At 37.6% G+C, this 57,671-nt stretch carries 51 protein-coding genes and 15 tRNA genes (2 of these 66 cut by a window edge); 50 read left to right on the top strand and 16 right to left on the bottom strand.

Translation table 11 applies throughout. The annotated features are described in order from the left end of the window. Window positions 1-1,507, bottom strand: the 5' portion of a protein-coding gene (locus ACTJIV_RS19425; protein WP_440629184.1) for a Na+/H+ antiporter. Its footprint begins 71 nt before the window's first position; the window shows 1,507 of its 1,578 coding nt (coding positions 1-1,507); the start codon lies at window positions 1,505-1,507; its stop codon lies beyond the left edge, outside the window. Between the two features lie 245 nt (window positions 1,508-1,752). Here ACTJIV_RS19425 and ACTJIV_RS19420 point away from each other — a divergent pair, with 245 nt between their 5' ends. Beyond that, window positions 1,753-3,147 (top strand): MAC/perforin domain-containing protein, encoded by a 1,395-nt coding sequence (locus ACTJIV_RS19420; RefSeq protein WP_223558362.1) that lies wholly within the window; start codon window positions 1,753-1,755, stop codon window positions 3,145-3,147. A 233-nt stretch (window positions 3,148-3,380) separates the two neighbouring features. After that, window positions 3,381-4,145, top strand: a complete 765-nt coding sequence (gene map / locus ACTJIV_RS19415; protein WP_440629183.1) for a type I methionyl aminopeptidase — start codon at window positions 3,381-3,383, stop codon at window positions 4,143-4,145. A gap of 121 nt (window positions 4,146-4,266) precedes the next feature. On the opposite strand, the gene ACTJIV_RS19410 is transcribed toward map, so the two are convergent. Further along, window positions 4,267-6,408, bottom strand: coding sequence for an outer membrane beta-barrel protein (locus ACTJIV_RS19410; RefSeq protein ID WP_440629182.1), 2,142 nt, complete (start codon window positions 6,406-6,408; stop codon window positions 4,267-4,269). A gap of 305 nt (window positions 6,409-6,713) precedes the next feature. Between ACTJIV_RS19410 and ACTJIV_RS19405 the strand changes: the two genes are divergently transcribed. From ACTJIV_RS19405 to ACTJIV_RS19395, 3 genes are all read left to right on the top strand, one after another. Next, entirely contained in the window at window positions 6,714-7,760 is a 1,047-nt protein-coding gene (locus tag ACTJIV_RS19405; protein WP_440629181.1) for an MBL fold metallo-hydrolase, read from the top strand. 56 nt (window positions 7,761-7,816) lie between these two features. After that, window positions 7,817-8,467, top strand: coding sequence for a hypothetical protein (locus tag ACTJIV_RS19400; protein ID WP_440629180.1), 651 nt, complete (start codon window positions 7,817-7,819; stop codon window positions 8,465-8,467). A 127-nt stretch (window positions 8,468-8,594) separates the two neighbouring features. Continuing rightward, a complete protein-coding gene (locus ACTJIV_RS19395) occupies window positions 8,595-9,380 on the top strand; it encodes a TatD family hydrolase (protein ID WP_440629179.1) in 786 nt (261 codons plus the stop codon). Window positions 9,381-9,455: 75 nt separating this feature from the next. Here the strand turns inward: ACTJIV_RS19395 and deoD are convergent, their stop codons facing one another. Further along, window positions 9,456-10,166, bottom strand: coding sequence for a purine-nucleoside phosphorylase (gene deoD / locus ACTJIV_RS19390; RefSeq protein WP_111959085.1), 711 nt, complete (start codon window positions 10,164-10,166; stop codon window positions 9,456-9,458). A 306-nt stretch (window positions 10,167-10,472) separates the two neighbouring features. Between deoD and ACTJIV_RS19385 the strand changes: the two genes are divergently transcribed. The 26 genes from ACTJIV_RS19385 (at window position 10,473) to ACTJIV_RS19260 (ending at window position 27,506) form a co-directional block, all read left to right on the top strand. Next, window positions 10,473-10,862: a VOC family protein gene (locus ACTJIV_RS19385; RefSeq protein ID WP_111959086.1), complete on the top strand. Its 390-nt coding sequence runs from the start codon at window positions 10,473-10,475 to the stop codon at window positions 10,860-10,862. Between the two features lie 199 nt (window positions 10,863-11,061). Continuing rightward, complete coding sequence (locus ACTJIV_RS19380; protein WP_440629178.1) at window positions 11,062-11,709, top strand: hypothetical protein; 648 nt, start codon at window positions 11,062-11,064, stop codon at window positions 11,707-11,709. Beyond that, window positions 11,709-12,842, top strand: a complete 1,134-nt coding sequence (locus ACTJIV_RS19375) for an AAA family ATPase (protein ID WP_440629177.1) — start codon at window positions 11,709-11,711, stop codon at window positions 12,840-12,842. Before ACTJIV_RS19380 ends, ACTJIV_RS19375 begins: the two co-directional genes overlap by 1 nt. Then, window positions 12,815-13,558: a hypothetical protein gene (locus tag ACTJIV_RS19370; protein ID WP_440629176.1), complete on the top strand. Its 744-nt coding sequence runs from the start codon at window positions 12,815-12,817 to the stop codon at window positions 13,556-13,558. Before ACTJIV_RS19375 ends, ACTJIV_RS19370 begins: the two co-directional genes overlap by 28 nt. Further along, a complete protein-coding gene (locus ACTJIV_RS19365; protein WP_440629175.1) occupies window positions 13,549-15,930 on the top strand; it encodes a hypothetical protein in 2,382 nt (793 codons plus the stop codon). The genes ACTJIV_RS19370 and ACTJIV_RS19365 overlap by 10 nt, the downstream gene beginning before the upstream one ends. Then, a complete protein-coding gene (locus ACTJIV_RS19360) occupies window positions 15,920-17,626 on the top strand; it encodes an APC family permease (RefSeq protein WP_440629174.1) in 1,707 nt (568 codons plus the stop codon). The genes ACTJIV_RS19365 and ACTJIV_RS19360 overlap by 11 nt, the downstream gene beginning before the upstream one ends. After that, window positions 17,616-18,638 carry a hypothetical protein gene (locus ACTJIV_RS19355; RefSeq protein WP_440629173.1) on the top strand — a complete coding sequence of 341 codons (1,023 nt, stop codon included), beginning with the start codon at window positions 17,616-17,618 and terminating at the stop codon, window positions 18,636-18,638. The genes ACTJIV_RS19360 and ACTJIV_RS19355 overlap by 11 nt, the downstream gene beginning before the upstream one ends. An 877-nt stretch (window positions 18,639-19,515) precedes the next feature. After that, window positions 19,516-19,588: transfer RNA gene (locus ACTJIV_RS19350), tRNA-His, on the top strand. A gap of 116 nt (window positions 19,589-19,704) precedes the next feature. After that, a tRNA-Lys gene (locus ACTJIV_RS19345) sits at window positions 19,705-19,778 on the top strand. 4 nt (window positions 19,779-19,782) lie between these two features. After that, window positions 19,783-19,856 (top strand) — tRNA-Arg (locus ACTJIV_RS19340). 5 nt (window positions 19,857-19,861) lie between these two features. Further along, window positions 19,862-19,933, top strand: a tRNA-Asp gene (locus ACTJIV_RS19335). 63 nt (window positions 19,934-19,996) lie between these two features. Next, window positions 19,997-20,068 (top strand) — tRNA-Pro (locus ACTJIV_RS19330). Between the two features lie 94 nt (window positions 20,069-20,162). Further along, window positions 20,163-20,236, top strand: a tRNA-Ile gene (locus tag ACTJIV_RS19325). Between the two features lie 92 nt (window positions 20,237-20,328). Next, window positions 20,329-20,400, top strand: a tRNA-Asn gene (locus tag ACTJIV_RS19320). Window positions 20,401-20,673: 273 nt separating this feature from the next. Beyond that, window positions 20,674-20,755: transfer RNA gene (locus ACTJIV_RS19315), tRNA-Cys, on the top strand. A gap of 160 nt (window positions 20,756-20,915) precedes the next feature. Continuing rightward, window positions 20,916-20,999, top strand: a tRNA-Tyr gene (locus ACTJIV_RS19310). A gap of 84 nt (window positions 21,000-21,083) precedes the next feature. Then, window positions 21,084-21,155: transfer RNA gene (locus ACTJIV_RS19305), tRNA-Glu, on the top strand. A gap of 330 nt (window positions 21,156-21,485) precedes the next feature. Continuing rightward, a tRNA-Leu gene (locus ACTJIV_RS19300) sits at window positions 21,486-21,559 on the top strand. Window positions 21,560-21,565: 6 nt separating this feature from the next. Next, window positions 21,566-21,639 (top strand) — tRNA-Leu (locus ACTJIV_RS19295). A gap of 7 nt (window positions 21,640-21,646) precedes the next feature. Then, window positions 21,647-21,719 (top strand) — tRNA-Phe (locus ACTJIV_RS19290). 7 nt (window positions 21,720-21,726) lie between these two features. Next, a tRNA-Gln gene (locus ACTJIV_RS19285) sits at window positions 21,727-21,799 on the top strand. 8 nt (window positions 21,800-21,807) lie between these two features. Beyond that, window positions 21,808-21,878 (top strand) — tRNA-Trp (locus ACTJIV_RS19280). Window positions 21,879-22,004: 126 nt separating this feature from the next. Continuing rightward, window positions 22,005-22,490 carry a ribonuclease H-like YkuK family protein gene (locus tag ACTJIV_RS19275; protein WP_223558376.1) on the top strand — a complete coding sequence of 162 codons (486 nt, stop codon included), beginning with the start codon at window positions 22,005-22,007 and terminating at the stop codon, window positions 22,488-22,490. Window positions 22,491-22,509: 19 nt separating this feature from the next. Then, a complete protein-coding gene (locus tag ACTJIV_RS19270) occupies window positions 22,510-22,881 on the top strand; it encodes a cyclic-phosphate processing receiver domain-containing protein (protein WP_440629172.1) in 372 nt (123 codons plus the stop codon). Window positions 22,882-23,461: 580 nt separating this feature from the next. After that, the gene (locus ACTJIV_RS19265) at window positions 23,462-26,158 is read left to right on the top strand and encodes a DUF6493 family protein (protein WP_440629171.1); all 2,697 of its coding nucleotides are present in this window, start codon (window positions 23,462-23,464) and stop codon (window positions 26,156-26,158) included. A 4-nt stretch (window positions 26,159-26,162) separates the two neighbouring features. After that, window positions 26,163-27,506, top strand: a complete 1,344-nt coding sequence (locus ACTJIV_RS19260) for an SWIM zinc finger family protein (RefSeq protein WP_440629170.1) — start codon at window positions 26,163-26,165, stop codon at window positions 27,504-27,506. Window positions 27,507-27,542: 36 nt separating this feature from the next. Here the strand turns inward: ACTJIV_RS19260 and ACTJIV_RS19255 are convergent, their stop codons facing one another. From ACTJIV_RS19255 to ACTJIV_RS19220, 8 genes are all read right to left on the bottom strand, one after another. Further along, a complete protein-coding gene (locus ACTJIV_RS19255; RefSeq protein WP_440629169.1) occupies window positions 27,543-27,992 on the bottom strand; it encodes a VOC family protein in 450 nt (149 codons plus the stop codon). 455 nt (window positions 27,993-28,447) lie between these two features. After that, window positions 28,448-28,849: a helix-turn-helix domain-containing protein gene (locus ACTJIV_RS19250; protein ID WP_307724890.1), complete on the bottom strand. Its 402-nt coding sequence runs from the start codon at window positions 28,847-28,849 to the stop codon at window positions 28,448-28,450. Further along, window positions 28,737-29,054, bottom strand: coding sequence for a hypothetical protein (locus ACTJIV_RS19245; protein WP_307724891.1), 318 nt, complete (start codon window positions 29,052-29,054; stop codon window positions 28,737-28,739). The genes ACTJIV_RS19250 and ACTJIV_RS19245 overlap by 113 nt, the downstream gene beginning before the upstream one ends. A 175-nt stretch (window positions 29,055-29,229) precedes the next feature. Then, a complete protein-coding gene (locus ACTJIV_RS19240; protein ID WP_440629168.1) occupies window positions 29,230-30,018 on the bottom strand; it encodes a hypothetical protein in 789 nt (262 codons plus the stop codon). A 14-nt stretch (window positions 30,019-30,032) separates the two neighbouring features. Beyond that, window positions 30,033-30,812: a hypothetical protein gene (locus ACTJIV_RS19235; RefSeq protein WP_440629167.1), complete on the bottom strand. Its 780-nt coding sequence runs from the start codon at window positions 30,810-30,812 to the stop codon at window positions 30,033-30,035. Window positions 30,813-30,873: 61 nt separating this feature from the next. Next, entirely contained in the window at window positions 30,874-31,452 is a 579-nt protein-coding gene (locus ACTJIV_RS19230; RefSeq protein ID WP_440629166.1) for a Crp/Fnr family transcriptional regulator, read from the bottom strand. A gap of 200 nt (window positions 31,453-31,652) precedes the next feature. Next, the gene (locus ACTJIV_RS19225; RefSeq protein ID WP_223558383.1) at window positions 31,653-32,033 is read right to left on the bottom strand and encodes a helix-turn-helix domain-containing protein; all 381 of its coding nucleotides are present in this window, start codon (window positions 32,031-32,033) and stop codon (window positions 31,653-31,655) included. After that, window positions 32,014-32,445, bottom strand: coding sequence for a transposase (locus ACTJIV_RS19220; protein WP_111959102.1), 432 nt, complete (start codon window positions 32,443-32,445; stop codon window positions 32,014-32,016). The genes ACTJIV_RS19225 and ACTJIV_RS19220 overlap by 20 nt, the downstream gene beginning before the upstream one ends. 585 nt (window positions 32,446-33,030) lie before the next feature. Here ACTJIV_RS19220 and ACTJIV_RS19215 point away from each other — a divergent pair. Then, complete coding sequence (locus ACTJIV_RS19215; protein WP_440629165.1) at window positions 33,031-34,566, top strand: SulP family inorganic anion transporter; 1,536 nt, start codon at window positions 33,031-33,033, stop codon at window positions 34,564-34,566. A gap of 377 nt (window positions 34,567-34,943) precedes the next feature. Here the strand turns inward: ACTJIV_RS19215 and fusA are convergent, their stop codons facing one another. After that, window positions 34,944-37,010 (bottom strand): elongation factor G, encoded by a 2,067-nt coding sequence (gene fusA, locus ACTJIV_RS19210; RefSeq protein ID WP_440629164.1) that lies wholly within the window; start codon window positions 37,008-37,010, stop codon window positions 34,944-34,946. Between the two features lie 511 nt (window positions 37,011-37,521). On the opposite strand from fusA, the gene ACTJIV_RS19205 reads away from it, so the two are divergent. The 9 genes from ACTJIV_RS19205 to ACTJIV_RS19165 all read left to right on the top strand — a co-directional run bounded on the left by ACTJIV_RS19205 (window position 37,522) and on the right by ACTJIV_RS19165 (window position 44,692). Beyond that, window positions 37,522-38,190 (top strand): HAD family hydrolase, encoded by a 669-nt coding sequence (locus tag ACTJIV_RS19205; protein WP_111959105.1) that lies wholly within the window; start codon window positions 37,522-37,524, stop codon window positions 38,188-38,190. A 6-nt stretch (window positions 38,191-38,196) separates the two neighbouring features. Then, a complete protein-coding gene (locus tag ACTJIV_RS19200) occupies window positions 38,197-39,021 on the top strand; it encodes a phosphoribosyltransferase family protein (RefSeq protein ID WP_440629163.1) in 825 nt (274 codons plus the stop codon). Next, a complete protein-coding gene (locus ACTJIV_RS19195; RefSeq protein ID WP_111959107.1) occupies window positions 39,011-39,568 on the top strand; it encodes a TerD family protein in 558 nt (185 codons plus the stop codon). The genes ACTJIV_RS19200 and ACTJIV_RS19195 overlap by 11 nt, the downstream gene beginning before the upstream one ends. 2 nt (window positions 39,569-39,570) lie before the next feature. After that, the gene (locus ACTJIV_RS19190) at window positions 39,571-40,740 is read left to right on the top strand and encodes a toxic anion resistance protein (protein ID WP_440629162.1); all 1,170 of its coding nucleotides are present in this window, start codon (window positions 39,571-39,573) and stop codon (window positions 40,738-40,740) included. A 39-nt stretch (window positions 40,741-40,779) separates the two neighbouring features. Next, on the top strand, window positions 40,780-41,703 hold the full coding sequence (locus tag ACTJIV_RS19185; protein ID WP_440629161.1) for a hypothetical protein: 924 nt from the start codon (window positions 40,780-40,782) through the stop codon (window positions 41,701-41,703). A gap of 59 nt (window positions 41,704-41,762) precedes the next feature. Beyond that, on the top strand, window positions 41,763-42,371 hold the full coding sequence (locus ACTJIV_RS19180) for a TerD family protein (RefSeq protein ID WP_111959109.1): 609 nt from the start codon (window positions 41,763-41,765) through the stop codon (window positions 42,369-42,371). A gap of 163 nt (window positions 42,372-42,534) precedes the next feature. Next, window positions 42,535-43,578 carry a TerC/Alx family metal homeostasis membrane protein gene (locus tag ACTJIV_RS19175; RefSeq protein WP_440629160.1) on the top strand — a complete coding sequence of 348 codons (1,044 nt, stop codon included), beginning with the start codon at window positions 42,535-42,537 and terminating at the stop codon, window positions 43,576-43,578. A gap of 168 nt (window positions 43,579-43,746) precedes the next feature. Further along, window positions 43,747-44,274 carry a TetR/AcrR family transcriptional regulator gene (locus ACTJIV_RS19170; protein ID WP_440629159.1) on the top strand — a complete coding sequence of 176 codons (528 nt, stop codon included), beginning with the start codon at window positions 43,747-43,749 and terminating at the stop codon, window positions 44,272-44,274. A 4-nt stretch (window positions 44,275-44,278) separates the two neighbouring features. Next, the gene (locus ACTJIV_RS19165; protein ID WP_440629158.1) at window positions 44,279-44,692 is read left to right on the top strand and encodes a nuclear transport factor 2 family protein; all 414 of its coding nucleotides are present in this window, start codon (window positions 44,279-44,281) and stop codon (window positions 44,690-44,692) included. A gap of 71 nt (window positions 44,693-44,763) precedes the next feature. On the opposite strand, the gene ACTJIV_RS19160 is transcribed toward ACTJIV_RS19165, so the two are convergent. Next, the gene (locus ACTJIV_RS19160) at window positions 44,764-45,768 is read right to left on the bottom strand and encodes a catalase (protein ID WP_440629157.1); all 1,005 of its coding nucleotides are present in this window, start codon (window positions 45,766-45,768) and stop codon (window positions 44,764-44,766) included. Between the two features lie 358 nt (window positions 45,769-46,126). Here ACTJIV_RS19160 and ACTJIV_RS19155 point away from each other — a divergent pair, with 358 nt between their 5' ends. From ACTJIV_RS19155 to ACTJIV_RS19135, 5 genes are all read left to right on the top strand, one after another. Beyond that, a complete protein-coding gene (locus tag ACTJIV_RS19155; protein ID WP_111959114.1) occupies window positions 46,127-46,561 on the top strand; it encodes an FKBP-type peptidyl-prolyl cis-trans isomerase in 435 nt (144 codons plus the stop codon). Between the two features lie 265 nt (window positions 46,562-46,826). After that, window positions 46,827-47,777, top strand: coding sequence for a hypothetical protein (locus ACTJIV_RS19150; RefSeq protein ID WP_223558392.1), 951 nt, complete (start codon window positions 46,827-46,829; stop codon window positions 47,775-47,777). 66 nt (window positions 47,778-47,843) lie between these two features. Next, window positions 47,844-48,254, top strand: a complete 411-nt coding sequence (locus ACTJIV_RS19145) for an Rrf2 family transcriptional regulator (RefSeq protein WP_111959116.1) — start codon at window positions 47,844-47,846, stop codon at window positions 48,252-48,254. 61 nt (window positions 48,255-48,315) lie between these two features. Then, window positions 48,316-48,969, top strand: a complete 654-nt coding sequence (locus tag ACTJIV_RS19140; protein WP_223558393.1) for an NAD(P)-dependent oxidoreductase — start codon at window positions 48,316-48,318, stop codon at window positions 48,967-48,969. Window positions 48,970-48,987: 18 nt separating this feature from the next. Next, the gene (locus ACTJIV_RS19135; protein WP_440629156.1) at window positions 48,988-50,163 is read left to right on the top strand and encodes a MoaF-related domain-containing protein; all 1,176 of its coding nucleotides are present in this window, start codon (window positions 48,988-48,990) and stop codon (window positions 50,161-50,163) included. A 113-nt stretch (window positions 50,164-50,276) separates the two neighbouring features. Here ACTJIV_RS19135 and ACTJIV_RS19130 read toward each other — a convergent pair whose 3' ends face one another. Next, complete coding sequence (locus tag ACTJIV_RS19130; protein ID WP_111959120.1) at window positions 50,277-51,305, bottom strand: M23 family metallopeptidase; 1,029 nt, start codon at window positions 51,303-51,305, stop codon at window positions 50,277-50,279. Between the two features lie 226 nt (window positions 51,306-51,531). Here ACTJIV_RS19130 and ACTJIV_RS19125 point away from each other — a divergent pair, with 226 nt between their 5' ends. Further along, complete coding sequence (locus ACTJIV_RS19125; RefSeq protein WP_111959122.1) at window positions 51,532-52,572, top strand: NAD(P)H-dependent glycerol-3-phosphate dehydrogenase; 1,041 nt, start codon at window positions 51,532-51,534, stop codon at window positions 52,570-52,572. Window positions 52,573-52,855: 283 nt separating this feature from the next. Here ACTJIV_RS19125 and ACTJIV_RS19120 read toward each other — a convergent pair whose 3' ends face one another. Then, window positions 52,856-54,253 (bottom strand): aminopeptidase P family protein, encoded by a 1,398-nt coding sequence (locus ACTJIV_RS19120; RefSeq protein ID WP_440629155.1) that lies wholly within the window; start codon window positions 54,251-54,253, stop codon window positions 52,856-52,858. 259 nt (window positions 54,254-54,512) lie between these two features. Here ACTJIV_RS19120 and mqo point away from each other — a divergent pair, with 259 nt between their 5' ends. From mqo to ACTJIV_RS19105, 3 genes are read left to right on the top strand one after another with little or no spacing between them, the layout of a single operon-like run. Then, window positions 54,513-56,018, top strand: a complete 1,506-nt coding sequence (gene mqo / locus ACTJIV_RS19115; protein ID WP_111959126.1) for a malate dehydrogenase (quinone) — start codon at window positions 54,513-54,515, stop codon at window positions 56,016-56,018. A gap of 53 nt (window positions 56,019-56,071) precedes the next feature. Continuing rightward, a complete protein-coding gene (locus tag ACTJIV_RS19110; RefSeq protein ID WP_223558398.1) occupies window positions 56,072-56,497 on the top strand; it encodes a hypothetical protein in 426 nt (141 codons plus the stop codon). An 8-nt stretch (window positions 56,498-56,505) separates the two neighbouring features. Next, window positions 56,506-57,372, top strand: coding sequence for an AadS family aminoglycoside 6-adenylyltransferase (locus tag ACTJIV_RS19105; RefSeq protein ID WP_440629154.1), 867 nt, complete (start codon window positions 56,506-56,508; stop codon window positions 57,370-57,372). A 2-nt stretch (window positions 57,373-57,374) separates the two neighbouring features. Here ACTJIV_RS19105 and ACTJIV_RS19100 read toward each other — a convergent pair whose 3' ends face one another. Beyond that, on the bottom strand, window positions 57,375-57,671 hold the end of the coding sequence (locus ACTJIV_RS19100) for a GMC oxidoreductase (RefSeq protein WP_440629153.1). The gene runs 1,287 nt beyond the window's last position; only the last 297 of its 1,584 coding nucleotides appear in the window; the start codon falls outside the window, past its right edge — the gene reads right to left on this strand; its stop codon occupies window positions 57,375-57,377.

Raw genomic sequence — 57,671 nt, 5'->3', positions numbered from 1 at the left:
CTAGTAAAAGTTCTTCGCGGTTTTTATTAATAAGCCAGATTCTTTGAGTTTCGAGAATATCAATATAAATATTCCGGTATTCATTGTAATTAATGATGATTTCAGAACTGCTCAGTTGTTTTTCGTATTGCTGTAATTGATCTTTTAATGCCGGGAAGCTTTCTATTTTATGGGCATAATCTTTACGGATTTTATCAACTGCCACTTGAGCAAGACTGTTCTGAATTTCGTAATCGATTTCCTTTTCGCTTCTTACAAAATCACGGTCTATAGGTGGGAATTTTTTTAATAAAAAAGGAAGTGTAAGTCCCTGAACAAGCAATGTTAAAAGAATCACGACAAATGTGATGAAAAGAATCAGATTTCTTTGTGGGAAAGGCGTCCCGTCATCTAAAGTCAGGGGAATTGAAAGTGCTGCTGCTAAAGAAACTACACCTCTCATTCCCGTCCAGCCAATGATCATGGGCGTTTTCCAGCCGGGAGATTGTGCATCTGCAACGGTGATGAAATTTCTCATAATTAAGGTCGTAACCACTGCTGCATAGCCGGCAAAAATTCTTACAATAACCAGAACTGCAGTAACAGCAACTCCATAACCGATTGCCGTATAAATATCGGTGTCACCTAAACCGGAAACAATCTCAGGCAGATCTAAGCCGATGAGCATGAAAACAATTCCATTCAGCAAAAAACAAAAACTTTCCCAAACTGTTACGGTGCGTATTCTGGAGGCACTGCTCAAAAAATCGTGACTGCGGTAAGAGAGGAATAAGCCGCCACTTACCACCGCCAGAACTCCGGAGGCGTGAAGCTGCTCTGCCGCCAGATACATCGAAAAGGGCGCAATAAAAGTCAGTAAAATATCAGTGTTTGAATCAGTGGGTAAAATCTTGTGCATTTTCAGAAAAATATATGCGATGATAAGTCCTATTCCTACACCGCCAATGCACATCCATACAAAACTTCCTGCTGCCTCATGCCATACAAATTGTCCGGTTGCTGCTGCAATCATGGCAAACCGGAAAATGATTAAAGAAGAAGCATCATTCAGCAAACTTTCGCCCTCTAGAATGGAAGCCAGTCTTTTGGGTACTTTTACAAACTTTAAAATCGCACCGGCACTTACTGCATCGGGTGGAGAAACAATTCCGCCCAATAAAAAGCCTAGAGCTAAAGAAAATCCCGGAATAAAATAATTAGCGAAGACGGCAACCGATAACGCGGTGAAAAATACAACGACAAAAGCAAAACTGAAAATAATTCTCCGCCACCGCCAAAGTTCTTTCCATGAAGTTGACCAGGCTGCTTCATACAATAAGGGCGGTAAAAAAATGATAAATATTAATTCCGGTTCTATTTTTATGGGTGGTACGCCTGGAATAAAACTTATTAAAAGCCCCGCCAACACAAGCAAGACAGGATAGGCGACCTTAATTTTTTTCGCCAGCATAATAAGCATGGTGATGAGCAGAACCAAAAAAAGATAGAATTCGAAATTTTCTAACATGTATAAATTTTAGATAAATATATATCAAATTTTTAAAAACATTTAGAACCTGCTTAAAATTTAAACACACTCTAAATGTTGGAGATATAGAAATGGACACCGATTAAATTTAGACTGTTTCTATCTATCATTTACATGGACTCTTCTCATGAGTCATTAAAATCCCTAATTAGTGATATATATCATACTGTTTTACTTTTTTCACCATGTGTTGAATATTACTTTTGTTGAAAATTTTAATAACTATGAAAAAACAAATTTTACTTTGCTTCAGCACATTGCTGTTGCTTTTCATGGCTTCATGTTCTTCGGAGGAGTTGAACACTGAAGTAACATCTGAGAACCTTGGAAAAGAGAGTCGTATAGCCGCCGGAAAATTTGCAGGTGACGGGCAGTATGATGTTCTGGGACATGGCTATAATGCCGCGGGTGAATATGCAAATGCGAGTGCAGCAGGTTTTAAAGTAATTGATATTGACAGATTCAAGGCTGAGCAAGGTCCCAGATTGGTTGCTGAAAATACACTTTCACAAGATTATGTTGAAGAGTATGGTGAAAATGCTGAAACCTATTCTAAAATGGTGTCGACCAAAGTGGATGTAACGGCTGGTATTCCATTATTTAAGAAAACACTTTCAGTGGGCTTTAATTCTGCAGTGACTAACACCAATAAGTTTGATGCAAAATATATTTATGGAAGTTACAATCTTTTAATCAAACAAAGAAGATTGAGATTCAATGCAACAACAGATATGTTGGGAGACTACCTGACTCCTGAATTTACGCAGGATTTACAGACAAAAACACCTCAGCAAATTGTCCAGGATTATGGTACACACGTAACGGTAGACATTTATACGGGTGCTAAAATGGATGTTATATTCCAATCTGAAACAACTAATGAATCCCGTGAACGTGCAGCCAGAATCGGTGTGAAAGTCGGAATGAAAGGTATTTTTGATGTTAATGTAGAGAACGATGTAAATACAGCGGAATCACACAAAAACTTCTCCAGAAAATTATCATATAGAACAAGAGGGGGAGACCCTTCAAAAGGCCTGATCGGTGAATTGAACCTGGACCAATCCAATCCTAAAATCAATATCGCCAACTGGCAAAACAGTTCTACTGTAAATAATGCTGTTTTGGTAGATTTTGGAAATAATGGACTGGTATTTATTTATGATTTAGTAAAAGATCCGGTTAAAAAAGCTCAGCTTCAGGCATATGTCAATCAATATTTGATTGATAATAAAGTTTTCTTAGATTATATTCCTGTTCCGGTCTACGGTTTTTATAGTCCTGGCGACAGAGATCATTACCTAGCAACTTCTCCTGGGACACCTTATAATTATCAGGCTGAAGGCGAGCAGTTTAAAGCATATACTTATAAAGCTCCGAATACCGTTCCGGTTTATCAGTTCTACAGTGGAAGCGAAAGAGACCACTATTATTCTACTCATTCTGGAACGCCTAACCAATATGCCTATGAAGGAATTGCATTTTATGCAACAATGGACAGTTCAAAAAAACCTATTTATCAGTTCTATAGCGGAAGTGAAAGAGATCACTATTATTCTACTTATCCCGGAACTCCAATTAATTATGTAGCAGAGGGCATTCCTTTTTATGCCTATTAATTAAATATATTTGTTGATACCTTTACAGGAAGCCGTCTCACATGAAAGTTGAGACGGTTTTTTATTGGGTTTCAATTTCAATAAGTTTTTATTATGAATTTTTGTTTTGATTCTGTGGTGAAAAAAATGATACACTTATATGATGAGGTAAATAATTTCAAATCCTTAACTTTGTCGTTTTCAAAGGGTATTAAACTCGTGAAAAAAAATCCATATAACCAAAAGAAACAACAATGTCAATAACGAATGAACATGAATTGGCAGGAATGCAGAAAGTGAGTGAAGCTGTAGCCTATACCTTAAAAGAAATGACTAATTATGCCCAACCCGGCATGACAACAAAAGAAATTGATGAATACGGGGCGAAGATCCTTTCAGATTTTGGTGCAAAATCAGCTCCTTATTTAACGTATGGTTTTCCGGGCTGGACCTGTATCAGTGTGGATAATGAATTTTGTCATGGTATTCCGACCGATGAGCGGATTTTAAAAGAAGGAGATCTGATTAATATTGATGTTTCAGCAGAACTTAACGGATATTGGGCAGATAACGGAGGTTCTTTTGTTATTGGAAAAGATATTAATTCCCACCAAAAACTGGTAGATGCTTCCAAAGATATTTTACAAAAAGCCATCAATTCTATAAAAGGAGGTGTGAAAATAGCTGATATTGGATTTCTCATGGAAACTGAAGCTAAGAAAAGAGGTTTTAAAGTGATTAAGAATCTTGCCGGGCATGGTGTTGGGAAAAGCTTACACGAGCAGCCTGATGAGCTGTTTAATTATAAAAACCGTTTCGATTCCAGACGGTTCAAAAAGAACTCTGTGGTGGCCATAGAGACATTTATTTCAACATCTTCAAACCTTGCTGTAGAGCTCAATGACGGTTGGACTATGGTAGGAAACAAAGGTGGTTATATGGCACAGCACGAACATACCATTGTGGTGACGGATGGAAAACCCATTATTTTAACACAAATGAATGAAATCCTGAACTAAGAATTTACTCTTCATATAGAATAAAAAGACACTTGCATTGATGTAAGTGTCTTTTTTAGCTATTATTTTTGCTTGTTTATTTCGTTTGCAAACAGTCTCTGCCGGCACTGATTTTTTATTTTTATTTTCCGCCGCCGCTGTTTTTCTCTACATCCGTCTTCGTATTTCCTTTTACTTTCTGATTTCCGAAACGTTTCACGAAAGTAAGTGAAAATCCATACCAGTCGGATCTGGTAGAACTTCTGGTGGTTCCGACCTGGCTGAAGGTGGTGGAATCAAAATTCGGTCTGCTGAAAATATTCATCAGCTGAAGGCTTACTTCCATCTGCGTTTTAGGGAATATTTTGGTGGCAGAGATATTGTGGAAAATATTCGTTTTATTCGCATAAGAATTTCCGTTGTTCTGGTTGGAAAGCTCTACCCATGCACTCAGGTTAATGTTTTTATCAAACAGGTTGGTGTACGACAGATTAGCTGAAGCACCCAGATAGCTTATATAATTTTTACCCTTCAGATCATTGACTTCGTTGAAATCATGATTGTCGATATAATACCATCCAACTCCTACATTCACGTTCATTTTATTTTTCAGGAAAGTCTGGTTGGTATTCGCAAACAGATAATACTTCTGCACCTTTCCGTTGAAATTGGCAGGTAGGCTAACCGTTCTTCCATTTTCCTCTGCAATAGATGTCCAGTAATCCCTGTCAGTGTACATATATCTGGCCGAAAGAAAATATTTTTTCAGGATCCCGAATTTCATATAAAGCCTGTGGCTCGGGTTGGGTTCCAGGTCCATATTTCCGCGTGAGTACGTTCCGTCATTGGTAGGGACAAGAAAAGGATTAAATTCCGAATACCACGGACGCCAGAGATTACGGTTATAAGTAAGACTCAGATCATATTTATCCGAAAAAGAATATTTCACCAATAGATTGGGAAGAAGAGTACTGTAAGAATCTTTTCTTTCCGTACCGGCTACATCCTGTCTCATTTTATAATCGATATGTTCATAACGGACTCCCACTCTTGTTTCCAGCTTCTCGAAAAAAGTTTTGCTGTAGTTCACATACAGGGAATTGATATTATCCTCATAGTGGAAAACATCGTTCGAAGGGAGATTATCTGCATTGTTTCCGGATACATTATTGGGGATCACATTGTTATTGAAATCCATTTTTCCACCCACTTCAAAGCTTCCGCCCTTTCCAAGCGGTTGCGTATAATCTACTTTTAGATAATAGTTTCGGGTCTGTTCATGAGAATCCAGGCCTAACAAGTTCACAGCCGGTGTTATATTGGATGTTTTTAAAAACCAATTTGTATTTTCCTGAGAATTGTAATTGGACCCTAAATTGACATCCAATATCCTGTTTTTCTCTTTATCATAATACTTATAAAAAAGATTTGTTCCCAGCGTTCGGTAGCGCCCTGTTGCATCCTGCTCCTGATGATAAGAATCAAACAGCACATCATTTTTCGACCTGATGAAGTCAGAATCCGAGGTTGTGGAACTTTTGCTTTGATAATATTCAAGGATAAGTCCTATATTATTTTTATCATTCAGTTCATATTCAGAGGTTGAGGAAAGAGAAGGACTTTTATTTCTGCTTATGTTTTCATTGTTGGTTTGGGTAACATCATTATCCTTGTATAAAGAGTTGATGTATAGGCTCTTTTGTGCCCAGGTATTGTCGCTGTAGCTTCCGACAAGAGTCTGGGTGAAATTTTTCTTGTGGTAATTAAGATTAAGATTCGTATACTGAGAATTTTTAGTATTCTGCCTGTTATTGAAGGTTACGCTGCCCTTCATTCCTTCATCATCTCTCTTTTTCAGTACAATATTGATGACCGATCCGGCTGTTTCATAACGGGATGACGGGCTTGTGATCACCTCAATTTTCATCAGATTATCTGCAGGAATGGTTTTCAGATATTCCTTTAATTCCTTCCCAGTAAAAACAGATTTTCTGTCGTTGATGTAAACCGTCACCGATTCACCTTCCGCTTTTATAGCATCATTATTATCAATACTCACCAAAGGGGTCATTCTAAGAACATCCCATGTTGTATTTCCTGCAAGGATAGAGCTGTTGGACACATTAAACACCGTTCTGTCCACCTTAGATTCTACAGTAGGTTTTCTGGCCGTTAATGTAACCCCTTCAATCTGGTTTTCCTTCTCCTTGATGGTGTCATTTTTTACTTGTGCAAATGTTAAAGAACCGATTAATAATGCAGCTGAAGATATAATTATTTTCATTCAAAGTGATATTTCACCAATAAGACAGTTATTGCAGGACATTTGTTACATCACATTGGGAAAATAAATAAAAAATTCACCGATACTGTTATTTTTATTGAAAATTATACTCCATAAGAAGTATTGGGGCTGATCCATTTACTGTTTCATATCAAAAGTTACAGAACTATGTGCAGAAGATATTAGATCATATAAAGTAAAACGCTCCCTTTATTCGTTGATTCATATAAATAAGAAATCTATTCTTATATTTATTCATCTGATACATCTTAATGATCAGGATTCAGAGCATAAAAACAGTGATAATGAATTTAAAGAAACAAATGGGGCAGTTTCCCAACGAAAAAAGAAAAACCTATTTCAGTACGCTGACCAACTATACCAACGGAAAATTTCAGAATATACTTCCCACACCTGCATTACTGGAAGGAGAAAGTATGACCAAATTACTCCTGCAGGCCCTATGCAAAGTTGAGAATACAAGCCCGAAATCATCTCTTCCCTTTGTGATCACAGATCTGAAAAACCTTAAACCGGAAGAAAATGTTCTCGTATGGTTCGGGCACAGCTCTTACTTTATCCAGATCGATGGCAAAAAATTCCTTGTAGATCCTGTCTTCAGTGGCAACGCTTCACCAATGCCGGGATCCATAAAGGCCTTCCCCGGATCAGATCATTACAAACCGGAAGATATGCCGGATATAGACTTTCTCCTGATTTCCCATGATCATTGGGATCACCTGGATTATTCCACTGTTCAGACGCTTAAAGACAAAGTAGGTCAGGTGATATGCGGACTGGGGACAGGGCAGCATTTCGAGTACTGGGGCTGGGATTCAGAAAAAATTATTGAGAAAAACTGGTGGGACAGCATTTATCTGGAAGGTGGCTTCACCATTACACTGACTCCTGCAAGACATTTCTCGGGAAGACTCCTGAACCGGAATATCTCACTGTGGACTTCCTTTGTTTTACAGACTCCATCTAAAAAATTGTTCTTAGGCGGTGACAGCGGTTACGGAGATCACTTTAAAGAGATCGGGGAGAAGTACGGACCGTTTGATCTTGCGGTTATGGAATGCGGCCAATACAATGAAAAATGGCCTTACATTCACAGCCTTCCGGAGCAGATCATCAAAGAAGTACAGGAGTTGAAAGCTAAAAACTTTATTCCTGTCCATAATTCTAAATTTAAATTAGCTCAGCATCCCTGGTTTGAGCCATTGGAACTTGTTTCAAAATATGCAGAAGAAAACAGTATCCCTGTGACACTTCCTATGATTGGAGAAAAAGCAGATCTCGATCAGCTGGGAGAAATAACCTGGAAAAAATGGTGGAAGGAATTGATGTAATTCAGAGCTTTGTAGAAAATCTTTATTCTGTTATCAATCTTATAAAATATCTGTAAATGGATATGTTTAAATCCTGTATTTCATTAATTTCAGATCCCTGGAAAGAAAAATATCGGGCTGTTCTTGCCAGAGAGCATCTACAAACTATGGAAAATAATATCGTGAAATTTCAGAACAAGAGCCTGGAATGGGAGCAGCCATATTTTAATGAAGAAATTAAAACAGACAGAAAAGAAAGTTTTGAGCTTTTTATCAATATATTTCAAAACAAGGATACAGATGAGGTAAAAGCAGCTCATCTTGAAAAAATACCTTTTGAACACTGGCTGAATATTTTGGGACAGCGCCTGACTTCTGCCAGCGTTCGTGATGAAAATGCTGTTCCACCTTTGAAAGATACTTTGCTTGAAGCCTGCCGGAAACCTTTTAACAGCGAAATTACCATTGCGCAGAGAGCCTGGGAAAAACATATCGGAAGAATGGATGATGAGTTTTGGGGCGAGATCAAAGGGAATAATCTGCAGAAACAGGAAAAAGTCATGGAAAAGATCACTTATATTCTGGACAACAGAACCTGGTGGAATGTTTTCTATCATTACAAACATGAACTTGTTTTTGAAGCCAGGGAAAAAGAAGGTCACGGGATCCGATGGAGCCACGGAGGAAAACAGTTAATCGGTTTCCTGGAAAAATTTATCAATGAATAGCGTATAAAACTTTACTTGCGTAAAAAGATTGCGTACTGTGCAGATAATTTTGTATTGATAAAGTTTCAGATCAAAAATTTAGCAATACAAATCAATCTTATCTGTCCTTTATACAAAACAAAAACAAATGAATACATACATTGATATTGGCATTAACCTGACCAATAAACAGTTCTATAATGAACACGAAGAAATTGTTAACCGCGCCCTGGATAATGGAGTGGAACAAATGATCCTCACCGGGACTAGCGCACGCGGAAGCAAAGAATCTGCTGAAATCGCAGAAGAATATCCCGGGATTTTATTTTCTACAGCAGGAATTCATCCCCACGATGCCAAATCCTTTAACCAGGAGAGTATCCGGGAACTTCGGAACCTTTTGAAATTGAATCATGTGGTATCGGTAGGAGAGTGCGGACTGGATTTTGACCGGGATTTTTCTCCAAGACCTATTCAGGAAAAATGCTACAGAGCCCAGCTGGAATTGGCCGTTGAGGTTCGTAAGCCTCTTTTCCTTCATGAAAGATCAGCTTTTAAAAGATTTAATGAAATTACAGATGAATACCTTACCAACTTGCCGGAAGCTGTTGTCCATTGTTTCACAGGAACGCTGGAGGAAGCTAAAATCTATCTGGACAAAGGGTTTTATCTGGGATTTACCGGAGCTATAAGTGATGGCAAAAGATTTAAACAGCTGGAAGAAGTAATAAAATATACACCGATAGATCGCATGATGATAGAAACTGATGCCCCGTTCATGCTGCCGAAAAATATGCCGAGAATGCAGAACCGCCGGAATGAACCTTCCTTCCTGCCGTATGTAGCACAGACAATCGCACACCTAAAGAAGATAAGTATTTCAGAAGTCGCACATGAAACTACGGAAACCGCCAGAAATTTTTTCAAACTATAAAAAAGAGCTCTACTCATCAGGTAAAGCTCTTTTTTTATGGCGAAACTGCGAAACAGCAGCTTAACTTCTTTTCTATTAAAGACTTTTTATCGCTGATTCCAGAGCCAGTTCCATCATTGGTTTAAGGGCTTTTTCTCTCTCATCAGCAGAAATCTTTTCGTGGGTAGGAATAATATCGGTTACCGTAAGAATCGTAGCTGCATTTTTTCCTAAATGTTGTGCATTCGCGAATAATCCGAAAGCTTCCATTTCTACGGCCGGACAGTTGTACTTAGTAGCAATAGCAGGAACATTCGGGTCTTTTCTGTAGAAAATATCGCTGCTGTGTACATTGATCGCTTTAGTTGCTAAAGAAAGTTCCTGAGCGGTTTCATTGATCGTTCCGAAGATATTTCCCTGATGAGGAAGTATCTCATCTTCAATTTCCCAGGCATATTTTGCATACGTACTTTCACTCGCTGCATTTTCAATATTTAAAATATCAAAAAGCTTAAGGTCTGTTGTATAGGCTCCACATGTTCCGATCCTGATGATGGTATCTACTTCATATTCCGTAAATAATTCAAAAGAATAGATCCCGATGCTCGGAAAGCCCATTCCGCTGGCGCCTACAGTGATTTCCTTACCTTTATAAAGACCGGTATAATAAAAGATTCCTCTTGTTTTGCTGACCAGCTTAGCATTTTCCAAATAATTTTCAGCAATATATTGTGCACGAAGCGGATCCCCCGGCTGCAATACTACTTTGGCAATTTCTCCTTTTTTTGCACTGATGTGAATACTCATAATGTTATTTTGAAGCGACAAAGATAACAACTTTTAGATTGTAACATCTCAACGTTTGTATTTCAATACCCTAAGTTTTCTAAGTACAAATTCCCCTCCTCCGGAGGGGTGGCAGATCGAAGATCTGGCGGGGTGGTTAAAAAAGGAAAAAACTTCTCCGAACAAACCTCATAGGTTTCCAAAACCTATGAGGCTTAATCAGAAGCTTAATATTTAGTATTGCCAATACAGTTTCAAAAAAGAATAACACAGAAGAAGTATTTGAGGAATCTCCTCCTTACTTTAGCAAAGTAAAAGATAATCATAATGAAAATTGAGCATGTTGCTTTTTGGGTAAAAGATCTGGAAAAGATCAGAGAATTCTATCAGAAATATTTTGGAGCCGTTTCCAATGAAAAATATCACAATTCTCTAAAACAGTTTCAGTCTTATTTTTTAAGCTTTGACAATGGCTGCCGTCTCGAGATCATGACCAGACCGGATATTCAGGAAAGCAACAATTCTTATGATGTCCAGCAATATGGGATCATTCATTTGGCGTTCTCGACAGGCAGCAAAGAAAAAGTGGATGAACTGACAGAAATTTTAAGAAAAGACGGTTACACTATAGCCGGAGAGCCACGTACAACAGGCGACGGCTATTATGAAAGTGTTATTCTGGATCCTGAAAATAATATTATAGAAATAACAGATTGATTTGTAATCTGAAAATAGGTTTTCACAGGAGCAAAATATCAGAGCCACCTGCTAAATCTGCGAGAGTAAAAATACAACATCAAATATCTAAGTCATAATTAATAGGCATTTTGTGAATTATTTATCATAAAGATTATTTAGCTGCCAATCACTCACATAAAAAATTTTATTCTCTGCAAAATAGTTTTATTTTTGTTAGATGACGGAAACCAAATCACCATTTTTAGATACTATTTTTCTGCTTCGGAAAAGCGGCTGCATTACCGTTTTTTCAAATTTGCATGAAATTTCGAAAAAAGAAGAACAGGAAGCCGGTGATTATTTTGAAACAGAATTTGAAAAAGAAAGACTGGAATTTTTATCTACAGAAATCCATTGCCATAAAGAAGTTGCAGTTTGGGCCGCGAAAGTCCTGTATTACAGTGCACAGCTCTACCTCATCCGTGAAAACACGGCAAAAGATCTGGATAAGCTGATCCCAAAACTGAAAATAACACCCGATACTTCCTCTATTTTGTCTGCAGATCTGTCACTAAGATTTCTTCCCCAGATCATAACTTTAATGCAAACTGCTGATCCTCATGATCCTTTGGTTAAAATTCTGGAAGATATTCTTACACAGTTTCATTATTCCGGAATTGGATATCATCTTAATCTGGGAAAAGTCAATTGGGAAAAAGAGCTGAAAGACAAAATCTACAGGAAATTATATCTCGAAAGGATTGTTGAGAAGAAAGCCTATGCTCTTGCAGAAATCCCATATATTAATCAACTCCTGTTGGCTGATTTTGGACTGTATAAAGATACGTACTGGAGAGAATTAAAAATAATAACCGAAGAAAATTAATGATACAAAATATTACAAAACTTAATACCGTTCTCAACTACGTAAAAGATACTTTCGTAGGAAAAAATGATGTTGTAGACCTTTTGGGAATATGCCTTCTGGCCAAAGAAAATGCATTTCTGTACGGACCTCCGGGTACCGCAAAATCCGCTATCGTAAGAACACTGTCGAAAACAGTAAAAGATGGAAAAAACTTTGAATATTTATTAACCAGATTTACAGAACCGAACGAAATTTTCGGACCTTTTGATATCCGTAAATTAAAAGAAGGAGAACTTCTCACCAATACCGAAGGCATGATGCCCGAAGCTTCATTGGTTTTCCTCGATGAGATCTTCAATGCCAATTCTGCAATCCTGAATTCACTGCTGACCGCTTTGAATGAAAAAATATTTAAAAGAGGAAAAGAAACAAAGCATCTGCCGGCCCTGATGTTCGTTGGGGCCAGTAATGTTCTTCCGGAAGATGAATCTCTGAATGCATTATTTGACCGTTTTCTGGTGAGAATTAATGTTGATTACGTAAATCCTGAACTGCTTCAGCAGGTACTTCTGGCCGGAAGAAAGCTGGAAAACCAAACAGAGACCAATATTCCAGAAATTCAGGCAGATGAAATCAGAGAACTTCAGAATCTGTGCAAAACCATAGATCTGAGGCCCATCTACGAAGTTTATTTAAATACAATTATCAGCCTGAGAAATACAGGAATTACCATTTCCGACCGTAGAGCCGTAAAACTTCAGAACCTGATCGCGGCAAGCGCCCTGATCTGCGGAAGAAACGAAGCCGTGCTCTCCGATCTTTGGGTACTGAAGCATATCTGGGATACAGAAGAACAGATTGAGATTCTGGAAGGCATCATCAACAGAACCATTGAAAAAGACAATAACCCGAAATCCCATCCACAGGCGATGCAGAACAAAACTCCTAATCCGGAGGAAGTGATGAAGGACGTAAAAATCCTCGTGGAAAAATGGAACAGCGGAATGCTGAGTTTTGAAGAACAGAACGTGATCAAAGATAAATTGAGATACCTGCAGACCCGTTGCGACTGGATCAGAAATCCGGAGCAGAAGCAATATATCCAGCAAGAAATTGAAAGCTTATGGCAGAAGATCCTTCAAACGGTGTAAAAGAATTCTGGGCAGAAATTCCCCGGGCCGATGAAGATTTTCTGGGGGCTATCCGGGACTGGAAAAATGTACAGATTGCAACAGATGACGAGACGGTTTGGCTGAAAGGCTTCACTGAGGAACAGGCTATCTCCTCAGATATCCAGCAGCTGCCTAATTTCATACTGTACGAATTGCGCGATGGACTTTTGTTCAAAAAAGAGGTACTGGTACCAAGTAAAAAAATGAGAACGGCCTTACTTTGGTCACCGATAGATAAAGCTTTACGCCTTACTTTTCCGGCTTCGAACAATAATTATTTCGGAATCGGTGAAAAAGTTGAGGTGAGATTAAAACCGGGTAATGAAGAAGATGCTGTCATGGCTTTATTAAGTATAATTGAGGAAATAAAAGAAAGTATTCCGTTACTGCCGAAATTTAAGCTGGAAAAGCTTGAATGGACAGTTATTGATGATAAAGCATTGTTCCTGGGAACACCGTTGCTGAGTTTGCCCGGAAAAACATATTGGACCAGAGATAGCCACCTTCTGCCTGCAGGTTTTGACTTTGAATTTAAAAATTTGAGTTCTCTTTTACAGCAGCAATATAATAAAGAGTCAGACAAATGGTTACTATGGAATGAAGACGGTACTTATCTTTCCCTTAAAAAAGAAAACTTCCGCCCATTGTCCGTAAGTTCATTCCGTCTTACTGAAAAAACGAAAGAATGGATTTAACCGAATATTTCCAGTCATACGAAAACTACTTTTGGGAGTGGGTAACCGACGAGGATATCGCCGGAGATTCCGGATACCATGATTATAACCTCATCTCCATTCCCGGTGTTGGGGCTATAGCCTACAGGCCTTACGTTATGGAGATCCTGAAAGAACTTCAGCCACAGGGATGGCCTCCGTTTGGAGCCTTGCTGATGGTTTTGTATGCGATGCAGGACGGTTATACCGATTTTGCAGGCCCTTTGAATCATACAGCCAATTTTCACAGCATTGGAAATTTTGATTTTACTGCTGAAAAGAGTATTGAGTTCCTTGAAAAGCTGAAATCATTAAATAAAATCTATAAACAGGGACAAAACAGAATTGTACTACTCCAGACAATTTTCCAGGATTCCCACAACAGGACAGCTCCCGGAAAGGCAGAAATGATTCTGACCACCTACTACAAAAGACCCCATATGCTGGCAGCCAGTGCCGGGAAAAAGTATGCCGGACCGTCAGCCATTAACAGGGACTTGAGTACACTCAATCTCCTGAATGAAAAATTTCCGACAACCCAGTCTATTGTTGATGCCATGCGGGATCACATAGATGAACCTGAACTGGATGACGAAGTCGTAGAGGAAGAGACAACTGTAGAAACCGATAAAGATTTTATTCAGCAATTAATCGAGGAGCCCAAAACATTTCAGGTAGGAAGCCTGATCAAAAGGATTTGGAGCGGACTGAGAATTCCTATGCGTCACCTTTCTCCCGGGGAGCAGCCCATTGGAGGGATCTCAGATATGGCCAATAAAGGTGACCTCCACAGAATGCTTCTTTCTGAATTTGCCAATGATGATGAGGTTTTCATGAACCGCGTGGCCAATAACGAAGCTCTGTATATCCAGAGAGAAATTCCACCGGAAGAAAATATTTTTGAACGTATTATTTTAATTGATACTTCCCTGAAAAACTGGGGAACACCTAAAGTATTGGCTTTTGCATCGGCTATTGCGGTGATCAGGCATCCGAAAGCCCATTCGGAGTGTAAGGTTTTTGCCTTGGGACAGGCAGGTATACCGGTTTCTCTTGATAAACCGGAAGATGTTATCGAAGCCCTGAATCTGGTCAGCCCCATTCTGGATGTTTCAGAAGCACTTGGGAAATTTTTTAATGAAGAGCATACCGAAAAAGAGCTTGAAGTTTTCTTCATTACTCACCAGGAAAACCTTGCTGATGAAAAGACAAGGAAAGTGATCCACGAAAACAGGGACAGGCTGAAATTCCTGATCACAACATCTTCAGATGGCGAACTGAATTTTTATAAACATCATAAAGGAGCGCGCAAGCATATTCAGAAGATAAAGCTTCCGCTTCAGGAATTATGGGCCAATCCGCCACAGCGCAAGCAAAAGGTTCATAATGTTAACGGTAAAAAAACAGATCTGCCGCAGAACTATCCGATCCTGTTTCCGACTCCATCCAATAAAATTGCCCAGTTTCTTTATGAAGGCGAATTTTATATTTTAAGTTCAAAAAAACAGCTGTTGAAAACTTATCTTTCTGATAATTACTACGACCGGAATTCCTATGATTACTACAAAATCTATCATGGATGCGAAGTTTTAATAGAAGATATTTCTGTGAAACCAAGAGGCGAGTTTGCTCTCGCTAAAAACAAACAGCAGCATTTTATTTTATGTCAGTATCAGCCGGATAAAAAACTTATTTCAAAACTGAATCTCAACACAAAAGAATATTCCGAACAGAATGTTACCGGGCTCAATATCCCCAGTTCATACCATCTGATCTATTTCGGAAGAAACTTTTACCTTCATCAGCCTATGAATTCTTCCCGTTATAAGATCAGTTTAGAAGGAAATATCTCTGTGGAATCCATATTTAACGATGATAGTGAAATAGATAAAAATATAGCAAAAGCAGAAACAGAAGTTGCCAAACTGAATCGAAGCGGTATGAAAATAATCAGTAACTTCAATAAAATAGGAATCAATGAGAATAATAATCTCGTCATTTCCGGAAATGAACTGTGCAGGCTGTATGACAACTCATTAAACCTTTATAAAAACAGATTTACGGTTAAAATGCCTGCAGAGCAGAACAAAAATAAGTTTACATTTCAGGATGGCAGCGAGATCATTACGGATTCCCGCGGAATGCTTACTTTTAAAAGCAGCAATACCAGTATTCCTACATTTTATATTCCTTCCACGGAGTATGGATTTTTAGCCTTGGCAACCAATACAGAGTATGGAGGTTCGGAATATTACCTTCCGAAACAGACCCTGCTGAAAGTGAAGACTATGGAAGAAATGTATGCTCAATATTTAACAGCGTTTATTGATCAGATCCTGGATTATGGAGCTTAGAATAAAACCTTTTCCGAAAAACAACTATCCTAAAAAAGGGCTTTTGATCAAAGACCCGTCGCCTCGCGTATGGCTTTATGAAATGGAAGTATTGGGAATAGATCTCAATAAAGTAAAATCCTATGCTATTCCGGCAGACCAGCCTAATGTTTTATACGGATGCCTGCTTATATTTTATGATGAAGCTCCACAGGAAATCGAGAGAAATGCTTATTTCCAGTGTGTAGATGACAGACTTTTTATTCCTGAAAATACCATATTTTATCCAAAGATCAATCCGGAAGACTGGCAGTCTGTCGGTTCACGGTATGTCGTTATGCATCCCGACTTTGGTCTAGTGAAGCTCTCAGAAGAAATAGACTGGCTCTCTGTGCTGAAGGAACCTGAAATAACAGAAGGCAGGGTGAGAAAACCATCCAATGGGGTGAAAACCCCTCAATATATCGAAAGCTTTGCTGTTGAGATGGATGATGAAAAAGTTCTGGCAACCCTTCAGCAGCCAAGAAATGAAGAAGAGTGGATGAAAAACCTGCCTTTTGATCTCAAAAAAGTGATGGCAGGAAATAAAAAAGAAATTGAAAAATATTTAAAATATATAGAAAAGTATCCTGACCGAGCTGTAGAACTGGGCGTACCTTTAGATATTATGGGGACTTCCCGTGGTGACGGCTTTGGAAAATTCACTTTCGGAGACAGCTGGCTGAGTGCTCTGTTTGGAAGTTCTGGAGACAAAAAAGAAACAACAGGAAGCCGGAATTTCCGCTGGATATTCTGGGGCGTTGTCGTGATGGCTATAGTCTTCAGAATTTTTATGCCTTCAGATAAAGACAGAATCGTGAAAGAGGATTTTCTCGTTTCATCCGGTAAGATCATGAACGGAGCTGAAAAAACACAGGCAGATATGATCGCTTATCAGTCAGGTGTGACGGATATTGACATGAAAATTGACTCTATTTACGGAAAAACAAGAAAAAAACTTTCCAGTGAATATGTTGCGGCTGGTGCTGCCATGTCAAAAGACAAAAACGAAAGGGAGCAGTATAAAAAATCAGGTGGCAGAAACCTTGGAGAGGTTGGAAATGATATTGAAAAGCTCAATGCCAGAGAACAGAGCAGTAGGGACTCCCTGAAAATTATTTATTCGAAAAAAATAACGAAACATCTGGTTCAGCAGGAAGCCACTATGAAACGCAGTATTTCAGATTCCCTCAAACAATACAGTAAGGGAAAGCCGGTTAATGACGAAGTGGTAAAATTTGTTTTAAAGAAAAAACAGGCACTCGTAGCGGATTCTCTTGGAAAACTGTACGGAACACTTGATATAATGGATCTTCCACCTTCTCCTGTTAAAGATTCAAAAATAGGACAGCTTGAGTCCGGGGACAGCAGTTTACCTGAAAAAACAAAAGTTTCAGATATCCTGTATCTTGTGATTTTCATGTTTGGAGCTGTAGGAATCTATTCTTTCATCTTCAGAAGGAAGTCGCTGAACCTTGGCGGAGATAATGTGCCTTTATGGGTAAAGCTGATTCTGTCTGCTGTTCTTGTTTCCATGCTGGTTTATCTATTCTATCCCTTGATAAAGATGTTTGGGTACAACTGGTTTGTATGGATTCTGGTGATCTGTGTTATCCTTCTTCTTTACCGCCTGTTTAACGAAGATAAAACCATTTTAAACCCTGAAGATGATGAATAAGCAGAAATTTATAGACAAATTCCTGATTGCATTTATGATCCTGGCGGTGTTTAAGATCATTGGTATTGCAGCCCAGTTATTTCACGAAAGCTTTTGGAGTATGGTGGGAACGCTAGTGATTTTCCTGGTCATAGCTTTTATAATCATGATTGTGATCACTGCTTTAAAAGATAAAGAACAAAACCAACAAAACTCTGGACGAAGAGGTTCCGGAGGCGGGAATTTTTACCTGGAAACCTCCTTATTTGATAGGATCAGAAATAAATACGAAGAACTTGCCGAAAAATATATCGCTGAAAAGGACTATAAAAAGGCAGCAAAAGTATATATGAATCTTCTTCAGGATAATTTTAGGGGTGCAAAAACACTGGAAAATGGGGGCTTTTACAATGAGGCGGCCGCAGTCTATCTAAAAAAACTAAACAATAAGTCAGAAGCGGCATCCTGTTACGAAAAAGCAAAGCAGTACAAAAAAGCTATCGATCTGTATAAAGAAATGCAGCAGAAAGAGAAAGTAGGAGATCTTTACAAAGAACTGAATGATCTTAAAAATGCCCACAGCTACTATCAGATGGTGGCAGACGACTATACGGCCAACAGCCAGATGGTAAAAGCTTCTTTGATATACAGCAAGAAAATGGAGCTGCCTGAAGAAGCTCAAAAAGTGCTATTGAAGGGTTGGAATGAAGATAAAGATGCATTCAATTGCCTTAATAATTATTTTGCCAATGTTTATGACATCAAAAAACTCGAAACTGAAATTCAGAATCTTTATCAGAAAACACCTTCCTACAAAAAGATGATTTACCTTGAAGCCATGAAGCATGAATTTAAAAAAGATACCAAACTGCAGGATGTAACCCGAACTATCGCCTATGAAATTATTGCGGAAAAAGTAGGTACCCGTTCAGAGATCATTAACGAGCTCAAATATTTCAATCCTGATGACAGTGTGATATTAAAGGATATTTCGAGGTTTAAAACAGGAAGGAACAAAATGTTGAGGAATTAAATTGAAGCATTTAAAGATTTTAATAATTTAAAGATTAAAAATTTAAACAAAATTATGTTCTGCCGGCAAAATTGAGTTGGCTGAGGCCCTCGAAGCCAACTCGGTTTTATCCCTCCTTCCAGCGGACAGAAGGAGTAATTTCCTTGCTGAAAAACAATTTTTCATATCTTTGCGCCAGAAAAATTATGACAATACAAAGAGCACATATCAATGTAAATCTATGCGATAGCCCTTCAATAAAAGGATTATTCGGATACGAATGGATGATATGGAATGAGGCGAAATGTGCTTGCTTTGAAAATTATTTACAATAAACCCGTAAAAATTTAAACAAAATACCGCAGAAACGCCTCGAGTTATCGAGGCGTTTCTTGTGTTTTAGGCCATAAATTATTTAGAATGAAAAAAAATAACCATAAAAACAAAAAATTTTAATTAACAATGAACATTTAATACAATAAATAAGAGTGATAAGTAACCCGATGAGAGACAGTCATTTAGGTATTTAAGAGATCCGCAGGATATTGCGGACGGTTATTCTTTATGCTAAAAATAACACGCAACTAATTGATTGTCAAATATTTAATTGAAAAATAAATTTGTGAGTTAAAAAATTTCATACTTACTTTGCAACCGAAAATTGAAAGCAGCAGGTTTTCAGGATTCAAAACTTTTTAAATAACAGGAATATAATGAAACAATTACATAACATATCTAATCAATATTCGAGATTGCACGGACAGGAGCCGAAAGGATATGCATGTATCATTCTCGATAGTGAATTTATAGTTAAAAGGTGCTTATATACGTGGGTCAGCTAATGATCTCTTACGTTAGAATATATACAGCACCTCCCGAAAAGAGGTGCTTTTTTTATGGTTTCTTTAGCTTATTTGGTAAAGCGCCGGTCTGTGGAACCGGAGAACAGGGTTCGATCCCCGAAGATACCCAACACATGTGAATGGTTAATGATGAATCTTGTTAAATGTGAAATGGTCAATAGTTAATTGTGAATTTAAATTGACACGCAAAGCAAATTGACAATTCACCATTCACATTAAAAAACAATCTCATAGCTCAATGGGTTAGAGCACCGGTCTTTTAAACCGGGGGTTGAAAGTTCAAGTCTTTCTGGGATTACAATGGTCTCGTAACTCAATTGGATAGAGTATCGGTTTTCTAAACCGTAGGGTACAGGTTCAAATCCTGTCGAGGTCACAAAAGGTCTATTGAGGTAAAGGCTAACCTGCCCGACTGTCTCTTGGGCACTGCGGGTTCGATTCCCGCATAGACCGCAAGGTTCATGAAACGTTTTATTCCGGCTGTCTCCCGGAAAAAATGGAAACGGAACCTGAAAACTGGAAAGATAACGGTGGTTGTTTACCCGTCTTGGACGCGGGAGGTCGCAAGTTCGAATCTTGCTTTCCAGACTAAAAAAGTGAATGGTAAATTGTGAGTTTGCTTCGCAAGTGAATTTAAAAATTGACAGTAGCGGATTGACAATTCACCATTCATATCAAAAACGATTTCGTAGCTCAATTGGTTAGAGCGTCGGTCTGATACACCGGAGGCTGAAGGTTCGAGTCCTTCCGAAATTACAAAAGATGATAAGTGAATGGCGAATTTGCTTCGCAAGTGAATTTAAAAATTGACAGTAGCGGATTGACAATTCACCATTCACATCAAAAAAGATTTCGTAGCTCAATGGTAGAGCACCGGTCTGTTAAACCGGAAGTTGAAAGTTCGAATCTTTCCGGGATCGCAGATAACTCAATGTTAATTGTTTCAAAAGAAGAGAAAAAAGGTATGTCAAGAGCAGAAGATCTTTACGCCAAATATGGAAAATACCGACAGCCTTTTTCTTTTTTATTAGAAGTTAGATGAGAGAAATTAGAAATTAGAAGTTAGAAGTTAGAAAATAGAAGTTAGAAGTTAGAAGTTAGAAGGGTGTAAATTCACTATTCACTATTCACTATTAACTATTAACTATTCACTATTAACTATCAATCATCATTGATCATTTGTTGTCACATCTGATGGTTCGCCGAAGTGGAAGAGTCGGGAAGGTCTGCAAAACCGTTGCATAAGCTGAGTGGGTTTGAATCCCATAACCATCTCAAATAACTAAAATGAGATTAGTTCCGGAGAAAAGTAAAAGTTTGTCGAGCGAAGAAGTTCTTATATCAAACTAAAAATACAGACAGGCTTTTGTTTTCTTCACAAGAGGATTAGAAATTAGAAATTGCTCATTACTAATTGCCTATTACTCTTTATCATGAAAGTACGCCGGAGTTGGAGAGCCGGGGCAGACTGTAAATCTGTTGCTTCATTGCTGAGCAGGTTCAAATCCTGCTACTTCCACAAAAACCGCTGATAATGTAACGGCAGCATGCAGGAAAAGTACTCTTGTTGTTCAGGTTCGATTCCTGGTCGGTTGGTTAAAATGCTCCATTAGCATAGCGGTAAGTGCATCCGGCTTTCTACCGGACGACAAGGGTTCGATTCCCTTATGGAGTACAGACGTGAATGGTCAAAAGTCAGTTATGAATTATTAATACCATGAAAGTTCAGATCGAGAAAATAAATTGGCTGATCATTCACAGAAAAACAGGAAAGAGAAAAGTTTGTCCAGCGCAGAAGATCTTACAAACACTAACAGGCATAGTTTTAAAGACAGGCTTTCTCCGACCTTAATTATAAGTAATGAATAATAGCAATAAGTAATTTGACTGGTAATGAATAGTCAATTGTGAATACATCAAATGTGAATTAAAAACCATGAAAAAATTGACAGCTGACCATTGACAATTCACAAATATTACAGATTACTCATTATTCATAAAACCCGCGGGAATGGTGGAAATGGTAGACACACTTGATTTAGGCTCAAGGTTTTGGGGGTTCGAGTCCCTCTTCCCGTACAAAATGCCTCTCTATTCCAATAGGCAGAGAAAACGGCTTTAAACCCCGTAAAGTCCCAGTTCGAATCTGGGGAGAGGCACAAAAAAGGATCAGTGGTGTAGAAGGTCTGCACGTTTGTCTGAAAAGCAAAAGGGAACCGTTCAATTCGGTTTTGATCCACAAAAAATGATTCATAGTGTAATGGGTCAGCACACAAGACTTTGACTCTTGTTGTTCAGGTTCAAGTCCTGATGAATCAACAAAAACTACTCTGATGGTGTAATGGCAGCATCTCAGTCTCCAAAACTGATGGTATAGGTTCGAGTCCTGTTCAGAGTGCAAAAAGTGAAGGGACAATGTGAATTTGCTGCTCAAGTGAATATTAAAATTGACAGCAAAGCGAATTAACAATTCACAATTCACAAATTAATATATAAACAAAACAAATTTAAAACATGTAAAAAAATGGAAACGCAACAAGAAGTATGGCAGAATATGAAAGGAAATTTTTTCCAGAAACCTATCACCCAGCTGGTAGAAGAAGCCATTATCCGCGAACAGGCTAACGGTCACCGCCTGAAAGTATGTGTGGGCTCAGATTCCCATGTTTACGGCGAAGCGATCAGCTATGCTACGGCAGTAGTATTTGTACGTGAGGGAAAAGGAGCGTTTACTTTTATCAGAAAAGAAAGACAAATACAGAAGATCAGTATCAAAGAACGAATGCTGAACGAGGTCAACAGATCCGTAGAAATTGCTTACGCTATCTGTGCCGTTCTGGATGCTTATGGTGTGGAAATGGAGGTACACGCAGACATTAATACCGATCCGGATTTCAAGTCAAATACTGCATTAAAAGATGCTATGGGCTATATTCTGGGAATGGGATATGTGTTTAAAGCAAAACCCCACGCATTTGCAAGCTCCAATTGTGCTGATATGATGGTTTAAAAAAATAAAATACACAATCATGGAAATGACCAAAAGATTATTATTTCTGGATGATATCAGATATCCCATTGAGGCGTATCATTATACCAAACAGGATATTTTCCTTAGAAAAGACTGGCATATCGTTCGAAATTACGAGCAGTTTGTCAACAGAATTTTGAAAAAAGGACTTCCGGAAATGATTTCTTTTGACCATGACCTTGCAGATATACATTATCTGAAGCCTAATTCTGATGAATATGCTGAAAAAACAGGTTACGATTGTGCCAAATGGCTGATAGAATATTGTATGGATAACTATTTAGACTTATCAGAATTCTACTGCCACTCAATGAATCCGGTAGGAAAGAAGAATATATTAAGCCTTTTGGAAAACTTTAAAAACTATTAAAAAAGAAACCAAATATATTTTTTACAGCTGATCACCATTTCACAATATTAAAAATTGAAATCTGATGACTCCCTTTTTTAAGGGAGTTTTTTTTGTATAAAAAAAAATATTCGGAATATTATTTATTTTACATCATCAAATATAAAAAGCCTGGAAAATTAAAAAGAAATTTTTTAACTTTTATTCAGAAATGCCCCTTAAACTGTCATTGAAAACATAATTTTTTGTTAAAAAAAATCACTTTAAAAGGTTAATTTCATGTCTGTCAGACATTTTTTATTATTTTAGTCCCTAAGTTTGGAATTATACTTATTGAAGATGAACGAAAGGCGATTTATTTACACTATAAAATCAGGAAAATTATTCCTTTTCTTATAAAGTGAACCTCAAAAGAAAAAAAGAACTTCAGTAATTCTAAAGAAATTCTTAAATAAAAATTGGGGCATAACAACATTTCTATGCTTGCCACAGTACCAAAGATCTTATGATGAATTATATGACCAGGCTGTAGCCGGACGGCTAAACGAATGCAAAAAACAAAAAATAACCTGAAAAAAATTATTATCAAATTAAAAAACAAATGAAAGAAAGACTTTATGAGATCCTTAATGAGGAAAGAGTACATGAGATTATTCCACTTCTGAAACAGCTTACAGAAGAAGAAAAGAAAGCGCTGGTCCCGACCATAAAAAAACTGGACCGGGAGATCAGCAAGATTGTAATGACGAAAAACTCCTATCACACTGCTGGTTCTGCAGATCAGCATTCTATTATTGATATCGCATCTTTTGTCTGTATGGATCAGAAGCATTACGGGAAAAATTACTGGAGTCTTTTCAGAGATAAAGAGCAAACCGAAAAAATACTGGAGTGGGGATGTCCGCATTGGTTTTCGGATTTTATTAATGACTCCATAGATGCAGAGTTTACAGCATTTAATTACCATGATATTTTACGCTGGGCAGAAAAAGGCTATGTACAGCCCAGACCCGAACTTCTTGGGTACCATTTAAGCCTTCATCCATATGATCTGGAAAAATTTCCGGAAACACTGGGAATCCATTTCTGGTACCTGTGCGAATTTCCTTCAAAATCATTGCCTTTTAAAAGAGAATGGCTTCCATTGGTTCAAAAACTGATTGCTGAAAATAAAATTGAAAGAAAAAGATTCCTCAGAGAATGCCTTCTGGCCGCAAACAGAAATTTTAATAAAAATGTTACAGGATGGTTCATGGATGCATTCAATATTCTGAAACCTTCTGATGAGGAGCTGATCATTCTGCAGGACGAACTGATGGCAGGGCTGGCTTCCGTACAGTCCAAAGCGGTTAATACTATACTTGCTCAATTAAAAAAAATAGTTCAGTATCCGGCATTCAGAACCGGTGAATTTTCATATTTTCTTCCTAATCTGTTAAGTTCAGAAGTTAAAACAGTTGTGGCAGCCAGCCTGGCAGTCACTGAAAAAATCTTTCAGAAAAAGAAAACTGATACACAAAACCTGGCAACAGCCTTAAGTGCAGCATTTGTAAACAAAGACGAAAGTATACAGACCAAAGCAGCAAAAATTATTATTAAATATATCCCTGTATCAGAAGGAATAAAAGAAGCTCTGTCTCATTACGAAGATAATATTTTAGCTAATGTAAGGCCGGGGCTGGTTCAATACATAGAAAACAGGAAGCTGGAGCTGGATGCTGTTGAAGCAGAAACGCTGGAACTTATCAATAAAGAGTGCAAAGTTAAGGAACCCGAAAGCTTTGAAGACCTCATGTTTCTTCTTCCACAAGCCATAGAAAATCCCGGAACGCATTATTACGATATTTCCCTGGCAGGACTTGTACGTTTTGCTGATGAAGCTGATGCAAATTCTGTAAAACTGTTTGAACCCGTATTTCAAAAAGCATGTAAAACTATTGCCAGATGGGAAGTACACCATTTTAATGTATTACTGTGCAATCTGATTATTAATTACGGACTTTCATTATTAGAAAAATTTCCATTTCAGCTTAAAAGCCTGGAAAAAATATATAAAAAAACCCGTGAAGACGAAGCCACAAGAGAGGCTTATTCTTCCTATCATAAAAAGCTGAGACCCATCAAAGATATCTATGCCGGAGGATTGGCCATGGAGCCATTCAAACATATTGCAATACATATTTTTGATAAGATTACATCAGGAGATCAAACTCCTCTGCTATCTACAGTAACCCATGAACCATGTTGGATAAGCCCTGAAGCATTGGTAGAAAGATTTGAAATTTATCAGAATAAAAATATAAAGCCCCATGATTTGGATGTACAGCTTGCATTGCAGCGCTGTTCACTGGAAAAAACCTCAGACGCCTTACAGCAGGCTGAAGAGAAATTAAAAGGAGAATATAAAGAGCTTCTGCTTTTCTTCTTTAACAAAGACTCTGCTCCGAAAGGAAAAATTGAACATCCATCATGGTGGATGACTGCAGGAATTACACGCTCTCCGGAAAAAGTTTTTGAACAATTCAAAGGCTTCGGGTATGATGATATTCCTAAAGAATTCCTTACCGGTAATTATAAATGGAAAACCATAGACAGCAAAAAGAATTCCTATTATCCTGTCGAGCTTAATATCAACGTTCCTAAATATCACTTAAAAAAAAGAGAACATCAGCTTTTCTTAGAATACTTTATTTCAGAACAGAAAGATATTTCTGAGACCCCGTCCTTTATATGGAGCTTTCCCAATACGCCTGGAAATGTTTTTGCCAGAATCATTAAAAACTGTCTGTTTTATTCAGGGATCGCAGAAGTTTACGAAAGAGGGCTTGTTCTGAGTACGGCACAGGCACTGCATCAGATGAAAAAGCCTCTGGATTCAATGGGGTACCTGTTTCTGGGAACTGTTTTCCTGGACGGAGACAAAGTAATCCGCGGAACTGCTGCTGAAATCTGGCTGGAACATGTTTCCCATAAAGTAATGGATAATGCCCGTTTGGGACAGGTTGTCGGGCTTCATGAAAAACTGGAATGGGCTCCTGTAAAGAGATTTGCAGATCTTGTACAACACCAGATGCTTAACGTCAGTAAAGATCACAATCTCGCGCTGGAACAGCTTCTCACTCATATTTTGCTGCAGATGGAGACCCCGGTTACCAATCTTAAAAAAATATTGGATATTTACAACGAGGTTTTGGCTTTGAATCAATCAGAGCCTGATAAAAACTTAAAAGAAAAACTGAATAGCTGGAAAGATAATTCCAGTCTGAAAAAAACCTGCAATCTTCTTCTAAAAAAATAAATTAATGGAAGATATGCTCATTTACAACTATCATAGGCCCTCGTCTCTGATAAAAAAAGATGTATCCGAAGAATTATTCCTGTCCAAGTATAGCGAAATTCAGAAAAATACAGATGCTCCCTGCTTTTTTTGGGGAGATGTCAGCCAGCCGTTTATATTGGCAAGATGCCTTATCACACTTTCTAATATTGTGAAATCAAGCTTTAACCTGTCGCCGTCTCATATGGCTTTGCTTAAAGACCCTATCGTTACTGCCGGAAACAGCAGGCTGCGTTTTGAAGGATTTTCACACTGTGCCGGTGTTTACGCCAGAGTAGATGTACTGCCGGATGGTCTGCATGGTGAATTTCTGGAAAATGGAACTACCAATGTAGATTTTAACCAGTCGATGATTACTGCTTTAGGAAGTATACGTCCCAATGAAAAAATAATGCTTTCCGTGGGAGAAAAAGAAGTCGGACTTTACAAAGAAGAGGAAAAAGTGATCGAACGGAAGGTTCCGTTGCCTGTAAAATGGATCAAAGGATTGAGTACTGTTCAGATTTATCTGTCCGAATCGGAAAAGCTTCATTGCTTTAATAAAATCCAGACCCAGCAGCTCTTCAGAGGAATACCGAAAGGATCTGTAAAATCAGATTACTACCTAATCATCAGAGGAAATAAACCTATGTTTTCGCCGGTAAAATCAGCCGATTCAATTTGTATTGGCGGACTTCACAGGTTGCGCCTGCTGGAACCTCTTCTTCCTTATATTGACCAGATGCAGGTATTTCCACATGCTGACATGCAATCTACTACATGGCAGCTTTATATGGGAAATATAAAGTTCAGCTTTTCATTGTCAAGAGAAACCTGGCGGGGATTTTCCGGGGAAGGAGCAATACTGGACAGCCTGATCGATAATATTTCTGATGAGTGGATCAATGCACTGGATAAATACGCTTATGCCAATCAGTCTTTTAACCCTTCGACATTTGCCTTAGAAGAAAATATAAGTCTGAAAAAAACAGAAAACCTTACAGGAAGATTGGCTGCTATGGGACTTTTGGGTTATGATCTGGATGATAAGGAATTTTTCTATCGAAGGCTGCCATTTAAGCTCAATAGAATTGCAGGTTTAAATCCACGGATGAAAAATGCAGAAAAGCTTATTGCAGAAGGAAAGGTAGAGATTTTAAATAAAATTGCAGCCAGAACCGAAGCCAGAGTAGAAGGCACCGACGTACATCACACGGTGATCATAGATCATGATAAAGAACGGTGTACTTGCGAATGGTTCAGCAAATACCAAGGCGAAAGAGGACCATGTAAACACGTTCTTGCCGTAAAGAAATTAATATATGACTAACTAAAAGGACAGCTTCTGAAAATAAGTCTGTCCTTTTTATTCATGGATCTTCATCCATTCTTCATAGGAAAGTACGCCCAATTCCGGTCTCCCTTCGCCTTCAAGGACTGAAATAAATTCAAGCTGATTACCGTCCGGATCATTAAAATAGATGGCAAGTGCTGGCATCCATGCAAAGACCATAGGCTTATCTTTGCCGTCTTTTAGAAAATTATAAGGCTTCAGTTCTTTTTTCTTCAGAAAATTTGCAGAATGATTTAAGATGTCCTCCTTGCTGCTTGAAAAAGCAAAATGTCTTGGCTGAAGGTTTTCCTTCTGTTCCCACAATCCTAACATGAATTCTTTACCTTCACCGATCCACAAAAATGCAATGGGACGTGTTTCATCCCTATGTGCCAGTTTCAATCCCAATACCTCAGTATAAAATTTGATAGATTTCTCTAAATTGCTTACCTGAATGTGGGTTTCATATAATCCTTTGATCATGATTTTATTTTTATACCCACAAAGCTAGGCAATGCGTCTCCAACAATATAAGTTCTGTGATTCCTTTATTTGAATTGAGTAATAGAAAAATTTTATTTAAAGAAAAAAGAACTTATTATTAAAATTCAATAGGAGTGGGCTTTAACCCGCTTACAAAACGTAATCATAACTATTGGCTTCAGCCAAAACTTAAATTTTCAAGTATAAATTTCCATCCTCTGTACCAAGTGCACTGTAAAATTGTTTAAAAAAATTATCTGAACTAGAGGTCTTAAAAGCGAAGCACTAACAAAAGTTTCGAGAGATAAATCTGAACTCTTTAAAGCCAATTTTCTTGGAGCAAGTTATCCATTATCTATAGTAATACTTGCGTTGATATATTTATCAATGAAATACTATAAATCATCTAGATATTTTGACAATATAAATAAAAGAGGTGAAGTCACCTCTTTTCATCAAACTAAAAACATCTTTCTCCATTTCGCAACTGTATTTCTGCTAAGATTAAAATATTCTGCCAATTGACTATTATTATATTTGTGTTTTTTTTGATAAATTAATATTTCTAAAATTGCAGATTTGTCATACGATTTGTGTTTTTGGTGGCTCTGGCTTTTTACTCCAAAAATGATCTCATTAAGCGAAATGACATCCATGGAAGATAGTTCATCTTTTTGTAAAATATTTCTACAACGAGAAATCTTATCTGGATATTCTGCATTTAAAATATCCAAGTAGATTTTTTTATAATCCGGATGATGCATTAGTTTTGTATTTATTAATCCATTTATATAAAGTGGTCTTGGGAATTTTGTATTCTTCCATAACCTGATTTTTTGTTTTTTTTCCAGTATCAATTTGTTTTATAATAAAATCTATAATTTCTCTGGTATACATATTTTTTCGAAAATGAGGGAAATTCTTTTTTTCCACAGTTTCTACTATTTTGCTCGGTGGAGAATACAAGGTAAGATGATGAGAATATAATCGGAAAAAATCATACTTCAATAGCTTACACCATTTTAATAATAAATTTGACTCAAGGCTTTCTGAGGTATACATTTGATCAATATCCAATTCTGAACATTTGAAAAAATTACAAATTCGGGAATTTTCCACCTTGCATAATTCAACATACTGTTTCAACAAAGACCCAATATGAATATGTTTGAAATCCATTATCTATTTTATTTATGAATACTCCTATTCAACGTTAGTAAAGTAAAAGCCCAGATTATTAATTAGCTGGAAGAACAATAATTGAAGTTTCATTCCATAGCCCGGCCCCTATATTATACCATGATAAAGTTTGGTCAAATCCGCCCCAGAATGTTGGCACTAAAGTAGTAAGGTAATAAGTTTTTGATATGGCAGAAGAATTATTTATTATGGTTAAACCAGTTGCCACTCCATAGCGCAAAACAAATAATCCGCTTATTATATTTCCTGACAAGGCATCTGTAGATGACGAATAGCTTGTGCCATTATAATCCGCCCAGCAAAAACGGGCATAAAATCCTTTGTTAACACTTCCATCTGTATATTCAGAACTTGTGCCTTTAACAGACAATACCAAGTTGGTTTTAATAATCCATTTGCCTGGCTCCAAAGTTACTTTTCTTGAAACATAAGCAAGATTAGTGTTTACCGGACCGGAAAAACCATTTCCATCTTCTAAAACAGTTTTTGTTAGAGTTCTGTTTTTCCATATTACATCGCCATTTAGGTTAATTGTACTTAATAATTTACCATCTCCTTCTGTTCCATCTGCTAACCTGAATGCATTTCCAATATTTTCAGATTTTATATGCAATTTGGCGGTTGGATCATCCGTACCCATCCCTATTTTTCCATCGGATTTTATCAAAAAATCATTATTTTGCATAGAAGTAGTCTGATTTGCAACGTTATCCGAGTTTCCATCTACATGAAATGTGCCTTGCGGAAATTGTGTATTTATTCCTACCTGTCCGGATAAAGAAACAAATGTAAATCCCGATATTAAAATAAACCATTTATAATTCATAATCATTTTATTTTTTAATTAGCAGGATAGGCTATAATAGAATTTTCTCCCCATATTGAAGCTCCAAGATTGTCCCAAGTCCCTGAATATACAGGTCCTCCGCTTCCATTGCTAAACACATTTGTTCCGGCCAGATTAAGATAATAGGTGGCGTTACTCGTAGAAGTATTATTAATAATACTGGATCCTGAAGCCAATCCATAAGGAGCCACATAGATTCCTGAGTTTAAAGATCCTGTTATATTTGTTGTATTTGCCGCATTAGGTGTACTGCTCCACTGAAGCCTTACCCAGGCACCATTCCCATTTGTTGGTGACGGGTTTGCTTTTAATAAAATATTGGTCAATATCAACCATTTACCAGGAGGAAGAGTAATTGATATATTAGTCCAGATATTAGTATACTGTTCAACGGGACCAGTATATCCGGTAGCAGGGAAACTCCCTATAATACTTTGTGTCAGAGCTTTCCACTGGCCGTTTCCATTTGCATCTGACATAAGAACATAGCCTGTCTGTTGTGTACCATCCTCAATTCTTAATGCAGGAGTTGTAGTTGATTTGATATCTAGTTTTCTACCTGGACTTGTAATCCCAATCCCGACATTTCCACTAGAAGCAACGACAAAGTCATTTGACTGTTGTGCTGCCGAAGGAGTGCCAGAAATGTTATTATCTTTATTTCCATCTACATGGAATGCACCTTGGGGGTTTTGAGTATTTACACCTACTTGAGCATTCATTAAAGAAGCCCACAGAACAACTCCTAGGGGGAGAAGAATTTTTTTCATCATTGTATTTTTTTAAACAGAACAAAGGTAATCTGAGCATAAAATACAGTTGATGAAATTAGTTTCAGAAATCAGTTTTTTTTATTTTACTTAACCATTGTGGAGTAACGCCCATAAATTCGGCAATATACTTAGAGGGAACTTTTTTTATGATTTCAGGATATTCTTTTATTAAAGTAGAATAAAGTATATTTGAGTTTAATGTAATAAGTTTTGACGTCAACTTCTCTTTACTTACAAGTGCTTCTATTATATTTTTATAATAAAAGCTCCTATACTGATTACTTATTTCTATTAATTTCATTATATCTTCCTTATTATAACAAATAACCTCTGATTTGGTAAATGCTTTAATCTGGCACATAGATGGTAATCCTTCGAAATAGCATTCTGAAACAACAAAGAAAGGTTGAAAATCAGGGAGATAAAAATTTGTTGTTCTTTCTCTTTCTGATTTTTCATCGAAATACTGTGAAATGAGGCCTCCTTTTTTTACATAAAACATATTTTCTGATATGGAGCCTAAAGCCACAAGAGAATCAAGGCTTTTAACTTCTATCATAGTTCCACATGACAAAATATGTTCAACTAGTTGATCGGAGAGCTTATATGATTTAAGAAGCTTTTTTAGTCCATCCATCATTTTATAAAATTAATCGGTTACTAAACTATGTAATTATTTAAATCCGGCATGTGAAACTAATTTAACAAATGCTTAATTTATTTAAATATTCTGTAGCCTTTAAAAAATTTTTATAATGCACATAAACCTTTAATAAAGTTACATTGATTTCAGGCTAAAAGAAGAAAGTTTTTCTAATCTTTTACAAAAATGCCGGTGAATTATTCGCCGGCATTAATTACTTGTTCTATTTCTTCTTCGAAAGCTTTCTTCCAGTTCATGATCGTTGTTCTGCTGATCTTATATTTTCGTGACATGTAGCTGGTAGAAAAACCATGCTTATTCTGATACTGTAAAAGCTTGAACATGGTTTCCTTATCATAAGTTCTAAGCTTCTGATTGTTGATCTGGCTTTCTTTCGACTGCTCAAAAATCTTTTCGTTGAAATTTAACACATCTTCTGTGGTATTCAGCTTTCCTAAGAGCTCTTTGATCTTGGGATCTTTCAGCTTTTCCGGATGCTCCAGCCTCAGCATATCATAATATATCTTTTTGTAATTGGGACGCATAAAGAATTTCTGTTTATCCGTTATTATTATCATTATTTTTCTGAAGCCATCTGTGAAGCGTGCTTTTGGGGATAGAATATTCTTTGATGACCTCACCGTAGGTCATCTCGCCGGATAGAATCCTTTTCAGAATAAAATCTTTGATCTCCTGAGTATAAATATTCTTCCTGAAATAAGGAATCTTATCAGATTTCTTTTGATTCTTATTCACTGCAGATGGAGGTGCATAAAGGATAAGATGCGAGCTGTAGAGTCTGAAAAAGTCATATTCCAGTAGCTTGCTCCATCTCAAAAGTAAATCCGTATCTATGGATTTGCTTTGGTATACATTTTCAATAAATTTATCATCCTTATTGAGAAAATTGCAGATCCTTTCCATAGATACCTCATTTTCATCAACCATCTCCTTGATAAACTTTCCTATATGAATTTCTTTATATAACATTTATTGAGTACTATTTTTTTAATTCATGAATTAAAGAAAATAGAAAATATATTACATTCCGGCGAATGACAGCACATTTAAAATACGGGTACGTCGAGAAAATCTCAGCGGCAGCAAAAAAGAAATTTAAGCTTAGTACCATACTTTGATATATGTACAGTCGACAGTCAGAGGGATGACCGGCCGATATTGTTTCAGGCTCTATGTCTTAAAAAATATTTTATACCTCAATTTTTCAATTGCTGTATTCTTAGTCATTGATTCATGTGCCTTTATCATGTTCTGTAGGAATATGTCTTTAAAACTTTTTCATACAGTTTTCGTAATATTTTCAACTATTAACCTTAGTATGGGCAGATCATACTATCCGTAAAATGTTAATTGATAGTGAATAATCTGCCTGTTAGTTTTCAAATTTAAAGAAAAAATAGAACCTAATTCCTAAAAATGCATAAAAAATCTCTTTCAGAATGAATTTTAAATAAAATTAACATATTAATTATACGGGGATGTGAATTATTTCAATCAAAAAGTTTAAACATTGTAATTGCATTCCATCTTTCAAGTATATACCTTTGCAGCTCAATGAAAAATACCATAAGCTTATTCGATTTTTCGAAAAAAATAAATTATAAAAACGAACTTCTGGCAGGTTTTACAGTGGCTATGACCATGATCCCTGAATCACTTTCTTTTGCGATTCTGGCCGGATTGTCCCCGCTTACAGGGCTTTATGCTGCCTTTATGATGGGACTTATCACGGCAATTTTAGGAGGCCGCCCCGGAATGGTTTCGGGAGGAGCCGGAGCCACTATTGTTGTATTGATCGCTCTGATAAAATCTCATGGAATAGAATACCTTTTTGCCGCCGTTGCTCTTGCCGGAATTTTTCAGATACTTGTCGGAGTTTTTAAGCTTGGGAAATTTGTGAGGCTCATTCCGCAGCCTGTAATGTACGGCTTTTTGAATGGTCTCGCGGTCATTATTTTTATGGCTCAGATAGAACAGTTTAAAATAACAGACAGTACAGGAGCCATCAGCTGGCTTCAGGGAATGCCTTTATATATTATGGCAGGACTCACAGCTCTTACCATTGCTATCGTATACTTTTTTCCTAAGATTACAAAAGCTGTTCCTGCATCTTTGGTGGCAATTATCGTAGTTTTTGCGGTGGTTTTTGGTTTTAATATTCCTACAAAAACTGTAGCAGATATAGCACACATCAGTGGAAATCTTCCAAGTTTTCATATCCCGCAAATTCCTTTTACCTTAGAAACGCTGCGGATCATTTTTCCCTATGCTTTGGTGATGGCTGGGGTTGGTCTTATCGAATCTCTTCTTACGTTATCCATGGTAGATGAGATCACCAATTCAAAAGGAACTGCCAACAAAGAGTCTGTAGCACAGGGAATAGCCAATATTACCAATGGTTTTTTCGGAGGAATGGGAGGCTGTGCCATGGTAGCACAGACGTTGGTCAATCTCAATGCAGGTTCAAGGGCCAGACTGTCCGGGATTATAGGTTCGGTAATGATCCTTGCTATCATCTTATTCGGAGCTCCGTTTATTGAAAGAATACCAATGGCAGCATTGGTGGGAGTTATGATGATGGTTGCCATAGGTACATTTCAGTGGGTTTCTATCCTGATCGTCAATAAAATGCCGAAGTCCGATATTTTTGTAGGGATTACTGTAGCCCTGATAACAATTATCCTTCACAATCTTGCATTGGCTGTTCTGGTAGGAGTTGTAATAGCAGCTCTGGTTTTTGCGTGGGATAATGCCAAGAGAATCAGGGCAAGGAAGTCCATCGACGAAAATGGAGTAAAGCATTATGAAATATACGGCCCCTTATTTTTTGGCTCAGTAACTGCATTCATGGATAAGTTTGATCTGATGGATGATCCGGATGAAGTTGTAGTAGATTTCAGGGAAAGCCGTATCGTAGATATGAGCGCTATTGATGCTTTGGATAAACTATCTAAAAAATATAGTCAGCAAAACAAAAAGCTCTATCTGCGCCACCTCAGTGAAGATTGCCGTGCCATGCTGAAAAATGCGGAGGCCATGATTGAAGTCAATATTCAGGAAGATCCTACGTATAAGGTGATGCCGGAATAAGGGGGGAGACTGAAAGATTTAAAAATTTAAGAATTAAAAGATTTAGAGATTCAGAAATTTAAAAATCTGTTTCAATTGAGAAATCTGTGGGAAGCAAAACATCAACCACAAAGTCACAAAAGTTTTTTTAAGTTGAATATATCATTCGCATAAAGTGCACTACAGTTTTATGAAAATCTTTGATTTTTCACTTATGTGATCTTCTTGTTTTCAGGATGGTAAAACTTTTGAAACTAAAGTGATCTAAAGTGTTTAGAATTAAAATCTTTTGTGACTTTTGTGGTTAAATAGTACGCAAAAATTCACAATTGACCATTCACATTTCACCCTGTAATAACCAAACAAGGACTGTAAAATCATTTTACAGCCCCCGTTTTTTAGGTTACTAATGTATTGGCAATGAAATCCGGCACCAAAGCATAGTGCGACAGTTTCATGCTGATCGAAGCTCTTCCACTCGTCAGAGTTCTCAGATCGGAAATATATCCGAACGTAGAAGCCAACGGAACTTCCGCCGTGAAAATCTTTCTTCCTGATCTTTCATCAATGGACGAAATAATTCCCCTTCTTCGGTTGATATCAGCCGTTACAGCGCCCGTGTACTCTTCAATACTCTGGATTTCAACCTGCATGATCGGTTCCAGAAGTTTAGGACTGCATGATAAAGCAGCCGCTCTGAATCCGTCTCTCGCTGCATTTTCAAAATCAAATGCAGCAGAATCTTGGTCATGGAAAGAACCGTCCAGAAGTCTGATCTTCATACTTTCCAAAGGATAACCTTTCAATGGTCCGTTTTCCATGGCTTCTCTGAAACCTTTTTCTACGGAAGGAATAAATTCACCCGGAATAACACCTCCTTTGATCAGATTAATGAATTCCAATCCGGGTTCATTATTTTCTCTTAGTCCGATCTCAAAAGTGATATCGGCAAACTGTCCGCTTCCACCATTTTGCTTCGAAAGCTTTTCCCTGTGGGTTCTGGTTTCCGTTAAAATCTCACGGTAAGACACTTTAGGTTTCCCTTGATTGATTTCTATACCATGATTCAGACGGATCTTTTCAAGAGTGACTTCAAGGTGAAGTTCACCCAGACCGCTCAACAAAGTTTCTCCGGTCTGCAGGTCTCTTTCTACCACTAAAGAAGGGTCTTCTTCCTGAATTTTAGCCAGAACCAAACCGAAAGATTTCTCATCACTGTTTGTTTTAGGCTCTATTGAAACTCTGATTACAGGAGCAGGAATGGTAATCGCTTCCAGAAGGACAGGTTTCTCTACCGCTGATAAAGAATCTCCGGTTTTGGCGTCCTTAATTCCTGTTAAAGCCACAATGTCACCTGCTTTTCCTTCTTCTATCGATAAAGTTTTATCAGACTGCAGCTTCAGAATTCTCGATATCCTGAAACTTTCCCCTGTCCTTACATTCAGAACCGTATCACCGGATTTTATCGAACCGGAATACAAACGGAGCATGGCAAGTCTTCCCATATGTTTATCGATCACGACTTTAAAAACAAGTCCCGAAAAGAATTCAGCTTCATTTCTTACCAATTCTACAGCTTCTTCCGTATCGGGGTCTTTTCCCTGAACGGTAGGAAGCTGATCCGGTGCCGGAAAATAAGTAACTACAGCATCCAAAAGCGGCTGTACCCCTTTATTTTTAAAGGCAGAACCACAAAGAACCGGAATCGCAGCTCCTGACCTGCAAACCTTTTGTAAAGCTTCAGTAATCATTTCCTCAGCAATGCTGTGTTCAGGATCCATGAAAATCTCAAAAAACGTTTCATCGTATTCCGCGAGGGTTTCCATTAATTTCATCCTGTATTCATCAGCATCCGCTTTGTAATTCTCAGGAATTTTTTTCTCGATAATGGTTTCCCCGTTTTCATCCGTCCAGTATAAAGCTTTCTGCCTGATTAAATCAATCACTCCTTCAAATTGGTCTTCAGCCCCCATTGGGATTTGAAGCGCCATAGGAACTGCATTCAGTTTTGTTTCAATTTCCTTAAGAACGGCGAAGAAGTCCGCTCCGATTCTGTCCATTTTATTGATGAAGCATATCTTTGAAATTCCGTGTTTCTCAGCCTGGAACCAAACATTCTCAGTTTGTGGCTGAACACCTGAAGAGGCACAGAACACAGCAACAACACTATCCAGAATTCTTAAGGAACGTTCGACTTCTACTGCGAAATCGATATGTCCGGGTGTATCGATGATATTAATGTTATAAACCGTTTCTCCTTTCTTCCATTGTGTGGAAACAGCTGCGGATGAAATGGTGATTCCTCTGTTTTTCTCCTGGATGTCTTTATCCATGGTCGTATTTCCATCGTCTACATTTCCAATCTTATGAATGAGACCTGTGTAATAAAGAAGCCTTTCCGTTAAAGTGGTTTTTCCTGCGTCTACGTGTGCTATGATTCCTATATTTCTTGTGTTATATTTCATTTTGCTGAATTTAAATTGTTGATTTTGAGAATACAAATAGGTATTCTCCTCGTTTGAGGTCTGGAAAATAAGGCAGCAAAAAAGACCCATCTGAACAGATAGGTCTTCAATATATTTTAGTAATAAAAAGATCTAAGGAACTATTCAGATAAATATTGAGTGCTGCCAGAGTACACAGCTCTCACAGGGTTACTTAAAGTTATTATATTTATCATTGTTGTTGACATTGTTGATTTTTAATCGGTTGCGAAATTAGATAATTTTTTTAATTGTCCAAAATTTTTTAGAAAAATTTTTTGATCAGCGAATTTAAACAAACTGTTAAGCCCAACTGAAATCAATAGAAAAGCAGGTGAAAATTCATAAAAATTTCTTAAAACAGAGAAGTACATCATGCTTTTCTAAGAAAAATTTTATCTTTGGGAAGAATACCCAATGAAACACTTGTTGATGATTAAACAATTTTAAATCTTTTTCAAGAAAGCTAAATAAAACTTTTAACTTAAAACTATTGAAAACGGATATCGACATTCACAACCACTGTCATTTTTCTTTTGACCTGTGGCTCACCTTAATCAAATCTCACCCTGAATTTAAAACAAAAAGAGTTGAGCTGTTCACCTCGTTTTTTGATATTAACAAACCTGTAGAAGAAGTTGCGAAGACTGTAAAATATTATGATGATCTCTGCAATACAATCAATGAAGTTACAGGTGGAAATATTGATACTTTTGAAATGTATTTACTGATTCTGGGTTCGCTGGATGTAGATGTAAAACAATTGGATAAAGAAATACTGAACGGCTTTTATCTGAAAAGTGAAGACCTGTTTTTAGAATATAAGCCTGTTATCATTTTCGAAAATATAAAAGAATTTTTTGATCAGATCAAGAATGAAGGAAAGACGGTTAATATTCTGAGCAATACGGGATTTATCAAAGGGAGAACAATGAGGAAATTTCTGATTCAGGAGGAGCTGGATCAGTATATAGACTTCCATATTTATTCCGATGAGATCAATATTTCCAAACCGAATCCTCTTATTTTCCAGGAAGTGAAAAATAATCTTAAAGACCGGGATCTTCCGATGCACCGTATCCTGCACATTGGAGACAATCCCGTGGCAGATTATAAGGGCGCAAAAGATTTTGGCTTCAGTGCCCATTTACTTAAACACTAAATTACTATGAATAAAAGATACAGCTTACACCACATTCATTCGGCGGATGAGTTCAGTTTCTCACCCGAGGAATACAGCTATTTCAAGTATGGCGATAAGTCGTATGCTGAAAAGTTTGCTAAAGAATTATTCAACGGATTTATTGCAGAACATGCAGACCTTTTAAACACAGAAAAAGAGATTGTGGTTCTGCCAAGTCCGTATATGGCCATTCCTACGGCTTCTAATTTTTTATGTTTTTTCTTTAAAAAGCATCTGGATCTGTACCTGTTTCAGAAAGGAATGAGATCCAGTATTATCTCCAAAATCAACCGTAACCATACCTATATCACGGATTATGGGAACCTTAATTTTGAAGACCGTAAAAATCTGATTGCGAATGATACTTATTATATTGATAAGGACTTTTTACGTGGAAAACTTTGTATTTTTATAGACGATATAAAAATCACAGGAAGCCACGAATATACAGTGAACAGGATTTTGAATGAGTATAATGTGGAAGCAGATTTTATGTTTCTCTATTATGCGGAACTGATGAACTTTGATATTGATCCGAAAATCGAAAACCATTTCAATTATTACGCCGTGAAAAATGTAAAACACGTCGCAGAAGTAATGGGAAAGGCAAGTTTTGAATTTAACACAAGGATCGTAAAATATATTTTAGGCCTGGATTCAAGTAATTTTGACTATCTTACGTCTAAAGTAAAAAAAGAGCAGATGGACCTGCTGCTTGAGCTGGCCATCAGCAATAATTATCATTTAATAAAAGAATACGAAAATAACATTAATACTTTAACACAAACGGAACTATATTATGGCTATTAACTTACAAAAAGGACAGAGAGAAAACATTAACGCACCTAAATTCACTGTAGGTTTAGGATGGGATATCAATAATACTTCTACAGGAACAGCATTTGACCTTGATGCTTCTTTATTTTTGCTTGGCGAGGACAAAAAGCTGGTTTCAGACAATCACTTTATTTTCTATAATAATTTAGAATCTCCGGACAAATCTGTGATCCATACAGGGGATAACCTTACAGGAGAGGGTTCAGGAGATGATGAACAGATCAAGATAGATCTTACAAAAATAGATTCAGCAATTCAGGAAATTACGGTAGTGGTGACGATCCACGATGCTGATGCAAGAAAACAAAACTTCGGACAGGTAAGAAATTCTTTCATCAGAATTTTCAATACTGATACCAACGAAGAAATCCTGAAATATGAATTAGACGAGGATTTCTCTATTGAAACTGCAGTGGAATTCGGAAGAATTTACAACAGAAACGGAGAATGGAAATTTGAAGCTGTTGGAGCTGGTCAGAGAGACGGCCTTGACAAATTCGTATCAATTTATCAAAAGTAATTATGGACAACCAGGACAATCAACCCATAGATCCAATGGGATCAATTGAACCTCTTAAAACATTCGAACCCACCCCAATGGCTCCACCGAGCCAGCCTGTACAAAATACGGCACCTGTGGTTCTTGTGGATAAAGAAGGAAATGTAAATCTGAATCAGCTGCAGGTAGAAGAACGTCAAAAGTATGAGGTTCTTGCCAATTCCATCGATGAGACCAATCCAAGCTCCATCGTGAATTACGGAGCAGAGCTTCAGAAAACCTTATCCAACCAGAGTGACAGCTTTTTAGGAAATGTAAGAAGATCCAACTCAGGAGAAGTGGGAGTGCTTATCAATGATCTGTTGGTAGAATTGAACTACGTAGATGTTGATGAACTTCAACAGAATAAAGTGAAAAGTTTCCTCAGCAAGATCCCGTTCATGAAAAAAATTGTTTCGCAGGTAGAAAATCTGTTCGCGAAATATGATAAGATCATCAACAATATCGAACAGATTGCTCATAAAGTAAACGCAGGAATTATAACGTCTACCAAAGACAACGCTGTTTTACAGACAATTTTTGAGAGTAATGTGAATTCCATCAAGCAAATTGAAGACCTTGTGATCGCGGGAAATGTAAGAATGGAAAGAGCCGCAGGGGAATTGGCCCAAATGGAAGCTGACCCGCAAAGCTACCAGGATTATCAGATTGCTGATAAGAGAGATTTCATCGCAAGATTAGACAGAAGAATGGCTGACCTTAAAGTAGTGCGTATCATCATGATGCAGTCACTTCCGCAGATCAGACTGGTACAGAATAACAATGTTTCTATTGCTGAAAAAGCACAGACAATTCTTACTACAACACTTCCGGTTTGGAAAAACCAGCTTTCACTGGCCGTGGCCATGTACAGACAGCAGCAGAATATCGAGATCCAGCAAAAGGTATCTTCCACTACGGAAGCGATTCTGAAGAAAAATGCAGAACGTCTGGGTCAGAATTCAGTGAATGTAGCGAGAGCGAACGAGCAGACCATCGTATCGGTAGAAACATTGAGAGAAACGACTTCCATGTTGATCAATACATTGAATGAGGTGAAACAGATCCAAAAGCAAGGTGCTGAAGGAAGAAGAAAACTGGATCAGGATCTTCAGACACTGGAACATGAATTAAAAGCAAACGTCAGAGGTTAATAACAGAATACCAAGGTGGGGGATGATGCAGCAACCATAATGTCTCAGAGTAAAAGAAGATTAACAAAGCTTAAACTTCTTGCTAATTTTTTTGAACATATTGATATCATATCTATTTACATCAAAACAGATATTATACACAATTTATTTCAGGAAAATAAGGCTTTGGACTACAAGAAGCTGGAACTGTTTCACCTGCAGTATACCGACAGTCTCATAGAACTTCTTACTAAGATCAAAAGGCAGAAGGAAAATGATATGCTGGCTGTGATTAACGAAATTGATGTCAATAATAAATATATTGAAGGTTTTGAAGAAAGGCGTGGAGACAGCTTTCAGACCGAACGGAAAATGTACAGCGGCGTATTTTCCCAACATCTGAAAACGCTCTATAAAGATCTTACCGAAAATATCTTTACGGCAGATTGGAACAAGGTTCTGTATTTCCATAAAAAATACGGACAAGAGTTCTACAGGACTAATGCAGATGAAGAACAGCTGAAGTCCCAGCCTTTTCCGGCCTATCAGTATAAAGATTATGCAATAGAAAGGAAACTTTTGGGAAGACTGAATATTCAGAATTTCAAGGTGCGCTTTGTTTGCGGTTATCTGATCGGGACTTATGAATATGAGCTCTTCAGAATATTTCAGTCGGATGATTATTTTATTTTTGGTATTGATGAGAAAAAACTTTACCTGTTTGACGGTGATCTGGAAAAACTAGATATTTCCGAAAACCAGTCGAACCAGACAACGATCATCAATCAGCTGAAAAATAAAAACGAGCTGTTGGAAAATTCCATCAATGAAAGAAAGCGAATGCTTCCTGCAGAAGTGGAAAATGTACTGAAAGACTATCTCAAAAACCTGGAAAATATAGATATTATGAGCAAAATATTTGATTTCGACGAAGAAACGAATATCCTGCGTGCCATGCTTAATCTGAATTTAAATAATAATTAAAGCGAAAGAAAGCTATCATTTCGCCCAACAATAAAATAACAATACTAAACCATAAAAAAATGGCTATTAACTTACAAAAAGGTCAAAGAATAAACCTGAAAAAGGAAAACGGTGCCGAGCTTACCCAAGCCTGTGTGGGAATCAACTGGGGAGCAATTGAGAAAAAAGGACTTTTCGGAACTAAAAAAGAAGCAGTAGACTTAGACGGAAGCTGTATCTTATTTGATTCAAACAAAACGCTTACAGAAGTAATCTATTTCGGAAACCTGAAATCTAGAAATGGTTCTGTACGACATAGCGGGGACGACCTTACCGGAGATGTAAACGGGGACGATGGACTAGACAATGAAGTGATCACAGTGGACTTCAGCCAGCTGGAGCCGAACGTGGAACATGTTGCACTGGTACTGAACAGCTATCAGGGGCAGGATTTTGGAACAATTCCTTTCGCTTCTATCCGTATCTATGAAGGAACTCCTACCAACGTAAGAGAGGTTTTCGCTAAATATGATATCGCCAACGATGCTTCGTTCAAAGGACATGTTGCCATGGTCATGGGTGTTTTCTATAAAAGAAACGGTGAATGGAAGTTCAACGCGATCGGTGACCCTACCTCAGACAGAAAGCTGGAGCAGACGATTCAGACAGTTCAGGCCAATTATTTATAATCGATAGATAATCAGTAAGAATAGGCTTTGTCTCATTCAAAAAAAATGAATAGTTTTACGGCTTGAGCCAAAACTTACATATTGAATTAAAATAATTAAAAATTAGCAATATTTGTGCATGCCGTACATCTATTGCTTTTATCATATAATAACATAAACTGAAGTGGAACATCAAAGTATTTTAGAATTGCACCCGGGCTTGGTGTGGGGATTTGCGATAACAGTCGTTATCATGCTGCTCCTGGATTTAGGAGTATTCAACAAAAAAAGCCATGAAGTATCGTCCAAAGAAGCCACCATCTGGTCTATCGTATGGATTTCATTATCCATGATATTTTCCGGAGTAGTGTATTGGGTTTTCAATACAGACGGATCTCCTGAGAGCCATGCCGTGGCCGTAGAAAAATTTACGCAGTATCAGGCCGCCTACTGGATTGAAAAGGCTCTCTCTGTGGATAACTTATTCGTATTTATCCTTGTTTTCGGGTTCTTTAAAGTTCCGAAATACCTTCACCACAAAGTTCTCTTCTGGGGAATTATTGGAGCACTGATATTCAGAGCAATATTTATCTTCGCAGGAGTAGGACTTATTAACCTGACGTATCTTCCTGAAATGAATATTTTCGGAGCAGCGGTGAAAATTAATGTGGTGATGACCCTTTTCGGTCTCTTCCTTGTGTATGCCGGAATCAAATCCTGGGGTGAAGGAGATGGTGAAGATGATGAAGATTACAGCAATACGGCCGGTGCAAGACTGATCAAAAGTTTCTGGAAAGTTTCCGATAACTATGATGGTGATAAATTCTTCACTATCCAAAACGGAATCAAGATGGCAACACCGCTTTTAGTAGTGGTGGGAGTTATTGAATTTACCGATGTTCTTTTCGCGGTAGATTCTATTCCAGCAATCTTTGCCATTTCCAATGACCCGTTCATCCTGTATACATCCAATATTTTTGCGATCTTAGGATTAAGATCATTATATTTCCTGTTGGCGAATTTTATCCACATGTTCAGCAAGCTTTCTTACGGTCTGGCTATTATCCTTTCATTTATCGGGGTAAAAATGCTGATTGCACCATGGATTCATATTTCATCTCCGGTTTCATTGGGAATCGTAGGAGGAGTATTATTGCTTTCTGTTCTTTTATCCATTATGTTCCCTGAAAAGGAAGATGAGGAAAAAGAGAAGCTGGAAGATCAATAAATTTTAAGAATTTTCATTAAAAATAGAAGCCCTTGATATTAAATTTTCAAGGGTTTTTTTTATGTGAAGCCACAAGTTTTTTTAAATTAAAATAATAGTGTTAAAAATAGACAGACTTGTCTGTATGTATTGAATTTTATTGTACATTTGTCCTATAAATTAAAACAGATGGCATCACCAAGAGATAGAATTGTTCAGACAGCTTCTGGTTTATTTGGTAAGCAGGGGTATAATTCCACAGGCATCAACCAGATTATTTCCGAAGCAAAAGTAGCAAAAGCAAGTTTCTACCAGTACTTTAAATCTAAGGATGACCTGTGTGTAGAATATCTCAATGTACGACATCAATATTGGTTCAATGAATTGAATCATTTTTGCGCACAGGAAGAGACCACGAAATCAAAAGTCCTGAGATCTTTCGATTTTCTGATCCATATGAATCAGAAAGAAAACTTTCAGGGATGTAGTTTCCTGAATATTCTGTCAGAAATACCTATGAATAATGCTGAAATTTTAAACGTCATCCAGCATCATAAAACAGACCTTAGACATTATTTCACAAAACTTTTGAAGGATGATATTCTCTCAGATCATATTTATTTGCTTTTTGAAAGCAGTCTCATAGAAAGCCAGCTTTTTAAATCCAATGAATTCATAGAAAGTTCAAAAAAAATAATCAATACTTTAATTCCTTAAAAATATGGAACAGAAACACCCGCTTCCGCCCTTCACCCTTGAAACAGCAATAGAAAAAATACAGATGGCAGAAGATGCCTGGAACAGTCAGGACCCTGAGAAAGTATCCAAAGCTTATACAGTTGACAGTGAATGGAGAAACAGGGATACTTTCATTAACGGAAGAGAGGAAATCGTTACTTTTCTACAGAAAAAATGGCAAAAAGAACTTAACTATAAGCTTAAAAAAGAATATTGGGCCCATACAGACAACCGTATTGCTGTCCGTTTCGAATATGAATACCAAACCCAAGATGGAAAATGGTTCAGAGCATACGGAAATGAAAACTGGGAATTTGATGGGAATGGCCTTATGCAGAAAAGATATGCAAGTATTAATGATGTAAGCATCCGGGAAGAAGACCGGAAGTTTAAATAATGGCATAAAGACTGCTCACCTGAGCAGTCTTTTATTGAAAATATTAAAGCCAGTTAAAATAAAGCCCTGATTTATTGATGCTTATTCAGCAGCTTATTAATTTTCCTTCTCGTCTGCAAAGAAACCTTATACGCCTCATCACGCAGTTTCTGTATCTTTCCCACAGGCTGAAAAAAAGGTTTACTTTCAAATGGGTTGAATGAAAGCAACTCATTGGTACAGTCTCGGGGATCAAGCAGTGCTCCCTGGTTGATGATCACTTCCCCAATCTTAATGTAAGGAGAATTTTTCCATTCGACATTCAGCCGGTTGATTGGTTGGCTTTTCAGGTCATAGCAAAACTGTATAAAGACCTCTGCTGTATAATTGTTATCCTGAAAATAGCTTTTCAAGGCATCTTTCATCTTGAGTTTCCTGCCAAATTTTTTATTGACGGACTTCGGAACCAGCTTTATCTTAATCATATTTTCACCGAGACGGTAGGCGCCCACAGAATGATAATCAAAAGAGAGAATAAAATCATTCCTTTTGCCCAGAAGTTTTATAATGTTTTTGAAAAAAGACAGCGTAAAAAAATAAGGAATCATCTTAACAGCCTGAGCGGCCAGCGAGAACATACCTCTCCATTTTTTCATATACAACCGGTTGACCGCAGTAAACAGTTTCAGAAAATGAGAAACCGAATTGGTAGGAAATAAAGGAAAATTAACAAGTGGAAAATTGGCGATCAGATCACCGTTTTCATCCTTTACTTTTACTGCGAATCCATAGGCGGGAATATCTTTTTCAGTCGTATTTATCTTCAGATTAGCATTCGAGATCCTTATGGTCAGGTCAAATTTTTCACCGTCAAAAAACTGAAAAAGTTCTTCAGGAATATTTTTATCAATAATGAATGTGCCATCAGCTGCTGCATACGTTTTTGCATGAGCGTTTCTGGTAGCATAGTTGACATCGCTTATAGAAGAGGACTGTTCAACAAAGTCGGCAATCGACTTTTTATTGATTTCGAGAAGTTGTTTTTCCTCTTCATTTAGCTCATCAAACTTCTTATTATATTTTAGTGGTTGTGGCATTTAGTTTTTAAATCCAATTATAACGCCAAGTTTCCGAATCTGTGTTAACCCAGTGTTAAAAGTGTTTGAATTTTCCGGCAGAGAATGAGATTGGGAGAGAAGATGGATGAATTAGAGACGGAAGTTGTTGTTATTCTGTGATTTAAGAAAGGAGGGAAGATGGAAGCCTGAAGATGGAAGAACTCTTTATTTACCCATTAGCTGGCGGTGATGTAAATTTATTTCTTCATTATATTCTAAACCGATAACCAGCAACATCTTAACTATTATCCCTGCCCAACTACCTCCATAACTTCTATCCTCCAGCTTCCCTCTTCCGTTCTCCCCAAAACCCTTATCTTTGTAAAAAATATCAATAATGGGAGTAGCAGATATGTTATTTAAAAAGAAAAAAGAACTTGCCGAAAAGAATCTTAATGATGGTAAAGAATATATGGAAGAATATGGTAAGAGAGAAAGTGTTGTACAGTTGCCGAGTGGCTTGCAATATGAGATCATTACCGAAGGAAATGGTCCGAAACCAGGGCCTAAATCCACAGTAAAGTGCCATTACCACGGAACGACTATTTCCGGTAAGGTTTTCGACAGCTCCGTAAAAAGAGGAACTCCTGCATCTTTCCCTTTAAATAAGGTAATTAAAGGATGGACAGAAGCTCTTCAGTTAATGCCTGTTGGAAGTAAATGGAGACTGATCCTTCCTCCACATTTAGCGTATGGGGATCAGCAGATCAGCAAAGAAATAGGACCGAATTCTACTCTGGTTTTCGAAGTGGAACTGTTGGATATAAAATAATCCTGCTTAAAAATAGCTTAAAAAATTACCTGATTTCAGGTAATTTTTTTTATTTGTATTATATTCGTGTTAATCAATTATTAAAAAATAAAGATGGTTGTAATTTTTAAGGTTTCAGGGAACTCCGGAAAATGGTATACAGAATATGCAGTTTTAAATTTTATCGGAGATAAAATCTTTGCGCCTTTAAAAAAAGTAAACCATTAATCTCTTGCGCCTTTGCGGTTACCCAACAATATTACCCAAAGCAAAAAATATAAACTGAATGAAAAAACTCTTTTACTTTTTGGCAGTATTCAGTCTGTTAGCTTCCTGTGTCTCCAAAAAGAATCAGGTGATTAAGCAAAATATCCTTACGCTGAAGGACAGTTACTGTAAAGCACCTTTCAAATACAATTACAGCAACAGAATCCCATCCTATAATTCGGATTCTATTCTGGCTGCCAATAAAGAGCTACAGGGCCTGTTTTCCGATCAGAGTATCCTTATTCTGAATGCCTTGGATAATCTGGATGAGGTTCATCAAATTATTGATCTTAAAAAAGACTCATCCATTGCTTCCCAGGTTAAAGTATTGCAGCTTAAAACCAAGATCAACAGCAAAATTACCATTGCCCTTACAGAACTGGATGCCGTTGCTGCGGAATTTGACTGTGAAGGAGAAAGAGTGGCGCAAATAGGAAATTATGTGGATAATCTTAACGATTCCAAAAATAATAAGCTGATTCTGCTTTCTATTGTAACAGGAGCGGCTGCCTCTGTGGCCGGAGGAATCATCAGTGATGGAGGCTGGAGCAATGCCGTTGACATCAGTGGAGGGGTTCTGGGAGCAGGTTTCGGGCTTGCAACCCTTAATCCGAAAGGCAAAAAAGTAGAATTTATCCATCAGAGAAACCTGCTGAGAGATATTTGGAGAGGAAAACTGGAATCCCCGAATTTTCCGCCATTCATCTGGTATATGTATACAGAAAAGAAATTTTCCAATAAAGAAGCACATTCTATAATTGGTAATATGAAGGAAAGATGGCTTCATTATCAGTTTGATGACAATAAAGCGGAAGCGGATCAGTCCGTGATTTTCAGTGATGGAGGCTTTTACAGGGCAGATGATCTTCATAACCGTGCTGCCATGCTCAATCAGATGCAGTCTGCAACAAGAACCATTAATCAGAACATCAATTATCTGCTGCTGGATCTGGATAAATTAATCCTTTAAGAAAAATTTAACTGTAATAAAATTTGTTACATTTAAAAATTTGTTTACCTTTGTCATGTAATTACAATGAACAATACAAGATTTGCTACGGCAATACATATTATGACCTTATTGGCAAAAAGCCCTCAGGAGTGGCTCACTTCTGAATGGATTGCCGGCAGCATCAATATCAATCCGGCGATTGTAAGAAAAGAGATCAGCGTATTGAGAGAAGCAGGCCTGATTGTCAGCAGACAGGGAAAAGACGGGGGAAGCCAACTTGCCAAAAATGCAGAACAGACCAGTATTTCAGAGATTTACAGAGCTGTAAAAAATACAGAGGTTTTAGGCAAAAAAAATCAGAATCCCAATCCTGCATGCAGTGTTGGTAAAGAGATCAATATCCATTTAAATAGCTTATTTGAAGAAACGGATCAGTTGGTTACTCAGTTTTTAGGCGATAAGTCCCTGAAAGAATTTTCGGAGCAGTTCGAATAAAATTTTTTTAACCCAAAATGTAACAAGTTTTATTACAATTTAATTTTTAAAATAAAATATTATGAAAAAAGTATCAGTAATCGGTGCGACCGGTTTTGTAGGAAAAAAAGTAGTTAATGAATTAGCAGAAAGAGGATATGCTGTAGAAGCTTTGGTAAGAGATGCCTCTAAAGTAGAATCAAAGGAAAATGTAACCGCAAAAAGTGTTGACGTAAACAATACAGAAGAACTTGCAGAAGCTTTAAAAGGAAGTGATGCCGTGATCAGTGCATTCAATGCGGGTTGGACCAATCCAAATCTTTATAACGATTTCCTGAACGGTTCCATTAATATTGAAAAAGCAGTAGAGCAGTCAGGTGTAAAAAGACTTATTGTAGTTGGGGGAGCGGGGAGCCTTTACACTCCGGACAACGTACAGATCGTAGATACTCCGGATTTCCCTGAAGCTTACAAACCGGGAGCAACAGCAGCAAGAGATTATTTAAACAAAATCAAAGAAAACAGTACACTGGATTGGACTTTTTTTAGCCCTGCCATTGAAATGAATCAGGCGAATGTAGGAGAGAGAACAGGAAAGTACAGAACCTCTTTAGAAACTCCTGTTTTTGATGAAAACGGAAGAAGCCGTCTTTCTGTAGAAGATGTAGCTGCAGTTTTGGTAGACGAACTGGAACAAAATAACCATATCCGCGAGCGTTTCACAGCAGCTTATTAATTCATTAAAAAATATACAATGTTAAAAAAGAAATTATTATCACTGCTGGCACTGCTGGGATTTGTAACCATCGTGTTTGCAGGGAATTTAAAGATTAAAGTTTATAATCCCGGCCCCAAGGCTATTTTTCCTATTACATCCACCATTATTTATGGAGACAAAGACGCTGTGCTTATTGATGCCCAGTTTCAGAAGCAGTATGCAGAACAATTGGTGAAAGAAATCAAGGCAACAGGAAAAAATCTGAAAACAGTTTTTATTTCCCACAGTGATCCCGATTTTTATTTTGGTTTAGATGTCATTAAAAAAGCATTTCCCAATGCAAAGATCATTTCAACAGCACAGACTGCCTACCTTATATCCGCATCCAAAGATGAAAAAATGGCCGTATGGAAACCACAGCTAAAAGAAGATGCTCCCTCAGAAATTATTATTCCGGAAGCTGCCAATGCAATTCCGGACCTGGAAGGAAATAAGATCGAAATAAAACAGATTGCCGAAGATCCGGCTCACAGTTTTGTGTGGATCCCATCTTTAAAAACAGTGGCTGGTGGTATTTCTGTTTCCGTAGATTCCCATATCTGGATGGCAGACACCCAGAATATCAAAGCCATTGATCAGTGGATCGGACAAATTGATGCGATGAAAGCATTAAAACCTGAACAGGTAGTTCCTTCTCATTTTGCAAAACAGTCTTTGTCTCCACAATCTCTGGATTTCGTTAAAAACTATCTGGAAACCTATAAAAAAGCAGTCACTGAAAACAAAACGTCTTCTGCTGTTGTAGATTTTATGGTTAAAAAATATCCTGATCTTCAGGGAAAAGATGAGCTGGGAATGGGAGCAAAAGTTTTCTTTGGCGAAATGAATTGGGATCTGAAGTCTCCTTATCCGGCGATAGGAAACAAAGTGGAAGTTGATTTCGGAACACTTAAATTCATTCTGGATTTTAAAGATAACAAAGAAATGTCCTTTACAGGAGTTTCAGGAATTGGGAAAGGCAATACAGATACCGTACAGTACACTGCTGTAGAAGTAGCAAAGAATGTATTTATGGTATACTGGCACGAACCTAAATTAGGTTCTAATGTTACCCATGTTCAGGATTATAATAAGAATATAATCTACACCAATATTGCAGAACCTAACGGATCGTTCACTCACCTGAAAGGAACCCTTAAAATTCTGAAATAATAAATAAAAAACTGCCGTCACATGATGGCAGTTTTTTGTGTGAATCAATCTCCCACAGATTTTAGTCCTTGAATAATATCAAAAAATGGCCGTCAGAACAGACAGCCATTTTTTTATAAGTTCATAAACAGTTTCGGATTCACCGGAGTATTGTTTTTATGTACTTCATAATGAAGATGGGGTCCCGTAGAACGCCCGGAATTCCCGGATTTGGCAATAATCTGTCCTACCTTTACCTTATCGTTTACTTTTGAAACCAGCTGGGATAAGTGACCGTAAAGTGTAGCCAGCCCATTTCCGTGAGAAACAATAACACAGTTGCCATAACCGCCTTTCTGGCCGGAGAAAATGACTGTTCCTGCAGCAGCAGCTCTCACATCCGAGCCGTAAGCAACCGCAATGTCCAGTCCTTTGTGAAACTGCATCTGATCGGCTTCAGCAGGTGGATTGTTCTTTTCCATTGGGGCTTTCGTTGAGGTATTGCCGGCAACAGCTTTTGTTGATGCAGCAGCTGGAGGTGGTGTGGTCGCAACCGGAGCAGCTTTTGGGGTAACCATCACTTTTACTTCCCTTTTATTTCCGTAGCTGTCTGTTAATTCAATGATTTTCTCAACAGGTTCAGCTTTTACTTCCGGTTTTGGTGCGGCAGCAGCCATAGGTTTGGATTCTGCGGCACTAGGTTTTACAGAAGCAAATACGGTTTTAAAAGGAATTGGATTTTTTCTGATGCCGAAATTAGAGGAGATATATCCATCGGTAGGCATTCCCAGGGGAACTTCCATCAGCTTTTTTTGAAGATTCATCAGATATTGGCTGTAGCGGTTGGCCTGCTTTGCCAGATATACAGAATTCGAGATACTGTCTTTACTCAGGATCATCACTTTTTCGTTGGCGATGTCTTTGGACCTCAGGAATGAATTAAGTTCAGCTACAGTCTGATCTACCAAAGTGAGATCTGTTTTCATTTTTAAATAATCTACACTGTCTTTTTCAGTGTTTATTTTGACAAGGTTCACTTCATACATCTTGTCATCCTTTTCAGAAAATAACCTGGCGATAAAGATGGCCTGGGCAAAAACTACTAGCAAAAGTCCTCCGAGGAGAATGTTTACGTTCTTCTTGCTGTTTAGAAATTTCTTCATTTTTCTTCTCTTAGTATATTACAAAACGGTTTTAAGCGTGCAAATTTAATTAAAAATACTATTTGAGGCATATTTTTAAATAAAACTTAGTTTTTTCTGTATTTAACGTCTGATTAGATATTTAATTGTGTTCAAGTGTTAATTTTTTCAGAAAGTGGTTTTTATCATAGCCTCAAAGTCTGCGTTCCGTCTATGTTTTAATATATTTGCAGTTCACATTCCAATTATGGCTAAAAAGAAAATAATTTCAGAATCTTCTCATCCAAAAAAGAATAAGAAAGACATTTCTGTAGGAGTAGTAGGAAGCGGAAGTTTTGCAACCGCTATCGTAAAAATGCTTGTTGAAAACTGTAAAACAGTACACTGGTGCGTAAGAAGTGAATTTGTAAAAGGAGCTATTGAACTCCGCGGACACAACCCTTCCTATCTTACAGCAGTTAATTTTAATCTTAAAAGTCTGAAACTTACAACAGATATCAACGAGCTGGTGAGTGCCTGCGACGTGATCGTATTGGCAACACCTTCCATTTACCTGTCGGACACAATGGATAAAATGACCTGTGAATATGGTGATAAGATCTTTGTTTCCGCCATTAAAGGAATTATTCCTAAAGTAAATGATGTGGTAGCCCACTATTTAAGAGATGAATTTAAAATAGGTTTCAGAAACCAGGCTGTTATTGCAGGACCATGCCACGCAGAAGAAGTTGCTATGGAAAGACTTTCTTACCTTACCGTTGCTGCCGTGGAGGATGAAACGGCTGACAAGCTGGAAGGAATTTTCAGTTCAGATTTTATCAAAGTACATTCAAGTAAAGATATCTTAGGAAATGAATATAGTGCCATCCTTAAAAATATTTTTGCGATCGGTGCGGGTATAGCAAGCGGACTGGGTTATGGAGATAACTTCACTGCTGTTTTCGTTTCCAATGCGATCCGTGAAATGGAAATCTTCCTGGAAGCCGTATATGAAGCCCCAAGAGATGTTAACGAAAGCGCTTATCTGGGTGACCTGCTGGTAACAGCATACTCTTTGTTCTCAAGAAACCGGAGTTTAGGAAACCTTATCGGAAAAGGATATACTGTGAAATCAGCAATCCAGTCTATGAACATGGTGGCAGAAGGGTATTATGCAGCAGATTCCATCTATAAAACAGCTAAGCAGAAACATCTGAAACTGCCAATCATTGATACGGTTTACGCCATCCTTTATGAAGGTAAAAATGCAGAAAAACAGTTTAAAAAATTAACGGCAAAACTGAATTAAATCCGGTTTAACCACCAATTTAAAAATAAAAAAAACCTTCATTCAGGCTTTAAGTGAATGAAGGTTTTTGTTTTTGTGATCAGACTTTGAAATAAAAATTAGAAATCAAGCTGCCGGAAATGAGACTGAACTTAATAACTATAAATGGGTAACCAAACACCATACATTTGAAACATTAAGAATACTAAAGGGATTAAGGCTCATTAAGAAAAATCAAATAGATTTTTAATTCAGCGTCACTTAAAGCGAAGCTTATCTTAATGGTTCAAAAATATTCTGTTTTTTAATAAGCCTCGCGTCTGATCGATTCGATTTCTTCAGTAGTTAAAGCCAAATGTTTACCCAACATTCTGCTTCCGCTTTCCGTAATCAGAAAATCGTCTTCCACCCTGATGCCGCTAAAGTTTCTGAATGTTTCCAGTTTATCATAATTGATGTATTCAGCAAATTGCTTAGAGGCTTTCCAACGGTCGATAAGTTCCGGGATAATGTAAATACCCGGTTCAACGGTTAACACATAACCTGCTTCCAGTGCTTTACCCAACCTTAAAGATTTAAGGCCAAACTGAGTAGTGTTTTTAACAAGGTCATCAGTATATCCTACGTATTGCTCACCTAGATCTTCCATATCATGAACATCCAGACCCATCATATGACCTGTACCGCACTGAAAAAACATAGCGTGGGCACCAGCCTGTACAGCATCTTCTATATTACCCTTCATCAGGCCGATGTCTTTTAAGCCCTGTGCCAGTATTTTGCACGAAGCCAAATGAACATCCAGATACCTGACACCAGGTGCCAAAAGACCTTTTGCATGATGATAGGCACTGAGTACGATATCATAAACATCCTTTTGCTCTGCACTGAATGTTTTGCCTACAGGGAAAGTACGGGTAAGATCTCCGGCATATCCTAAAGCGGTTTCCACTCCGGAATCGTTTAAGACTAATTGACCCTCCCTAAGTTGATTGCCATAATAGTGATTATGCAGGATTTCACCCTGAACCGTTAGGATGACAGGATAAGCCAGATTACCTCCTGAAGCCAATGCTTCGCTTTGTATTTTTGCGGCAAGTTCACGCTCATACATTCCTGGTTTTGCCTGTTGCATTACCATTAGATGAATGTCAGCTGATATCGATGCTGCACGATCCAGCTCTGTAATTTCTTCAGCCGATTTTATTGAACGCTGTGCAACAATAGCTTTTATGAAACTTAGTGACGAACGTTCTTTTAACTGATCAATAGGAATATCAAACCAATTTGCGAGTTTAATTTTATTTTCCGGACGGTAAGGAGGTAAAAAATGAACGGTACGGTTTTCCCCTTGGTATTTTTTGAGGTAAATGCCGAGCTGATCCAGCGGAAGAATATTTGATAAGCCGGAATCTGCACTTTTTTCTGCTAACGTTTTTTGCCTGCCCATCCACACAATATCATCAATACTCATTTCATTTCCGAAAAGAATGGTTTCATCTTCATCCAGGTCGATAATGGCTGCCAGTGAAGGTTCATTAATTCCAAAATAATACAGAAAGGTACTGTCCTGTCTGAAGTGATATATATTATCTTTAAAGTTCATCGGGCTGTCCTCATTACCTAAAAAGAGCAATATCCCGGAATTTAATTTCGATTTTAACACAGAACGTCGTTGAACGTACACTTTCTTTTCAAACATGGTATTAAATATTAAAACAAATATCTCAAAAAGCGTTCATGAATTGATATTTGCAAATTATAAGCTAAAATATAAAAGTTATAATAAATAATAAAGAGATAATCCGATTACTTATTTCGATAGTGCAATATTGACAGTTTCCATAGAATTTTTTTGCCTGTTAGAAAACTGTTTAAGCACAAAAAATTAACGTGTTAAAATCGTTAAACCCATCCTTATTTATAAAACTTTTCCCGAAATTTGAGTAAAATTTAGAATTATGCCACACTCGCTTACAAGCAGAACACCGAAACCAAAATATGACGTTGTACTGATAGGCGGCGGAATTATGAGCGCCACTTTAGCAACGCTGCTTCATGAATTTGATCCAAATCTTGAGATCGCCATATTTGAAAGGCTCGGAAGGTTTGCAAAAGAAAGTACAGCAGCGTGGAACAACGCAGGAACAGGGCATTCCGCATTTTGTGAACTAAATTATACTCCTGAAAAGCCGGATGGAAGTATTGATATCTCTAAGGCAGAAAGTATCGCAGAGCAGTTTGAAATGTCAAAACAGTTTTGGTCTTACCTTGTTACCCAGGGATACGTTAAAGATCCTAAAGAATTTATCAATTCCTGCCCCCACATGAGCCTGGTATTTGGTGAAAAAGATGCTGAATATCTTAGAAAACGTCATGAAAAAATGGCGGGATCTGTATTGTTTTCTGGGATGGAATATTCTACAGATCATGAACAGCTTAAAAAGTGGATTCCTTTGGTAATGAGCAAAAGAAATCAGTCTGAAGTAATGGCAGCGACCAAAATGGATATGGGTACAGACGTTAACTTCGGAACATTAACCAGAAAAATGGGAAGGCATTTGCTGGAAGATTCTAATGTTGAGGTATTCCTGTACCACGAAGTAAAAGACGTTGATCCAAGAGAAGACGGGAAGTGGGAAATGAAGGTGAAAGACAGAATCCACAATCATAAACAGGAAGTAGTTGCTGATTTTGTATTCATTGGTGCCGGAGGGTATGCGCTTCCGCTGCTGGGCAGCTCGGATATCAAAGAAAGCGAAGGATATGGAGGTTTCCCTGTTTCCGGCCAATGGCTCGTGAGTCATAATCAGGAATTGGTAGAGAAGCATCATGCAAAAGTATACACCCAGGCGACAGTAGATGCTCCGCCAATGTCTGTTCCTCACTTAGACCTTAGAATTATTGATGGTAAAAAAGCACTTCTTTTCGGGCCTTTTGCCGGATTTTCTACAAAATTCCTGAAAGAAGGAAGTTATCTGGATTTGCCTGAAAGTGTTAATACAAAAAATTTAAGATCACTATTTGGTGCCTGGTGGCATAATCTTCCTCTGACTAAATATCTTATTCAGCAGGTGGCGATGACGAAATCCCAGAGAATGCAGCACCTGAGAGAATTCATCAAAGATGCCAAAGAAGAAGATTGGGAACTGAAAGTAGCCGGGCAGAGAGTACAGATCATTAAAAAAGACGAAAAAGAAGGCGGAAAGCTGGAATTCGGAACCGAAGTCGTTGTAAATAAAAGCGGAACCATCGCTTCATTGCTTGGAGCTTCTCCGGGAGCCTCCACAGCAGTATATGCCATGCTGAATGTTCTCGAGAAATGTTTCCCTGAAAAATTAAACGGAGAATGGAAAGAGAAGTTATTGGAAATGGTTCCTTCGTATGGACAAAAATTAGCCCAAAATCCTGAGCTTACAGAGAAAGTAAGGAATTATACCAAAGAAAAACTGGAATTAGAATATTAAAAAAGTCAATGGTGAATAGTCAATTGTGAATTCTAAAAATTGACTATTCATCATTGACAATTGACATTGTTATAAAGGTGGAAGAAGTAATTGTAAAGCCCGTTATTGCCAAAGAACTCCTGGAATCTCTTCAAACCAAAATAGAAGAGGAGAAGCAGGTTATTGTACACTGCTGTTTTCCTGCATCACCGTTTTTGGGTAATCTGATCAGGATCTGGAACTCCACTTATCTTCTTGATAACCAATCTGACCATAAAAGTAAGCTGATCCATGCTGAGAATATTACGATCTATCCTAACTGGACAGCTGTTCCGTTTATGCGGGATTTCTGGTTTACTTTAGTGTTTTCCGGTTTGCCGAGAGACTGTAAAAGTTTCGACCTCAAAGAAGTTATTCCGGAAGAAGGAGGCTTTTTTGTGGAGTCTATTAAAAGAAATTCTCTGGACGTTTACCGTGTGAAAATATCAGAATCGTATTAACAGAAAACATGACAGCACGCCAAGAAAAACTGGAAGAGATCATTATTTGGGCAGAAAACAATCCTGATATCCATGTTGTACTGCTGACCAGTTCACTGGTCAACCCTTATGCACCTATAGATGATTTAAGTGATCTTGATGTAGAGCTGGTTTTTGAAAACATGAAGGAATACGAGGCTGATAAAAAATGGATTTATCTTTTTGGTGAGCCAATTTCCATGGTAGAAGAAGATGAGACTTATTTTGACGGAAAATATGCCATGAAAATGGTATTGTACGCCGATCATGTGAAGGTTGATTTTAAACTTTATCAGAGATCAGAGTTTTTAAAAGAGGTACAGAAAGAGCAGCTGCCGGAAGATTGGGATGTAGGCTATAAAGTTCTGGTTGATAAAGACAACCTTACTAAAAACCTGAAGTCTCCAACCTATCAATCTGTTATGATCCAGAAGCCTACAGAACAAAGATTTCAGCAATTAATGAATGATTTCTGGTGGGATACAACCTATGTGGCAAAATGTCTTAAACGCGGAGATCTGTTTTATGCCAAATTCATGTCCGAAGATGTGATCAGGATAGATTATCTGGTTCCTCTCATCGAGTGGTATATTGCCAGCTTTCACGACTGGAAAAATATAACGACCAATAAACACGGCCGCCTTTTCAGAAAATATCTTTCTGCGGAACTCTGGGAACGGGTAGAAGCTACATTTTCAGGCAGCAATATTAATGATAACTGGCATGCCCTATACGCTGCTGCTGATCTTGTACATGAGCTGGGAATGGCTTTGGCACAGAAGCTTGATTTTGAATACCCTCAAAAACATGAACATGATATCAGGAAGTACCTTGCTGAGGTGAAATCCATGCCCTGATGTCAGGCAAATTCATTCTGCGTAATCAGGTTTTCCATACAGTATTCTGCAATGGCGGTGATTGTCACAAACGGATTGACACCAATAGTTCCCGGAATCAAAGATCCATCCAGAACATAAAGATTGTCATGATCTTTTAATTTTCCATATTCATTAGTCGCTTTACCCAAAACACAGCCGCCCAATGGATGGTAGCACACATCTGCACCGAAACCGTTATTAAATAAGAAATGGCTTCTCGTTCCGCCATTGGCTCTGTTCATCTTTTTTATGAAATAATCAGCATTCTCCCTCATTTT

The organism is Chryseobacterium sp. 22532 (genome assembly GCF_052044665.1).
Lineage (GTDB): Bacteria > Bacteroidota > Bacteroidia > Flavobacteriales > Weeksellaceae > Chryseobacterium > Chryseobacterium lathyri.
The sequence above is the reverse complement of the archived record's forward strand: the minus strand, read 5'-3'. Positions and strand labels throughout refer to the sequence as shown.

Bases quoted from the DNA above. Each gene is read 5' to 3' on its own strand.
- ACTJIV_RS19420 (WP_223558362.1), top strand. From the start codon at position 1,753: ATGAAAAAACAAATTTTACTTTGCTTCAGCACATTGCTGTTGCTTTTC.
- map (WP_440629183.1), top strand. From the start codon at position 3,381: ATGTCAATAACGAATGAACATGAATTGGCAGGAATGCAGAAAGTGAGT.
- ACTJIV_RS19410 (WP_440629182.1), bottom strand. From the start codon at position 6,408: ATGAAAATAATTATATCTTCAGCTGCATTATTAATCGGTTCTTTAACA.
- ACTJIV_RS19405 (WP_440629181.1), top strand. From the start codon at position 6,714: ATGAATTTAAAGAAACAAATGGGGCAGTTTCCCAACGAAAAAAGAAAA.
- ACTJIV_RS19400 (WP_440629180.1), top strand. From the start codon at position 7,817: ATGGATATGTTTAAATCCTGTATTTCATTAATTTCAGATCCCTGGAAA.
- ACTJIV_RS19395 (WP_440629179.1), top strand. From the start codon at position 8,595: ATGAATACATACATTGATATTGGCATTAACCTGACCAATAAACAGTTC.
- deoD (WP_111959085.1), bottom strand. From the start codon at position 10,166: ATGAGTATTCACATCAGTGCAAAAAAAGGAGAAATTGCCAAAGTAGTA.
- ACTJIV_RS19385 (WP_111959086.1), top strand. From the start codon at position 10,473: ATGAAAATTGAGCATGTTGCTTTTTGGGTAAAAGATCTGGAAAAGATC.
- ACTJIV_RS19380 (WP_440629178.1), top strand. From the start codon at position 11,062: ATGACGGAAACCAAATCACCATTTTTAGATACTATTTTTCTGCTTCGG.
- ACTJIV_RS19375 (WP_440629177.1), top strand. From the start codon at position 11,709: ATGATACAAAATATTACAAAACTTAATACCGTTCTCAACTACGTAAAA.
- ACTJIV_RS19370 (WP_440629176.1), top strand. From the start codon at position 12,815: ATGGCAGAAGATCCTTCAAACGGTGTAAAAGAATTCTGGGCAGAAATT.
- ACTJIV_RS19365 (WP_440629175.1), top strand. From the start codon at position 13,549: ATGGATTTAACCGAATATTTCCAGTCATACGAAAACTACTTTTGGGAG.
- ACTJIV_RS19360 (WP_440629174.1), top strand. From the start codon at position 15,920: ATGGAGCTTAGAATAAAACCTTTTCCGAAAAACAACTATCCTAAAAAA.
- ACTJIV_RS19355 (WP_440629173.1), top strand. From the start codon at position 17,616: ATGATGAATAAGCAGAAATTTATAGACAAATTCCTGATTGCATTTATG.
- ACTJIV_RS19275 (WP_223558376.1), top strand. From the start codon at position 22,005: ATGGAAACGCAACAAGAAGTATGGCAGAATATGAAAGGAAATTTTTTC.
- ACTJIV_RS19270 (WP_440629172.1), top strand. From the start codon at position 22,510: ATGGAAATGACCAAAAGATTATTATTTCTGGATGATATCAGATATCCC.
- ACTJIV_RS19265 (WP_440629171.1), top strand. From the start codon at position 23,462: ATGAAAGAAAGACTTTATGAGATCCTTAATGAGGAAAGAGTACATGAG.
- ACTJIV_RS19260 (WP_440629170.1), top strand. From the start codon at position 26,163: ATGGAAGATATGCTCATTTACAACTATCATAGGCCCTCGTCTCTGATA.
- ACTJIV_RS19255 (WP_440629169.1), bottom strand. From the start codon at position 27,992: ATGATCAAAGGATTATATGAAACCCACATTCAGGTAAGCAATTTAGAG.
- ACTJIV_RS19245 (WP_307724891.1), bottom strand. From the start codon at position 29,054: ATGTATACCTCAGAAAGCCTTGAGTCAAATTTATTATTAAAATGGTGT.
- ACTJIV_RS19240 (WP_440629168.1), bottom strand. From the start codon at position 30,018: ATGAATTATAAATGGTTTATTTTAATATCGGGATTTACATTTGTTTCT.
- ACTJIV_RS19235 (WP_440629167.1), bottom strand. From the start codon at position 30,812: ATGATGAAAAAAATTCTTCTCCCCCTAGGAGTTGTTCTGTGGGCTTCT.
- ACTJIV_RS19230 (WP_440629166.1), bottom strand. From the start codon at position 31,452: ATGATGGATGGACTAAAAAAGCTTCTTAAATCATATAAGCTCTCCGAT.
- ACTJIV_RS19225 (WP_223558383.1), bottom strand. From the start codon at position 32,033: ATGATAATAATAACGGATAAACAGAAATTCTTTATGCGTCCCAATTAC.
- ACTJIV_RS19220 (WP_111959102.1), bottom strand. From the start codon at position 32,445: ATGTTATATAAAGAAATTCATATAGGAAAGTTTATCAAGGAGATGGTT.
- ACTJIV_RS19215 (WP_440629165.1), top strand. From the start codon at position 33,031: ATGAAAAATACCATAAGCTTATTCGATTTTTCGAAAAAAATAAATTAT.
- fusA (WP_440629164.1), bottom strand. From the start codon at position 37,010: ATGAAATATAACACAAGAAATATAGGAATCATAGCACACGTAGACGCA.
- ACTJIV_RS19200 (WP_440629163.1), top strand. From the start codon at position 38,197: ATGAATAAAAGATACAGCTTACACCACATTCATTCGGCGGATGAGTTC.
- ACTJIV_RS19195 (WP_111959107.1), top strand. From the start codon at position 39,011: ATGGCTATTAACTTACAAAAAGGACAGAGAGAAAACATTAACGCACCT.
- ACTJIV_RS19190 (WP_440629162.1), top strand. From the start codon at position 39,571: ATGGACAACCAGGACAATCAACCCATAGATCCAATGGGATCAATTGAA.
- ACTJIV_RS19185 (WP_440629161.1), top strand. From the start codon at position 40,780: ATGTCTCAGAGTAAAAGAAGATTAACAAAGCTTAAACTTCTTGCTAAT.
- ACTJIV_RS19180 (WP_111959109.1), top strand. From the start codon at position 41,763: ATGGCTATTAACTTACAAAAAGGTCAAAGAATAAACCTGAAAAAGGAA.
- ACTJIV_RS19170 (WP_440629159.1), top strand. From the start codon at position 43,747: ATGGCATCACCAAGAGATAGAATTGTTCAGACAGCTTCTGGTTTATTT.
- ACTJIV_RS19165 (WP_440629158.1), top strand. From the start codon at position 44,279: ATGGAACAGAAACACCCGCTTCCGCCCTTCACCCTTGAAACAGCAATA.
- ACTJIV_RS19160 (WP_440629157.1), bottom strand. From the start codon at position 45,768: ATGCCACAACCACTAAAATATAATAAGAAGTTTGATGAGCTAAATGAA.
- ACTJIV_RS19155 (WP_111959114.1), top strand. From the start codon at position 46,127: ATGGGAGTAGCAGATATGTTATTTAAAAAGAAAAAAGAACTTGCCGAA.
- ACTJIV_RS19150 (WP_223558392.1), top strand. From the start codon at position 46,827: ATGAAAAAACTCTTTTACTTTTTGGCAGTATTCAGTCTGTTAGCTTCC.
- ACTJIV_RS19145 (WP_111959116.1), top strand. From the start codon at position 47,844: ATGAACAATACAAGATTTGCTACGGCAATACATATTATGACCTTATTG.
- ACTJIV_RS19140 (WP_223558393.1), top strand. From the start codon at position 48,316: ATGAAAAAAGTATCAGTAATCGGTGCGACCGGTTTTGTAGGAAAAAAA.
- ACTJIV_RS19135 (WP_440629156.1), top strand. From the start codon at position 48,988: ATGTTAAAAAAGAAATTATTATCACTGCTGGCACTGCTGGGATTTGTA.
- ACTJIV_RS19130 (WP_111959120.1), bottom strand. From the start codon at position 51,305: ATGAAGAAATTTCTAAACAGCAAGAAGAACGTAAACATTCTCCTCGGA.
- ACTJIV_RS19125 (WP_111959122.1), top strand. From the start codon at position 51,532: ATGGCTAAAAAGAAAATAATTTCAGAATCTTCTCATCCAAAAAAGAAT.
- ACTJIV_RS19120 (WP_440629155.1), bottom strand. From the start codon at position 54,253: ATGTTTGAAAAGAAAGTGTACGTTCAACGACGTTCTGTGTTAAAATCG.
- mqo (WP_111959126.1), top strand. From the start codon at position 54,513: ATGCCACACTCGCTTACAAGCAGAACACCGAAACCAAAATATGACGTT.
- ACTJIV_RS19105 (WP_440629154.1), top strand. From the start codon at position 56,506: ATGACAGCACGCCAAGAAAAACTGGAAGAGATCATTATTTGGGCAGAA.